This window comes from Arthrobacter sp. E70 (assembly GCF_058266945.1).
In genome coordinates this window covers 168,042-223,625 of record NZ_JBYQFR010000004.1, presented here as the reverse complement: position 1 = coordinate 223,625, position 55,584 = coordinate 168,042, and the positions used below count along the sequence as shown (strand labels likewise).

Below are 55,584 nucleotides of genomic sequence, written 5' to 3'. Positions count from 1 at the left end.
TTACCCCACGGAGCTGCGCGGCACCGGGTTCGGCTGGGCCTCCACGTTCTCGCGGCTGGGGGCCGGGTTCGGTCCGCTCATCTTCGCGAACTACTTCTGGCCCGAACTGGGTCTGGCCACATCCTTTGCGCTGGCAGGGGCGCTGGTGCTGGCCGCCGTCCTGTGGATGGCGTTCTTCTCCCCCGAAACCCGGCAGCGCCGCCTCGAGTAGGACGTTCGGTGACTAGTTGGACGGGGAGAACGAGGGGTCGGCGGCGAGGGCGGCCAGGGTGGACACCAGGAGCCTGCGTTCGACGACCTTGATGCGCTCGTGCAGCGTCTCCTCGGTGTCCGAATCCTCGATCGCCACGGCCTCCTGGGCGATGATGGGTCCGGTGTCCACCCCGGCGTCGGCCCAGTGCACAGTGCACCCGGTCACCTTCACGCCGTAGGCCATGGCGTCCCGCACGCCGTGGGCTCCGGGGAACGCCGGAAGCAATGCGGGGTGGGTGTTGAGGTACCGGCCGTTGAACGCGTCGATGAAATCCGGGCTGACGATCCGCATGAAGCCGGAGGAGACCACCACGTCAGGCTTGTATGCGGCCACGGCTTCGGTCAGTGCGGCGTTCCAGCCGGCCCGGTCCGGATAGGCCTTGAAGTCCACCACGAACGTGGGGATGCCCGCCGCGGCGGAGCGCTCGACGCCGAATGTGCCTTCGCGGTCTGCCCCCACCGCCGCGATCTCGACGTCGAGCTGGCCTGACCTGACGGCGTCGATGACGGCCTGGAGGTTGGACCCGGTCCCGGAAACAAGCACGACGATACGCATTGGTCCAGCTTAGGTGCACGCTCGCGTACGCTGGAAAACATGAACAGCACACAGGGCCGGGGCGGGAAGCAGCAGGCCAGGCCCGCGCTCAGCGAGGCGGCCAAGGCCTCCCTCGCCAAGACCCACACCCTGTTCCGGATGTTCGTTGTCTCCGTGCTCGGCGCGTTCTTCGTCTACCAGCTTGACGTCAACTACCTGTGGCTGACGACGGTCCTCACCGCTGCCGGGATTGTCCTCGGCGTGGTCCTGCTGGTCAGGGCGGTCCGGCTGCGGGAATCCAGGCTGGTGCTGTTCGGCACCATTTCCGGCCTGGTGGTCGCCGCTGTCATGGTGCTGCTGATCGTCAGCACCATGGTCTTCTTTGACCAGGTGCGCGAGTACCAGGCCTGCGTGGCCCGCGCCCTGACCGACCGCGCCACCCATGCCTGCATGGTGCAGTTCCAGGACGTGCTGCCCACCAGGGTGCGGTAGCCCCCGGCCGTTGGTCCTAGCGGACCAGTTCCACATCCGGTTCCGCGGCCACGATTTTCTCGCGTTCGAGCCAAGGTCCCGCAGCGTAGCCAATCACGACGCCGACCCCCACCTCCGAGGCCACCCACAGCGCCGTCCAGAGCGGATCAGGCCCAATATCGGTCAGGCGGCCAATGCCGGCGGATCCCCTGGCCACCCAGGCCAGGCAGACCGTCAACAGCCCTGCTGCCACACCCACCAGAACGCCGAGCACCAGGGTGGACACCGTCGCCGTGAACCAGCGCGCCCGGACCTTGATGGCGAGCCATTCGTCGAAGTGGTTTTCGCCCTCCCTGAGGAACCACCAGCCGGCAACGGCTCCAGCCAGCACGGGGACGATCAGTGCCACGAAGGCGTAATCCAGGGGCCCCGAGGGAATGGCTGCCAGCACGGGGACCGAAGGCAGGGGCCCCACAGCCGTGCCCAGGGGGCCTGCGTGGGAACCGGCCCCCATCGCGAATCCCGCGCCCGAGGTCCACGCCAGGGCAAACACGGCCAGGTTGGGCAGGAACCCAAGCTGCGCGACGGTCAAGGCGGCACCGCCTACCGGGCCGGGGTCGAGCGCTTCATAGACTGCCACCACCAGGTTCCAGTGGATGAACAGGTCGACGGCCAACAGCACGGCGGCCAGGGTGAGCGCGGCGGCCACCGCCACGAAACCGGCCTTCGCGGCCGAGGCGAAATACGATCCGGCCCAGCGTGAGTGTTGGCTGGTGCGGGAGATCCAGTCCACCGCGTCCACGCCGATCAGCCGGCTCCAGGAGCCCGCTTCCCTCCGGGCTCCAACCACCATGCCCAACCCGTACGGGACCAGCGGAACCAGCAGGGCGAACCAGAGGTTGATGACGACGTCGGGCGTGCGGCACACAAAGCCGGTGGCGGCGCCGAACGCGGCGTAGACCGCCCACGAGCCCAGCAGCGCCTGCCAGAGCTGGTCCGTGTAGGAGGCACGCGCCAGCCGGCGGCCGGCACGCCATGCCAGGAGGAAGGGGATCAGGGTCAGGCCGAGGGGTATGAGGCTCAGGAGGTCGGAATCGCCATGGGAAGCGGACGCGGGTCCGGCTCCGCCAAGTTCGAGCGGAACGCCGTGGACCAGGAGCCAGGACTGCCCGGCCAAACGGGCGAGGACCTCGAACTGGCCGTTCTGGAACCCGGCAGTAGCCCAGACGGCCACGATCGGCGCCACCACCACCAGCGCAGAAATGATGGCAGCCTGCGCCGTCTCAAGGGCTCCCTGCAGCCACAAGGGCATGGGAAGGCCACGGTCTCCGGTCTGATCAGCACGCAGTTTCATCGTGTTCCATGGTGTCACGGGGCGTACGCCCCGCCTGCGAACGACAGGCGCCCGGTGAAGACGGAAGCATAATCAGTGCCCAGCGGCCCGGCGCTTTTTCCCGGGGCGGGCCGTAAAATTGATATCTGATACCACCACCGCCCCCGCCGAGGGTGTACTGCGATTTTCGCTGGCTTCCGGTTTCGACAGAAGCCAGCATCGGGCCCGGAATCCGTAAACCGGGAAAACAGGAGCCGCGAATGAGAGATGAACCGTAAGTTCTGAAGATATTCGTCCTACTGGCTGGTGCAGTCGCCGTTCGTGCGGCTGCACCAGCATTTTTGTGCCGGCCGGGTCAGGCCCCTCGTGGCACACAGCGGCGCCGGGAGTCCTGGTGGGACTCCCGGCGCCGCTTCGCGTTGTGAAGGTGCCGCTCTGAAGGTGCGCCTTCAGGCGCGCTCACCAGCCCGCGGTGACGGATCAGCGGCGGGTGTCGCCGTCCGTTTCGATGTTCTCCTTGCGGACCTCTTCGTTCACCGTGACGTCGTCGCGGACCACGTCCTTGTCCAGCCGGACGCGCTCCACCGGAACAGCTTCCTTCTCGACGACGGGGCGCTCCTCGTGGAGGACAACTTCGTGTTCCTCTTCGCTGATGGCCGGCCCGTCGAGGGCGGCACCACGGTTGGCGTCGGTGATGGGCTCGCGCTCAATGCGGACTTCCTCACGCTCCACGGGAATCGTCTTGGTGACGTTCTCGGTGGTGACGTACTTCCGCAGCCGTGCGCGGCCGGTGGTTTCCCGTTCCTTGCCGACGTGCAGCCGTTCCTCCGAACGCGTCATGGCGTCATCGGTGGTGGGGCCTGACGTGTCGTGGCCAACGGTCCCGCGCGCGGTCTCGTCGCGGTCGTAGGTGTCCCGGCCGGCGGCGAGTCCGGTGGTGGGGGTGCCGGCGTTCAGGTCGGCGTCGCCCTGCAGGTCGACGTCCCTCTCAGTGCCGGTACGCGCTTCGGTGTAGGTCCGGGCGCCGCGGTCGTAGTAGGTGTACAGGCGGTCCTCTTCCTCGGGGGTGAGGTGACCGTCAACGTCAACGCGGGGCGCATCCTTGACGTGCTCCTTGGTGTACGGAACCACGAGGTCGTCGCCCTGGTGGTGTGCACCCTCAACGGGCACGAAAGACTCGGAGGTGCCGAAGAGGCCGGTCTTGACGGTGACCCACGTGGGCTCGCCCGTGTCGTCGTCGGCGTACAGCTGTCCGATCGAGCCGATCTTCGCGCCGTCGGATCCAACAACGTGGCCGCCGCGGTTGAGCAGGTCTTCAAGATTGTTCCTGTTGAGCATGACTCTCCTTGGATCTGTCTTTGCACTGGGTCTGCCAGCGATGGACGTACCGGACCGGGGGGTTTCCCAACTGTCCGGCTTCCGCCCCGGCTGCTTGAGGCTCTGCGCTGACTGCACCTCTACCGTAAGCATGCTTAGCATCAGATGCCAAGCCTACTTAGTAATTTTTTTAAACCCGGTGATCTGTTGTTCACCCGGCCTTCTCCTCCGGGTAACGCTTTCTCCCCCGCCATTTCAAGGACGGCGCCCACGGTTGAAGGGTGAGGATCGCAATTGTTGCTGAATCATTTTTGCCGCTGATGAATGGAGTCACGCACTCCATCCTGAGGGTGCTGGACCACCTCCAGGACCGGGGCGACGACGTCCTGGTCATCGCCCCGTCCGCCCACGATGGTGAAGCACCGGCCTACGTCAACGGCGCGGAGATCCACAGGCTTCCCGCCGTTCCGCTGGCGGGATACACGAATGTCCGGGTGGCGATGGGCGGTGTGTACCGGGTCAAGCGAATCCTTGCCGAGTACGCACCTGATGTTGTCCATCTCGCCTCCCCGTTCGTGCTGGGCTGGCGGGCCGCGCAGGCCGCCCACCAGCTGGGCATCCCCGCCGTTGCCATCTACCAGACCGAGGTCCCCAGCTATGCCGCCAGGTATGGCGTGCCCTTCCTCGAGAACTGGGCCTGGAGCCGCGTGGAGAACATCCACCTGCTGGCCACCCGCACCCTGGCCCCCTCCACGTTCGCGCTGAACCAGTTGCGCGGCCGGGGCATCCCGCGGGTCCGGATGTGGCGCCGCGGCGTGGACACCGTGCGGTTTTCGCCGGACAAGCGCGACGACGGCTGGCGGGCTTCAATGGCCCCCGGCGGAGAGCGGATCATCGGGTACGTCGGCAGGCTTGCGGTGGAGAAGCAGGTGGAAGACCTCGCTGCCCTGGCCGGCGTCCCGGGCACCAGGCTGGTGGTGGTGGGCGACGGGCCCCAGCGGGCGGTGCTGGAAGAGGCCCTGCCGGACGCGGTCTTCACCGGGTTCCTTGGCGGGGAGGACCTGGCCCGCGCCGTGGCATCCTTCGATCTCTTCGTCCATCCGGGCGAGTTCGAAACCTTCTGCCAGACCATCCAGGAAGCCATGGCATCGGGCGTACCCGTGGTGGCCACCGGCCGCGGCGGCCCGCTGGACCTGGTGGAAAATTCCCGGACCGGATGGCTCTACGAGCCCGGTGACCTGGCCGGCATGCGCGCCCGCGTCCAGGACCTGATGGGCGACGACGCCAAGCGCCGGGCGTTCGCGGCCGCGGCCCACGCCTCGGTCCAGGACCGGACCTGGCCCGCGCTCTGCCGGGAACTGGTCCGCCACTACGCGGACGCCATCGCCAGCGGCCCTGTCCGCACAGGCACAACCAACATCAAGGGAGCAAAGCTGTGAAGGTTTCTGTCATCGGTTGCGGCTACCTGGGCGCGGTCCACGCAGCCACGCTGGCGTCCATGGGGCACACGGTGGTGGGCATCGACGTCGACCATCACAAAGTGGCTCAGCTCGCCGCCGGAACGGCACCGTTCCACGAACCCGGACTGGATGAACTCCTGCAGCACGGCCGGGCCACCGGAAGGCTCCGGTTCTCCACGGAGGCCGCTGAGGCCGCGGACGCCCAGGTGCACTTCCTCTGCGTGGGGACGCCGCAGGACAAGACGTCGGACTCCGCCGACCTCACCTTCCTTGTCTCCGCAGCCGAGGCCCTGCTGCCGCACCTGGCCGCGGGCGCCGTCGTCGTCGGCAAATCCACGGTGCCCGTTGGCACCGTGGAACTGCTCCGCCGCCTGATGTCCGAGCGGCCGGACGTGCTGGTCGGATGGAACCCCGAGTTCCTCCGGCAGGGCACTGCGGTGAAGGACTCGCTGGTCCCGGACCGGCTGGTGTACGGCGTCGACGGCGGCCGCGCGGCCGCCTTCAATCAAGCCACTGGGGCGCCGCTGGGCGTAACGGCCGTGCTGGATGCCGTCTACGAACCACTCCTGGCGGCAGGGATACCGCGGATGGTTTGCAACTTCGCCACGGCCGAACTGATCAAGTCGGCGGCCAACGCGTACCTGGCCACCAAGGTCAGCTTCATCAATGCCGTCGCTGAACTGTGCGACGCCTCGGGCGCGGACGTGACGGAGCTCAGTGCGGCGATGGGCCTGGACCCCAGGATCGGCAGCCGTTATCTGCATGCCGGCCTGGGCTTTGGCGGCGGCTGCCTGCCCAAGGACATCCGCAGCTTCCGCACCCAGGCCGCGGCGCTCGGAATCCCCGCCCTCCGGGACTGGATGGGCCTGGTGGACTCGGTGAACATGGGCCAGCGCGAGCGCACGGTCCGCCTGGCGCGCGAACTGTGCGGCGGAACCCTGGTCGGGCGCGCCATCACTGTCCTGGGCGCCTCCTTTAAGCCCCACACCGACGACATCCGCGACTCCCCCGCCCTGGATGTCGCCGACCGGCTCGCTGCCGCTGGTGCGCACGTCACCGTGACCGACCCCAAGGCAGTGAACCAGGCATGGCGGCGCTACCCCCGCCTCCGCTTCGAAGCGTCAACGCCGCGCGCGCTTGAGGGCGCCGAACTGGTCCTGCTCCTGACCGAGTGGGACGAGTACCGCCGGCTGTGCCCGGCCGTGGCAGGTTCGCTGGTCCGACGCCGGGTGGTGCTGGACGCCCGCAACGCACTGGATGCGCCGGCATGGCAGGAGGAGGGCTGGGTGGTGCGCGGCCTGGGAACCTCCGCGGGCACGTTGGCCGCTTCGGCCCCTGTGGGCTGAAGCCTGGCCGGGTACGCCTAGCCCAGGAGCCCCAGTTCGGCGAACGCCAGTGCAACGCCATTGCCGGCCGGTCCTGCGGTGACCTTGTCGGCGACGGCGAGGACGTCGGGGTGGCCGCCTTCCACTGCGATGCCAATGCCGGCGTATTCGAGCATCTCGATGTCATTGGCGCTGTCGCCGATGGCCACGATGTCCGCACGGTCCAGTCCCAGGCGGGCAGCCACGACCGCGATGCCCACTGCTTTGTGCGTGCCCGCCATGAAGATCTCGCCGGCACCGTCGCCGAGCGCCGAGAGCGAACTCGGGATGAGCCCGACCTCCGGCCCCAATGCGCCGATCATCGTTGGCAGCGGCACCGGGGAGTCAAAGCAGGAAATCTTGGCGAAGGACATTCCACGCACGTCATCGCTGTACTGCACCGGGCCCAGGATGTCCTCCACCGGATCGACGTCGGTCACGAGGACGCCGTCGTGGCGGGCCCGCCCGGCGAAGACGGGGGCAAGCACCTGGCGCAGGCGCCGGTCCATCCCGGCACGGGCGTGCAGGGCCTCAGGCGCCTCGAGGATGTAGGCGGCGTCGTGGGCGTCCAGCGTGTCCACGATGAGCCGGGCCAGACCAGGCTCGAAGCGCGTGTCCTTGAGGACCTCCCCGGCCAGCTCCACCCGGGCACCGGCGCCGGTGATCGTGCCGTCAAAGCCTGCTTCGAGTATGTGGTCCGGGACCATGGAAAGCGGCCGGCCCGTGCACACGAAGACACGGTGCCCCAACCGGCGGGCGGTGCGCACGGCGTCCACGTGGGCCCGCGGAGCAAGTCCGTGGTCTGCGTAGGTGCCGTCGACGTCCAGGAAAATGGCCCGCGGCCGGTGGGAATGGCTGGACATGCCGGGGCTCCTTGGTCTTCGTTCGCGAATACCCAATACTAGCGAGCCTGTTCGAGCCGCTTAAAGGCAGCCTGAAATTCCCCAAAAATGACAGTCATCCTGTGATATTCAAACCCTTGCAGGTAAGTAAGCATGCTGATTGAATGAGGGAACCGGAGTTGGGGGACCCGGCACAACTTACTGACAAGGAGTGACAACATGGGCATTCTCGGATTTCTCATTTTGGGCCTGATAGCCGGCGCTATCGCGAAGGCGATCCTGCCGGGCCGCCAGGGCGGCGGCTGGGTGATAACCATGGTCCTCGGCGTTGTAGGGGCCATTCTTGGCGGCTGGATCGGATCGCTGATCTTTGGCGGCGGCCTGGCCGAATTCTTCGATCTCAGGACCTGGTTGCTGGCCATCCTCGGCTCGATCGTCGTGCTGCTCATCTACGGGGCAGTTACCAACCGCAGCGGACGCCGGGTGTAGCAGCACCCCTGATTCATTAGCGAAAGGCGCCGGACTCCCTTGGAGGACGGCGCTTTTCCATGTCGGCGTCATCATGCCGCACAAGTCAATAAACGGATTTGGCGCTACTCCTCCAATTTGCGCAGATGCCATTTATGATGGCGAAGGGGTGGTGCAATGACCGGTTTTCGCGGCCGTAGCGACAATGTGGCATTACAAAGGTTCGGCACAATTCTGGACGTGGCACCGGATGCCCTTCTCGCCCTCGACCAGAACGGGACGGTCCTGGCAGCGAACGCCGCAGCTGCAACGCTGTTCGGGTTCAGCCAGGAAGCACTCACCGGGATGGACCAGCGGTCCCTGCTCGCGGCAGGATCACGCCACGAAGTGGAGCAGATGTTCCGGCTGCTGCTGCGGCAACCGCAGGAGCAGCATCCGCCCCGGGAGATGAGCTGGCTGCACCGGGATGGGACAGAGTTCTCCGCAGAGGTGGCCGCTGCCTTGTTCCCCCAGCCGGCGCCAGGCGGCGCGCCAACGGATACCGATGCCGGTCCGCGCCTCTTGCTCTCGGTGCGCGGCATGGCGCACCGCAAAACCGAGGACACCAACCTCCGGCAGGCCATGTCCCTGCTCACCGCCACCCTGGAATCCACGGCGGACGGCATCCTGGTGATCAGCAACGACGGACGGGTGGCCGGATTCAACGACCAGTTCCTGACCATGTGGGGCATTCCGGCCGAACTCATGGACGGGGACAGCGACGAACCTGTCATCCGCCTCATTGTGGAGCAGGTGGCGGACCAGTCTGCGTTCATGGCCCGGCTCGGTGAACTCCAGGACAACCCGGCCGCTGAAAGCCACGATGTGGTGGACTTCAAGGATGGCCGTACCTTCGAACGCTATTCCCGGCCGCAGCGGGTGGGCGAGAACATTGTGGGCAGGGTGTGGAGCTTCCGCGATGTGACGCCCCGCCGGAAAGCGCAGGAGCAGGCGCACCAGGCCATGCTGGACCTCGCCGCGCAGGCCGAAAAGCTGCGGACCATGGCGTTCCAGGACCCGCTGACGGGGCTGGCGAACAGGGCGGTGTTCAATGATGTCCTGGCGGAGTCCCTGCAGGAGCCGCGGTTGAAGACGGTGGACGTGCTGCTGCTGGACCTGGACGATTTCAAGGAAGTCAACGACATCCTGGGGCACCAGGCGGGCGACGACATGCTCATCGAAGTGGCCCGGAGGCTTCGCGGCTGCGTTCCGACAGCTGACGTGGTGGCGCGGTTGGGCGGCGACGAGTTCGTGGTGCTGCTGACTGCATGCCCCGACGCTGACGCCATCGCTGCCTGCATCGTGCGCTGCCTGCACGTCCCGGTGACCATCAGCGGGACCGTGCTCCGTCCAAGCCTGAGCCTTGGCCTGGCGTCCCTGGGCCAGGACAGCGTGGGTCCGTCCGAGCTCCTCCGCCAGGCGGATATCGCCATGTACGCTGCGAAGGCCGCGGGGAAGAACCGGTTCCTCCGCTTCCACCCGGACATGATGCAAGCCCTGGTGCAGCGCACGAATATGGAGAGCGGCCTGCAGTTGGCCGTCCCGCGCGGCGAAATCACCGTGGATTTCCAGCCCATCGTCTCCCACCGGAGGGGCCAGGTGGTCCAGCTGGAGGCCCTGGCACGGTGGGACCGCGGCGGCGAGCGCGTGCCGCCGTCGGTCTTTATTCCGCTTGCAGAGCGCACCGGACTGATCACCGAGATCGGCGCGGAGGTGATGGCATCGGGCATGGTGCAGCTGGCGGACTGGCTGAGCGAGGACCCGTCGCGCTCCCTGGCTGTCAATGTCTCCGGTGTCCAGCTGCAGGAGCCGGATTTTGCCGAGACCGTCCTTCGCCTGGCGGAAGCGAGCGGGGTCGCCCCGTACCAGCTGGTCCTCGAGGTGACGGAGAGCGTCTTCTTCGACCCCGACTGCAGCCTGATCAAACAGCTCAGCACACTGCGGGACGCGGGCGCCCGCGTGGCCCTGGACGATTTTGGCACCGGCTATTCCTCGCTCGGCCGGCTGCAGGACCTGCCGGTGGACACCGTCAAGATCGACAAGACCTTTGTGTCCATGGTGCGCACCGGCAACGAGCGGCTGCCCATCCTCAGCTCCATGATCAACATGGCGCACAGCCTGGGGCTGACCGTCACGGCAGAAGGGATCGAGACCGCGGCGCAGGCGGACTACCTCGCGGCACTGGAGTGCGACTCGCTGCAGGGATTCCTGTTCTCGCTGCCGGAGCCCGGTGAACGGCTTGCCCACGCCTTGGAGCACGCGGAAGAGGCGCTTAACGCGCTGAAGGGACGCTAGCTGCGGTCAGGCTGCTTCATTGTGCCCGGGACGCGGCTTGGGCGCGGGCTGGGATGCCCGGGGGGCCTTGGCGTTGGGCTGCGGGGCAGCCGACGTGGTCTTTGGGGCAGCTTCCGCCCGCGCGGGGTGCGGCACTGGAGCAGGGTCCGACGCCGACACTGCGGCAGCGTCAGCATCAGCCACGGGCGCAGATGCCGCGGCCCGGTTGCTGCGCCACCGGCGGAGCAGGTCAAGGGCCGCCAGGAGGCCGGCCAGCGGGGTGAGCACCGCGGCCGAGTAGACGAACAGCATCCAGGTGAGGGTGGTCAGCGGCGGCTGGCAGTTGTTCAGGAGCGACAGGCCACCCAGCATGCCCACCACCCAGAACAGGAGCACCGCGGTGAGGACGGCGCCGGCGGGAAAGTACTGGTTGGTCACGATCTTTTTCAGGGTTTCCATGCACTTCCTCCTGCCTGGCCGGGGGACGGCAACAGCCGCTCAAAGACAAGTATGAAGCCCGGCCGCGGCGAAACCGTGCAAGACGCAACGGCGAGTGATGAACATAACGTGTGCCCCCGCCGTCGTACGAAAATCCGCCGGTGCGGCCGGATCGCACAGACGTGAATTGCGGCGCCCGAAGCCTTCCCCGAGGGGCATCCGGCGCATAGCGTAAAGCCTGTCCGCTCAACTCTTGGAGGCTCCCATGCGCAAGGTGACCGCCGGCTTGTTCCACTCCGTGGACGGCGTGGTGTCCGATCCCTTTAAGTTCCAGTTCGACAGCTTCGACGAGGAGCTCGGCCAGGGACTGGCCACCATGATCAACACGGTGGACACCGTGGTGCTGGGCCGCGTCAGCTACCAGGAGTGGGCAGGCTACTGGCCCACCGCCTCCACGGACGAGGACTTCGCCAACTTCATCAATCCCGTGGAGAAGTTCGTGGCGTCACGCACGCTGGCCGCACCGCTGGAATGGCAGAACTCGCACCTGATGGATGCACCGCTTGAGGAGTTCGTGTCGCGGCTGAAGGAACGCGATGGCGGTGAGATCGCGGTGTGCGGCAGCATCTCCGTGGTGCGGCAGCTCCTGTTCGCCGGACTGCTGGATTCGCTGACGCTGATGACCCATCCCGTGATCGCCGGCAGCGGCCGCCACCTGTTCGAGGAGGGCGACCCGCTGACCCGCCTGGTCCTGCAGGACCAGTCACGGACCAGCAAAGGCAACGTGCTGACCACCTATGGGCTGCGCGGTGAGTAGCGGCCGCCACAGCGCCGCATCCGGAGAGGGAGGAGGGGCAAATTAAGGACCGCTTAAGCGCGGAACGCGATTCTTGGTGAACCAACCGCACCATGCGAAAGGAAATCCAATGAAGACAAACAGCGTTACGCGTGGACTGGCCGCGACAGGCCTTGCCGTGGGCGCCCTGGCGGCTTTGACGCCGGCGGCCTCTGCGGCCAGCGCCGTCCCCGAGCCGATCGATGTCTCCTTCACGGCCGCCTGCCCGGGCTTCAAAGCCGAGTTGCAGGCTTCCGGGAAACTCGGGGTCATCAACCTCCCCGGCGACCGTCAGTTCCTGACCGCCCCCGATCTGGAAATTACCGTTACGGGGCCGGGGGATTCGCTCAGCTACGTCGTTACAGGCGTGGTCATGGTCCAGAACCTGTCCGACGGCGGCCAGTCTGTGACAGCGACTGGACCGAACCTGATCACGGTTCCCAAGGCCAACGGCCACCCGGCCGGTCTCTACTACACGACCGGGACGGTGAGCTGGACGCTGGATAAGAAGGGGCGCGAAGTCGGTGGCATGTTCACTGGTTCGGGCACTGTGACGGATGTCTGCGCGGCCATCAGCTGACATCCGCCTCCGGGCGCCGCTGTCCGCATTGCCTTCATGCGGCCAGCGGCGCCCCGAACAGCTCCTCCGCCAACCGGGCCAGGTGCTCCGGGAGGTCCGCTTCGGCCCCGTGGTCGCCGCGGCCGAGGAACACCGCGGTGCCCCGGATCCCGTCAAGGTCCAGGCCGCATTCGTGCAGCAGCTGCCCGGCCCGGAAATTCACCGGCAGCAGCGTGGTTACGCTTTCGGCGTTCAGGTACACATGCCAGTCGCCCCGGATAACCGATTCCAGCGGACCGCCCACCAGGGCCTCGAGGGCCCCGCGGCTGGTTTCCACCTGCTCGATGCGGATCGCTTCGGCATTGCTTGCCGGTACTACAAGTGCCAGGTAAGTTCTGTTGTCCATCGTTCGTCACTCCACACGGTTTAACAGTTGGAGTGCCGGCGGTGTTCCCGAATAATGCCAAACGTGCGGCGGCACCTGGCCGGGCGCCGTCGCACGCACCTTCGCGCCGTGGCCGGGAAGGCGACCGGGTAAACTTGTCCGGTCATGCACTGTTCCTACTTCGATGCCGGCCGTTGCCGCTCCTGCACCCACATGGGCAGGCCCTACGAGGAGCAGCTGGCCGGCAAGCAGCTGCACTGCCAGACCCTCCTCGCCGGGCACACCGCCCTGGAGTGGCTGCCGCCGGTTGCCAGCCAGGAGTCCGGCTTCCGCAACAAGGCCAAGATGGTGATCGGAGGAACAGCCCAGAACCCCACCGTCGGCATCCTGGACGCCGACGGCCACGGCGTGGACCTGCGCAAGTGCGGCGTCTGCTCCCCGGGCCTGCGCGCCGTCTTCCCCGTGCTGGCCGGCTTCATCCGCAAGAACCGCCTCACCCCCTACGACGTGCCCAAGCGCAGCGGCGAACTCAAGCACGTCATCGTCACCGAGTCGCCCGACGGCAGCATCATGCTCCGGCTGGTCCTGCGCTCGGAACAGCTGCTGCCGCGCATCCGCAGGAACCTCCCGGACCTGCTGGCCGCCCTGCCGCAGGTGAAGGTGGCTTCGGTCAACCTGCTCCCGGAACACAAGGCGGTCCTGGAAGGTGACCGGGAAATCCTGCTGACGGAGCAGTCCACGCTGGAGATGCACGTCAACGACGTCAACCTGCACCTGCGGCCGCAAAGCTTCTTCCAGACCAATACGGAGATGGCCGCCGCCCTGTACCGGCAGGGGCGCGAGTGGGTCAACGGGCTGGCTCCGGCCTCCGTCTGGGACCTGTACTGCGGCGTGGGCGGGTTCGCCCTGCACTGCGCAGCGCCGGACCGGATGGTCACCGGCATCGAGTTCAGCAGCGAGGCCATCGTCTCGGCCCGGCTCAGCAGCCACGAAGCCGGGCTGCAGGGGTTGCAGTTCGAGGCGGGGGACGCCACCGCGTTTGCGCTCGCCGCGGAGGATTCCCCGGACCTGGTGATCGTCAACCCGCCACGGCGTGGGATCGGCAAGGAACTGTGCGCCTGGCTGGAGTCCTCTGATGTGCAGCACGTGGTCTACTCCAGCTGCAACGCCCAGTCCCTGGCCCGTGACCTTGCAGCGCTCCCCTCCTTCACCGCGCGGCGGGCCCGGGTCCTGGACATGTTCCCGCAGACCACGCACTACGAGGTGATGGTCCTGCTGGAGCGGGCGGCCTAACCCCCTCCGCGCCGGACGCGTTCGACGGCGGCCGCGCTGGCTTCCTGCCCGCCGGCCCGCAGTCCTGCAGCCACCCCCGCGGCATCGGCGGCGGAGCGGTTCTGGCTCAGCTTCTCCTTCGCCTCGATCCGCGTGACGACCAGTTCCACGCCCACGATGGCGCGCAGCTGGCCCGCGATGAATTTCTCCGGGGCGTCGTCCACTGACCACGGTTGCTCGCGGCCGCCCTCATGCAGGTCGCTCAGGCGCCGGACGTGCCGGCCCAGCCAGCCGGCGTCGTCATGGACCACCAGCTCGCCGTACACGTGGGCCGTGCTGTAGTTCCATGTGGGCACCACGCGGCCGTGCCCAGCCTTGGAGGCGTACCAGGACGGCGAAACGTAGTGGTCCGGGCCCTGGATGATGGCCAGCGCCTCGCCGGTGGGGGACGCGGACCACTGGGGGTTGTTGCGCGCCATATGGGCCTGCAGCGCCCCGCGCTCCCCCACGTCCGGCGCGAAGGCGAAGGGCAGGAGGGTTGCGAGCAGTCCCTGGTCCGTCACGGTGATGAGGTTGGCCGCGCCGGGGCTCGAAAGGAGGTTCTGGACGGCTTCGGAGCGGGCGGCGAAGTGGGCGGGAATGTACATGCTAAGTCCTTCCAGGAGGTCAGCGGGATGGTTTGAGCCGGACGCGGACGGCCGCCGCGGCGCAGAGGATGACGGCGAGGGCGCCGGTGAGGGTGGTCCAGGTGAGCGGCTCCCCCAGCAGGAGCGCCGCCCAGCCGATGCTGAGGACCGGCTGGACCAGCTGGATCTGGCTGACCTGGGCCATGGGACCGATGGCCAGCCCCCGGTACCAGGCGAAGAAACCCAGGAACATGCTCACTACGGCGAGGTAGGCGAAGGCGCCCCACTGGACGGGGGTGGCCGACGGCGGCTGGCCGGCCATGGCGAGCAGCATCAGGAGCAGCATGACCGGCGCGGCAAGGACCAGGGGCCAGGCGATGGTCTGCCAGGAACCGAGTTCACGGGCCAGCAGTCCCCCTTCGGCATATCCGGCTGCGGCGCACGCCACGGCCCCCAACAGCAGCAGGTCGGCCCAGTGCAGGTGGCCGATTCCGCCGGACTGGAGGACCGCGAACACGGTGGCGGCCAGAGAGCCAAGGACCGTCACGGCCCAGAAGGCGGCCGGCGGACGCTCGCCGGTGCGCAGGACGGCGGCAGTTGCCGTGGCCGCGGGCAGCAGTGCGATGACCACGGCGCCGTGCGCGGCAGGCACTGCGGTGAGGGCATAGGAGGTCAGTAGCGGGAAGCCGGCGACGACGCCACCGGCCACCAGTGCCAACCTGGCCCAGGTGCGGGGCCGGGGCAGCCTTTGCCGGGTGACGGCCAGGGCTGCGGCGGCCAGGACGGCGGCGACGACGGCGCGGCCGGCCCCGATGAACAGCGGGGACAAGCCTTGCACTGCAACCCGGGTGAAGGGGACCGTGAAGGAGAAGGCCGCCACGCCGAGGAGTCCCCACCAGATACCGGTCACCGGCCGGGACAGTACCACTGGGCGCGGAAGGACGGTAGCGCTACTATGTTCTTTCATGAATAACGATAGCAGTGCGCGGATCGTTCTGGCACTCAAGCAGTGGATTTCCAGTGCCGCACCCGGGGCGCGGCTGCCTTCCACCCGCTCCCTCGTGGCTGATTACCAGGCGAGTCCGGTGACAGTGCAGAAGGCCCTGCAGGCATTGACCACACAGGGGCTGATCGAGAGCCGGCCCGGCGTGGGCACCTTCGTCCGCGCCGTGCGGACCGCACGGCCTTCGGACTATGGCTGGCAGACCGCAGCCCTGCGCTCGCCGTCGTCCGCGCTGCCGCCGTCGTCAAGCACCATGCGCAATGTGCCCAGCGACTCCATCTGGTTCCATTCCGGCTACCCGGACCGGGAACTGCTGCCCGAGCGGCTGGTCCGCTCGGCGCTGGCCCGGGCAGCGCGGGGCGACGCCGCGCTTGCCCGGCCGCCCGCCGCCGGGATGCCGGAGCTGCAGCAGTGGTTTGCCCAGGAGGTGGGGCAGGCGACTCCGGTAGGCGTCACTCCACCAACGCCGAATGATGTGATTGTGCTGCCCGGCAGCCAAAGCGGGCTCAGCTCCATCTTCCGGGCCCTGGTGGGCACCGGGCAGCCGCTGCTGATGGAGTCACCTTCATACTGGGGCGCGATTCTCGCCGCCACCCAGACGGGGATGCGGATCGTGCCGATACCCAGCGGACCGGAGGGTCCGGATCCGGCCGACGTGGACCGGGCTTTCGCGGAATCCGGAGCCCGCGCGTTCTATGCGCAGCCGAACTACGCGAACCCCACCGGCGCGCAGTGGTCCCGCGGCCGCGGCGGGGAGATCCTGGAGGTCGTGCGGCAGCACGGCGCGTTCCTGGTGGAGGACGACTGGGCCCACGACTTCGGCATCACCTCTGAACCGGTCCCGCTGGCCACCCAGGACGATGCCGGCCACGTGGTCTACATCCGGTCGCTGACCAAGAGCGTTTCCACGGCCATCCGGATCGCGGCGGTCATCGCGCGCGGACCGGCCCGGGAACGCATCCTGGCCCACCGCGCGGCGGAGTCGATGTACGTCAGCGGCCTGCTGCAGGCGGCTGCCGTGGACGTGGTCACCCAGCCGGGATGGCAGACGCACCTGCGCAGCCTCCGCCACCAGCTCCAGTCCCGCCGCGACCTGCTGGCCACGAGCGTCCGCGAGCATATCCCGCAGGCGCACATCGATGCCCTTCCCAGGGGCGGGCTGAATCTGTGGCTGCGCCTTCCCGACGCGACGGACCTGCCCCGGCTGGTGCGCGACTGCGAGGACGCCGGCGTGATCATCGCAGCCGGGACGGAGTGGTTTCCGGCCGAGCCTGCCGGGGCCTTCATCCGGCTCAACTATTCCGGCCCGAACCCGGCCGCCTACCCGGAAGGGACCCGGATCATCGGTGAGGCCCTGGCGCGGCAGGGCTGAAGACGGACCTGGCCCTTGGCGGCCGGGCAGAAATGCGTCACTTTTAGGCAGTTGCGGTACCCGCAGCGCCCTGGTCGCTCTTCTCCCACAGGCCACGCGCCAGCTCGGCATCGTAGGCCTGCGGGTTGGCCTTGGCCAGGGCGCGCTTGGCGTAGTAGGCGCCGGAGATCCAGTCGGTGCCGGCGGTGCCGTTGATAAGCCAAAGCAAGGTGTCGGCACCCTGGTCCGGGCTGAGCATGAAGCGGTTCAGCAGCGTTTTGTAGGCATGCCGGAAGGGGCTGGTGGAGTCCGCCGCGAAGTTGGTGCGGACCACTCCCGGGTGGAAGGCCGCCGTCGTGATTCCCTGGTCGTGGAACCGGCGGTGCAGCTCCGAGGTGAACAGGATGTTGGCGAGCTTGCCGGTGCCGTAGGCACGGTAGGTCCTGTAGCCGTGATCGGCGTTGAGGTCGGAGAGGTCCAGCTTGCCGTGAAAGTTGGCGTGGCTGGCGGTGTTGATGATCTTCGCCTGGCTCGCCGTCAGCGTGTCCATGAGGAGGCTGGTGAGCAGGAAGGGCGCCAGGTGGTTGACCTGGAACGTCAGCTCATTGCCATCTACGGTGAGCGTCCGCTTGCCCATCATGCCGCCGGCGTTGTTGGCGAGCACGTCGATGCGCGGGTAATTGGATTTCAGCTTCTCCGCAAGATCGCGGACCTGTGCAAGTTCGGCGAAGTCTGCCACGTGGTGGTCAACGCCGAGCTCCGAGGCCAAGGCCCGGGTCTTCTCCGCGGACCGGCCGACGACGACCACCTGCTCCCCTGCCTTCGCGAGCGTCCGGGCGGCTGCCGCTCCGATGCCGTCGCTGGCGCCGGTGATCACAATGGTGCGAGGAGTCAAGGGGTGTCCTTTGGTCGGTTCGTTCCGGTGGCGGTGACTTTGGGGATAACGACGGCGGGGCGGCCGGTGTTCCCGCTGCAAAAATAGGTAGGCCAGCACATACGTTAGGTAGGGCAACCGCCGCATGGCAGCAGTAGTGTTTTGACCAGGCAGCCGCCTTGTATGGGCTAGGGAGATGCCCTGGCTGCCTTTTGTGGAAGGTGCGGGCACTACCGCACCGGGTTCGGGCCGATCCGTTTGGGGCAACCGAATGGCCCAGACTCAGCCGGGTTGCGGCGATGGCCCCATCCGGCGACGCACACAGTTGGGGTACCGCTGGGACCGGCACAGGTCTCGTAACTGCAGTCCAGCGAACCCGTCCCAGTCGTGCCGGGCCCTGCAAAGAAAGCACCCGGCCGTCAAAAAATGAGGAACACGACAATGCGCAAGACACTGCTGACCCTCGCCCTCACGGGCTTCCTGATGGGCGGATCGATGATGTCCGCCGTGGCGGCACCTTTGGCCGACAACTGTACGAAGGACAAGGGCACCGTCACGTGCACCACCACCACAAGCCCCGGCAAGAACCAGGGTGGAGTCGGCTCCACCTCGACCACAGAGACCCAGGGCAACACCACCAATACGAGCCCTGAGCCCCAGGACCTGCAGAGCGGCTGCACACAAAGCCCGTCCAAGAGCCAGGGATCATTCTCCTGCCCATAACAGCTGTTGACTGACTCTTAGCACAGGAAGACACCAGGCAGCCCCGCCACCTCAGGTGACGGGGCTGCCTGCTGAGTGGTTGGGGCGCGTCAGCCTGCCAGGCCGGCCACCAGGAAGATGATTCCGGCGATGGCGAAGCCCATCACGCCGATGAGCGTCTCCATGACGGTCCACGTCTTCAGGGTGGTCTTGACGTCCATCCCGAAGAAGCGGCCCACGAGCCAGAAACCGGAGTCGTTGACGTGGGAGACCACCACGGAGCCGGCGGCCACGGCGATGACCATGGCGGCGATCTGCATGCCATTCATCCCGCCCGCGGCAACGGCGGGAGCGATGAGGCCAGCGGTGGTGGTCAGGGCCACGGTGGCGGAGCCCTGGGCGATGCGCAGGATGGCGGAGATCAGGAACCCTGCCAGGATCAGCGGGATGCCCACGTTGCCCAGCACGTCAGCCAGCGCCTTGCCGATGCCGGAGGTGCGCAGCACACCGCCGAACATGCCGCCGGCACCGGTGATGAGGATGACGGAGCAGACCGGTCCCAGCGAGGATTCAAGCAGCTTCTCCATGGCGGTGGCGTCCCGGCCGCGGCGGGTACCCAGGACGAACAGGGCCGCGAGGACGGCGATCAGCAGCGCCACCGGGGTTTCGCCGATGGTGCGGAGGACCTGGAACCACTGCTCCTTCTTGACGGATTCGTCCAGCGCCCCGGACGAGGCGAGGGTGTTCAGGCCCGTGTTGAGGAAGATGAGGACGAGGGGCAGGAGCAGCAGCCCGATGATGGTGCGGAACCTCGGCGGGTGGGCCTCGGCCTCGGCACTGGCATGGCCCAGGATTTCGGGCACGGGCAGGACGAGCTTCCGGCCGGTGTACAGGCCGTAGAGGTAGGCGGTGACGTACCAGGTGGGGATGGCAGTGATCAGGCCGGCGATCAGGACGAGTCCGACGTTCGCGTCAAAGAAGGCGGCGGCGGAGACCGGACCGGGGTGCGGCGGCAGGAAGATGTGCATCACGGAGAAGGCGCCGGCGGCGGGCAGCCCGTACCGCAGCACTCCCCCGCCCAGGCGGTGGGCGACGGCAAAGACCACGGGCAGCATGACCACCAGGCCGGCGTCGAAGAAGATGGGGAAGCCGAAGATCAGCGAGGCAAGGCCCAGCGCGAAGGGGGCGCGCTTTTCACCGAACACGCCGATGAGGTAGTCCGCGAGGACCTTGGCGCCGCCGCTGGTTTCCACGATGCGGCCGAGCATCGCGCCCAGGCCTACCAGGAGCGCAACGGTGCCCAGGGTGGTGCCGAAACCGTCCACCAGGACCGGCACCACCTTGTTGGCGGGGATGCCCGTGGCGAAGGCGGTGGCGAGGCTGACGAGGATCAGCGCAACCAGGGCATGCATTCGCAGCCGGATGATGAGGAACAGCAGCACAAGAATCGCTGCCGCGGCGATGAGCAGCAGCGGTCCTGCGCCCAGCGTCTGGGTCCATCCTTCGATGGTCATGGTTCTCCTTTGAAACAGGGTTGGGGATTAAGGGGGTCAGCAGGCGCGGGGCGCCCGGCCGGTGGGGAGGTTGAGGGCGTTCACGACGGCGGCAACCAGCTCGCCGGGTGAGCGCGAGATGTCGAGGCGGAGGCTGCCGGCGTCGAGCTCCTGCGCGGTGAGCGGCTCCAGGGTGGCCAGCTGGCTCGGCAGCAGGGTGGGCGGCATGAAGTGGCCTTCCCGGCCCTGCATGCGCCGGCTGATCAGGTCAGCCCCGCCGTCGAGGTGGAGGAAGACCACCCGCCCTTCGGCACCGGAAAGCAGTTCCCGGTAGCTCTGCTTGAGTGCGGAGCAGGTCAGCACGGTGCTCTGGCCATCGACCGCGCGGGCTGTCATCCAATCACGGATCTCCTGCAGCCACGGCCAGCGGTCTTCGTCCTGGAGGGGAACGCCCCGGGACATCTTGGCGATGTTGGTGGCTGGGTGGAATTCGTCCGCCTCCGCGCAGGCCCAGCCCAGCTGTTCGGAAAGGGCCGCTGCCAGGGTGGATTTGCCGGAACCGGCAACGCCCATGACCACAAGATGCGTGGCTGGATACTGCATGTCATACCTCCGGAGAAGACGTCTTTGGCTTTCGAAGAAGCTCGCTGCGGCCCGGTCTTGACGGAGCCAAGCGATAAGGTATCACCTTTTTGGGCTATAGATACTATCTTTGCGTGTCACAAGTCATACCTTTACTGCTCCAGGGGGTATTCTGGGGAGGCGCAGCGGCGCGTAACGGAACGGGGAGAAAATGTCGACGGCGACAGTCCAGGACGGCGATGAAGCGCAGGACGGCGGGTTGTCGCCTGCGATGCAGGGCCGGGTTGTTGATGCGCTGGGGATAGCCATCGCAGCCGGCAGCCTTGCCCCGGGCAGCCGGCTCACGCTGGAAGGGCTGCAACAGGAGTATGGAGTTTCCCGCACGGTGGCCCGGGACACCATGAAGGTCCTGGAGTCGATGAACCTGGTCTATTCGCGGCGGCGGGTTGGCATCGTGGTGCAGGAGCCTGCGCTGTGGAACGTTTTTGACCCGAAGCTGGTGCGGTGGCGGCTGGCCTCGGACCGGAGGGAGCTGCAGTACAGCAGCCTCACGGAGCTGCGCATCGCCGTCGAGCCCATTGCCGCTGCAGGCGCGGCCCGCCGGGCCAGCGCTGCGGAACGTGCGCAGCTCGTCTCGCTCGCCGCGGACCTGAGACGCCTGGGCGAGGCCGGCGACCTCCAGGCTTTCCTGGCAGCGGACATTGCCTTCCACCAACTGCTGCTCCGGAGCTGCGGCAACGAGATGTTCCGCGCCCTCGAAGGCATGGTGGCGGAGGTCCTGACCAGCCGGACGCAGCAGGGGCTCATGCCGTTCAAGCCGCGCAAGGAGGCGCTTCAGGCGCACGAGGATGTTGCCGCCGCCGTGTCCCGTGGCGATACCGCGGTGGCGGAGCGGGCCATGCACCACATCCTCGACGAGGTGCGCGAGGCGATGGGGCTGCACTGACCCCCTGCACTGGTCCGGCGAAACGCAAACGGTCCGGCCGGGGCAACCCCAACCGGACCGTCTCTGAAAATGGCGTCAGTCGACGACTTTAACCTTGCCCAGCATGCCCATGTAGTCATGCAGTGCGCAGATGTACTCAAACGTTCCCTTTGCCTGGAACGTCACTGCAAACTCATCGCCGGGCCACATGATTCCGGAGTTGAGGTCTCCCCCGGTGAAGTGGGACCGGTCGCCGGACGGGGCGAAGATGTTGGCCGGTTCGGTGCCAAACGTGACAGTGTGGGGAGCGCCCATGCCGGTATTGGCAAAGACGACGGTCTCGCCCACGTGCACCGTGACGGTGGACCGGACGAAGCGCATGACCATCGCCACGCCGTCGTCACCGCCCGCGATGACCCGATGGTTGCTGGCCTGCTGCGCCAGGGCGGCATCAAGCTGGTGCCCGTCCCGGAGGATGGACCGCTCCTGCGCCCTCGCCGACTTGTCGTAGTCAGCCTGGCTGTACGGGTATTTCGTGCCCTGCTCCCGGACATGCACTGTGCCCTTCATCATCATGCCGTGGACCAGGCAGTAGTAAGTGAAATCGCCTTCCCGCGGGAACGCCAGGGTGTAGCTCCTCGCGTCAGGGAAGCCAGGGACGTCCACATTGGCCAGGAGGCCGGAGTTGTAGTACGAATGCCCGTCGTAACTGCTCCCTCCGCGCTTCAGTAACTCATCGGGATTGAACGGATTGAATGGTTGCAGTGACTGCCCTGAAGCCAGGAATGTCACGGTATGGATTTCTGCGGAGTTCGCCTCCCACCTGATGCTGTCCCTCTCATTGATGTAGATCTCCGAGGGGAGGAAAGCCATGCCCTGGATCTCCTGGTCGCGGGACTCGGATCCCACCAGCACCGTCCAGGTCCGGTGGCCACCCCCGTCCGCCGAGGCGGGGACCGCTGCGGCTACTGAAGCCAGCAGCGCAACTGCGACTGAAACAATAAACGCCAGCATTCTGAATCTGGGATTGATTCCCCACATGTGCTTCATAGCAATGCTTTCTCGGATGCGCCCGGCCGCGGTGGCCGGTGCACACGGCTTTGGCCGTTCAGCACATTGCGTGATGGGCCGAGACGGCCACAGTTTTTTCGGTAAAGATACCGGCCGCCCGTGCTGTTTGCCGCAGGGGCGCCGGAACCGGCACTCTCATGCCGGACCTGCACCACCCCAACTGGTGCGCGCAGGGCTGGATTTTATTCCACACGCCGTCGCTACGCGGGGTATCAGGACGCGTAAAGGCGGACGCACCTTTAGCTTGCTCCTTCAACTGAATTTTGTCGAGACAAGGCATCCCCGTTTCACGGACTACCGGCCCCGGCCTGAGGGCGCCCCCGGACCGCAGAACCGGCCCATGACCGCATAACCGCTGCTGCCCGGGGCCGCTTATGCGGTCACAAGCCGGTTATGGCTGGGACGGGTTAACAAAAGCAGGGCCTGCCGATGAACGGCAAGCCCTGCTTGGAAACCTAACGGTCCCGGAACTCTAAGGAATTAGAGAGCCTGGATGTTGGTGGCCTGGGGACCCTTGGGGCCCTGCTCGGTGTCGAAGGAAACCTTCTGGTTCTCTTCGAGGGAGCGGAAGCCGGAGGAGTTGATCGCGGAGTAGTGCGCGAAGACATCCTGCGAGGAGTCGTCCGGGGAGATGAAGCCGAAGCCCTTTTCAGCGTTAAACCATTTGACGGTACCAGTAGCCATTATTTTGTCCTTCGTGAAGGTGGAGGGAGTCTCCCGACTTTCGGGCCCTCCGGCGTGGGGTGTTCAAAAACCGCTACTTCAGAAGAACACGGACTTTCGACCGCGCGTACTGCCTGAACTACCAACTGCATAAACACAACAACAGTCTCCACACTACAGGAGATTGCTGCCGCGCAATACCACGCCCCACAGCCCGGCTACTCCTGCCCCTGGTCGTCCAGCGCCGGGTTATACCGGGTGAATCCTGGCCGGAGGCGGACTGAACCGGCGCCAATCATGGCGATGTCCTCCCACATCACCAGGAACGAACCGCGGTGCCGCCAGCGCAGCAGTGCCGCCAGCGGCCAGGGCTGGGTCAGGCCGGTGCGCTCATAGCCCAGGAACGAGGCAACGCTGTGCGGGCTGACCACCAGCCCCAGCAGCCGCGGCTCCGCCAGCAGCTGGCGCGGAGTGCCGTCCAGGACGAACCGGGCGTCGGCCACGCGGCCCAGCCGCCCGCCGTCGGCATCCTGAACGGCGGTACCCAGCAGATCACCGAGGATCACGGCGGCCTCCCGGGATGTGGGCGATGATCTTGTCGCGGATCCAGCGTTCCACCCAGCCGGCGTCCAGGTGCTCGCCGCTGACCCCCAGCTTCAGGACCACGTCCACCTCGGCCACGTCCTCCCACGGGATGCGGATCAGCCGGGCCGACGGCGGCCTGCCGCCGAAGATGCGTGTCCCCAGGACGGGGCCGGTCAGCAGTGCCGTGAGGACCGGGGCCGGGGTGCCGGGCGGAATCTCCTCGTCCAGAGCAGGCCCGCTCAACTCGAGGTCGTCCACGGTGGTGACCGGGACGCCGTCGTGATCCAGGACCTGCCGGTCCATCAGGTGCAGCTGCGCGTCCAGGGTTCGCCCGGACGGGTGCGGTGCGGGAACCAGTGGGGCACTGGAGGAAGTCATGAGCCTGCTCCTGTCACGATCATGAGGGGTACCGCCGCCAAGGACGCCGCCAGGATGACCACCAGGTACACCATCCCCAGCACGTTCACCGCCCGGCCGTTGACGTGCTTGCCCATGTACTGCGGATCGTTGGCCACGATGAGGATCGGCAGGTAGGTCAGGGGCAGCGCAATCGCGGAGAAAACCACGGAGTATTCGGTCACCAGCACAGGGTCTACGCCGGTGGCAAGGACCGCGATGCCCACGAACAGGCAGACGATCATGGCCACGTGGAAGCGCGCCGCCTGGGCGGGGCGGCGGAATTTACCCCAGGACCAGCCGAAGTACTGGGCCAGGGTGTAGCCGCTGGAGAGCGTGGTTTCCAGGGCGGCACCGAAGGTTGCGGCCACCACTCCCACGAGGACGAACGCAAGGCCGAGCTTTCCGGCGCCTTCGGCCACGGGAAGGATCACTTGGGACAGCGAGGTCACGGCGATACCCGCGGGCAGGAGCACGACGGCGGCGCAGCCGGCGATGGCGACGGACAGGAGGCCGCCGAGCGGGAAGCCGACCAGCACATTGATCCGGGACTGGACCAGGTCCTTGATGCTCCACCCTTCCTCCACGGCGCCGGAGGAGAAGAAGAACACCTCGTACGGCGTCATGGCAGCACCGAACAGTGCGATGGCGTAGTAGCTGTAGGTCCAGACCGTCTCCTGCTCCGGAACACCGGGGGCCAGCTGTCCCGCAAGGGACCCCCAGTCCGGTTTGAGCATGAACAGCGCCACGGCGAACACAATCAGCGTCAGTCCCAGCAGGCCGGTGACGTTCTCCATGATGGAGAACTTGACCCTCCAGATCACCAGCCACACGGCCACGGCCGCCACCGGGATCCAGAGCAGGTAATTCACGCTGCTGGCCAGCTGGAGGGCCAAGGCAACGCCGCCGATTTCCGCAGTGACGGTCATGAGGTTGATCAGGAACGACGCCGAAAGATTCGCCAGCCCGGCCCGCGCGCCCAGCCGTTCCCGGATCACCTCGAACGTGGCCCTGCCGGAAGCGGCGGCCACCCGGCCGGACATGTTGGCAAACAGGCAGATCCCCACTACCCCAACACCCACCACCCACACCAGGGACAGGCCAAAGCGTGAGCCGACGACGGCGTTGGTCACCAGGTCGCCGATGTCCACGAACCCGCCGATGGCGGTGAGGATTCCCAGTGCGACGCCCAGGAGCCGCTTCACTGCTCAGCCTTCATGTGGATCCCACCTTCCTGGCCAGCTGGTCCAGGGCGTCCTGGGCCGCTGCGAGCGCCGTGTCACCGTCGGCCAGGGAGGGGGTGCCGCCGTCGGACGTTGACAGTGCGGCGCGGGCCGTGGCGAAACCTGCTGCGCACTGGTCCAGCACGTCAAGGGCCTGTTTCTGGGTCTCGCGGTCCCCCTGGGTGGCGGGCGAGAGCTTCAGGACGGTGCCGCGGCTGGTCTGGACTTCCTTGAGCCCGTCGTCGAGGGTGGTGGAGGTTGCGGCCCGGGTCAGCTTTCCGTCCATGTCCTGCCGCAGGGCGAGGCGCGCGGTGGCGACCGCGGAGGAGCTGTCCTTTGCCGCCGTCGCCACCGCTTCGCTGGTGCCGCCGGTGCACGCGGTGAGGAAGGCGAGCGCGGCAAGTGCCAGGGCGGCCAGGAGCTTCCTGCTGGCAGCGGAGGCCGGGCCCGGCATGTTCAGCACCTTTGCCTCCAGCCTCCGGGCGGCACCCGGATCAATAACCTGTGGCAGGGCAGCCCAAAAAATAGTTGCCTTGAGCTATATATAGCACTCCTTCTGAATGTTTGACCTGTTCAGGCACGACTTTCTTCCGGTCCCGCAGTGGCGCCCGCTTCCTCGACCACAAGCGGGAATAGGCATATCCTGCATCCAGATCTGCGGACGCAACCCTTTTTGGTGGGAGATGAAGCGATGGACATGCCCAAGGCAACCGAGGAAGAGAAGGAGCGCTTCCGTCGGGTGGTCCCGGATCACCCCGGCGTGGTGGTGAAACCGATGTTCGGCAACCTGGGGGCCTTCGTCAACGGCAACATGTTCGCCGGGCTCTTCGGGTCGACGATCGGCGTGAAGCTGTCCGCCGAGGACAAGGAACTGCTGGAGTCCTCGGAGCGGACCGTGCCGTTCGGGCCGGCCGAGCGTCCCATGGGCGGGTACACGGGGCTGCCGGAAGTGTGGAATGAAGAAGGCGACGGCGACGACGCCCGCGCCAGGGCATGGGCCGAGAAGGCGCTGGGGTACGTCGCCACACTTCCGGCGAAGGAGCCGAAGGCCCGCTCCGCCAAAGCGGGCAGGCCCGGTACCGGAAACCGCCCGGCGGCGGAGTAACCAGAATCCACCTTCTGCATTCCCCCTTTTCAGATAAGGGGGCTTGGCGGGACCTTTTCCCCTGTTTCCGAACCTCCTTTGGGACTGCACTGGAACGGCAGGAGCAGACGCCGGAACTCCTGCCCGAAAGGAGATGGAAGATATGACCAGGAGCGTTACAGAAAGCACCACCGTCAACGCCCCCGTGGACAAGGTGTTCTCCTTCCTGAGCGACCCGACGAACTGGATGAAGGCCTTTCCCGGGGAGAGCGAGGTCACCCAGCTGGACATCAGGCCGGAGGGCGTGGGCACGTCTGCCCGGTGGTCCGCGAAGGCGTGGGGCATTCCGACGCATATCACCCACGAGTACCAGGAGGTGGTGCCCAACAAGCGCATCGTTTCCAGGTCGTTCGGAACCGTCATTACCTTCACCCTGGAGCCGGCGGGCAGCAGCACCGCGTTGACGGTCGAGTCAGCATTGGATATCCAGGCCCCGCTGGTCCGGGTCCCGGCGCAGGCGCTCTTTGTCCGCATCAGCCAAGACGACATCAAGGGCATGGTGGCCAACGTCAAAAGCCTCATCGAGACCGGAAAGAAGGCCGTCCCCGAGGCCGCAGAAGCCGTGTCCGGCCAGACGTTGACGTGGTCTGGCGGCATCACCATCGCCGCGCCGGTGGAACAGGTGTTCGACCTCGTGAAGGATCCCCGCGTCTGGCTGGGACCGGACGTCCACATCTCCGATCTCATGACCACCCCTGGGGGCGTCGGCACCACTTTCCAGGCGGCCTGGAAGGTCCTGGGTATCCCCCTCAAGACGACGCACGAGTACACCGAGTTCGTTCCCAATAAGTACTTCACGTCAAAGGCTGCCCTGGGTCCCGTCTTCAGGGTGGAGGTGGCGCCCGTTGACGGCGGCACCCGCCTCGACATGAGGTCGGACGTGGTGCCCCGGAATATGGCGGAGGCCGCCGTGGATGCCCTGGTCATCAAGATGTCCGAACACAGCCAGGCGGAACAACTGGCCGGCATCAAAGCCAAGGCGGAGGCCGCCGCCGGCACTGCCTGAGAAGCCCCGAGAGATGGCATTTACCGGCCATGTTCCTGCCGCCGGCGACGGCGGTGAAGTGCCAACTCGCGGACGGGCGGCAGCCCTAAGCTTGGTGGCATGAACACCGCCGACGCTGTCCGGATCTCCCTGCGCTCCCGGGCCAGCGAGGCGGTGCAAACGCTGACCCCGGGATACTTCGCCCTCACCATGGCCAGCGGCATCATCTCGGTGGGCCTTGAACTCGAAGGTTTCCATGTCCTTTCCGTAGGGCTGCTGGCAGTCTGCGCGGTCTCCTACGCCGTGATCCTCGCGCTCAGCCTGTTCCGCCTCGCCCGGTTCCCGGCCGACATGCGCCGCGACTTCCTGGATCCCGGGCGGGCATTCGGCTTCTTCACCTTCATTGCCGGCACCAACGTGCTCGGCGTGCGGCTTGGGATGGCGGGGTGGCCGGGCGCGACGGCGGTACTCCTGGCCGTCGCGGCGCTCGCCTGGGTGGTGCTTGGCTACGTCATCCCGTGGACGGCCGTGCTGGGCCGCGCGGAACGGCCCGTTGTCAAGGATGCCAACGGCACCTGGTTCATCTGGTGTGTGGCCAGCCAGTCGGTGGCGGTGGCGGCGGCTTCCATCGAACCGCTCGCGGGACCTGACTGGCGCGCACCCCTGGCGCTCGCCGCCGTCGTGGCCTGGTCGGTGGGCCTCATCCTCTACGCCGCAGTGGGCATCTTCGTTTCGCTGCGGCTGATGACCTACCCGATCCGCCCCGAGGATCTGCGCCCGCAGTACTTCGTGGCCATGGGCGCCATGGCCATCAGTGTCTTGGCCGGAGCACGGATCGTGGAGATGGCGGGCGCGCCCATGGTGGACGCAACCCGAGGACTGGTGGCCGGCGCCTCTGTGGTGTTCTGGGCCTTCGCCTCGTGGCTGTTTCCGGTGCTGCTCGCGGCCGGGTGGTGGCGGCATGTGCTCCACCGCGTTCCCTTGTCCTACGAGCCCGGTCTATGGAGCGTCATCTTCCCCCTCGGGATGTACGCCGTGGCCGGAATCTACCTGGGCCGGGCGGACCAGTTGCCCCTGGTGGCAGCGATCGGCCGGGCCGAGCTCTGGCTCGCGCTGGCAGCGTTCCTCGCCACCTTGGCCGGGATGCTCTGGCACCTGTGGGCCACGCTGCTGCGGCCCGCGAGGGAGGCCCGTTAACCGCCCGGAGCCGTCAGCCTTCCCGGGCCGTCAGCCTTCCCGAGGGCCGCCCGCCTGCACCGTTCCATCAACCCTGCACCGGTCTATCAGCCTGCCCGGGGGCCGGGGCCGTGTGGCATCTGCTGCCCGTCGCGGTGGGCGAGGTAGGCGTATATCAGCAGGGCGACTCCCGCCAGGACCATGACGGCGGGCACGGCGAAGTCCATGGGGATGAGCAGCGCCGTGGCCTGCAGGACAAAGATCAGGCCCATCACCGCCAGGATGCCGGCAGGTATTAATGGCCACTTCATCCGGTCCGGGTGCTCGGCTGCCTCATCGACGCGGACCGGGACCAGGGACAGCACGCCGAACGTGGCCGCCAGGCCCAGGAAAAGGACGGCGGCGGTCGGCGTGCCCTGCAGTTCCTGCGGGAGGGCAACGATAACCGCCAGCGTGAACATGACGCCTGACGGGATCAGGGCCCACCAGTTGCCGGGTTCCCGCAGGAACACAGCGGCGAAACCCGCACCCATGAAGAGGAACAGGAAGGCTGCTCCCCAGGCGCCCCCGGTGAGCTGTGTGGCCGTGATGACCGCCGCCAGGCCCAGGAACACGGAGCCGGGGATGGCGGCCCACCAGTTCTCCCTGCGCCTGACGAACAGGGACAGGAACAGGACCCCTACGGCTGCGAAGACCACCGGCGCCATAAAGGCTGCGCTGTCCATGATGCCGAGCCGGTCCAGCAACAGCAGCACACCCAGCGCCATGAGGACGATGCCCGCGATGATGCTTGCGTTTGCCGATTTCACCGTGTGCCTCCCGGTTTTCCGGCAGGCGGCCGTGCGCCGCACTGCTTCACTCAGGCTATGACCGGCCCCGAACCGGAAACAGGGCACAAAGCCCCCGCCTTCCACCCGGGGTTGCGGACAAGGCCAGGCACGTGGATACGGGACCTTTAGCCCTATGGAGGGGTTCGACGTGCTTGGCATCCTAGTAAAGGCGCCGTCCGGGTCCTCAGGTTTCGAGGCCGGAGCGGCTTTCCATTTAAGCCCCCAATGACATGTGGCCGTGAAGGCTGCCACACGCGAAGGCATCGAAAGGAGCGCCGCGTGCCCGCTGACATCCTCACCCTTCATTCCGCTCCGCCGTCACAGGCCCAGCCATCGCCGGCGCCAACGGCACAGGCAGAAGAGCTCGTTTGGTTGGAGCGCCTCCACCATGAACTGCTGCGCCAGGGTGTGCCGGACAACGAAGCTCGGACGGAAGTGGCGCGGGTCGCGGCTCGAAAAATATGGGATGGGTTCGCTGCCCAGTTGCGCCGCCACCGGGCCGCAGGCCGCCAGATGGACGCCACTGTGCTCGCGGTGGCCCTGGCGTCGATGCAGGGCATGACCTTCCCGCTGCTCCGCCACCGGGGTGACATCAGCTTTGCCAGCCGCGCCATAGGCACTGCCCGCCGCCGGCTCCGGCACAACGGCGGGCTCCTGCACCGTCTGCATCCGCACCGCAACCCGGCGTTCGAGGACGCAGATGCCACGTTCCACGCACTGGAGGTCTTCCTCGCCGATCCCCGGGCGAGGGCGGCATAGACCGCATTGGGAAGCACCGTTTTGAATAACACAGCACCACAGGCTCCGCCCGCAGCACCCCTGCCAACGTTCCGCCTATTCCCGATCCAGGAATGGGTATCCGACGGCGGCGATGTGCGGGATGATGGACTGAAGTTCCTTTCAAAGGGGCGGCTGCACGGGGAAGGTGGCCGGGGAGGGCACCGAGCCGACGAGAGCATCTCCATGGATACACCAGCAGCACCCTCCGACAAGATCCGCGCCCCTGGCCTGCCCGTCCGGGTCTTCATCCTCAACGACCACAAACTGGTCCGGCAGGGGCTCAGGGACCTCCTCGAACACGACGGCTTCGTGATCGCCGGTGAAAGCGGATCAGCCGCCGAAGCCACGAGGCTGATCCCGGTCCTGAACCCGGACCTGGCGGTATTGGACGACCGGCTCCCTGACGGCACGGGCATCGAGGTCTGCCGTGATCTCCGCTCCACCGCGCCACACGTTAAATGCCTGATCCTCACCGGCTGGGATGAACAACATGCAGCGCGGGCAATGGTCCTGGCGGGCGCATCCGGCTACGTGCTCAAGCAGGTTGGGGCCAACAACGAACTGGTCAACCGTATCCGCACTGCAGCCGCAGGAGCTCCCCTTCCCCGGCCGGGACTTCGGGCATGGGCTGCAGAAGGCCTTCACGCAACCGCCACCGCCGCGTGGCCTGAGTCCATGACCCAGCGGGAACGGAACGTGCTGGCGCTCATGGCGCAGGGCCTCAGCAACCCCCAGATCGGTCAGGAACTGACGCTCGCAGACGACACCGTGGCTGCCTGCGTTTCCGCCGTACTGCAGAAGCTGGGTTTCCGCCGTCGGAGCCAGCTGGCCCCGGCCGGCATTCCCGTCAACTAGCCCCGGAACCCGCCCCATCAGGCAGTGAGCACCGTCCACGTCACACTCGTGCCGCTGCCCGGCTGGCTCTCGATGACACAGGTACCGCCGAGGCGGGCAGCCCGGCTCTTCATGTTGTCCAGGCCGCTGACCCGTTCGGGGTCGGCAAAGCCGCAGCCGTTGTCCCGGACCGTGAGCACCACTTCGCCGTCCTGCGCTGCCAGGTGGATGTAGATGTCCTCCGACCCTGAGTGCCTGACGGCGTTGCTGACGCTTTCGTACAGCACCGGCAGCAGCTGGTCGGCCACCTCGTCGCCCACGCCATCATCGACCGGGCCCGAGAGCTGGATCCGCGGGAGGAAACCGCCGGCGTTCGCGGCCTCCTGGACAGCGCGCAGGACGCGGCCACTCAGCAGCTCCTGGTCAGGCTGCCTGGCGTGGAGGGAGTAGATGGTGTCGCGGAGCTGGTGGATGCAGTCGTCCAGCTCCGTGGTGACACCGGCAATGCGGCGCTCAAGCGCGGCGGGATCCGACATGTACCGCCGCAGGCCCTGGAGGTTGAGTCCGGCCGCGAACAGCCGTTGGATGACCAGGTCGTGCAGGTCCCGTGCGATCCGTTCCCGGTCGATGAACAGCGCGTGCTCTTCCCGGAGCTGGTTGGCCTTCAGCAAGTCCAGCGTCAGCCCGATCCTGGACGCGAACAAAGCGCTCTGTTCGACGTCCACCTCGGTGTAGCGCGACCCGCCGGCAGGCCTGGCCAGGATCAGGACGCTGTCGCGGTGGCCGTCACTGTTGCTGCCCAGGGCTGCCACCAGGACCGGCCCGAGCTTTTCGGCCGATGCAGGGTCGAACACCTGGCGTGGGTCCTTCAAGGTTTTCGATTCCCCGGTTTCAAGCACCTGGGCCAGGACAGCGGCGGCGGGCAGTTCCTGCCCTCCGGGCATGGCCTGGACCCCCACGGATGTCCGGCATCGTATGCTGCCGTCCCCGTTGGCGGACGCCACCAGCGACAATGCGGAGCCGGACGCGTGCAGGGCCTGCTCCGCGATCATGTCCAGGTTTTCGGTATCGGACCGCGGCTGGGCCTTCAGCCTGTCACTGACCACCATTCCGGCTTCCAGCCACCGTTGCCGGCGGTTGGTGTCGTCAAACAACCGCGCGTTCTGGATTGCCACGCCGGCGGCACTGGCGAGGGCGACCGCGAGGTCTTCGTCCTCGGCCGTGAAGTCAGGACCGTCGATTTTTTCGGTCAGGTACAGGTTCCCGAAAACTTCGTTCCGGACCCGGACAGGTACGCCCAGGAAGGTCCGCATCGGCGGGTGGTTGGGCGGGAACCCCACCGCGATGGGATGTTCGCCCAGGTCGTGGAGCCGCAGCGGCTGGGGTTCGCGGATGAGCTGCCCCAGCACTCCGTGGCCCGTGGGAAGGTCACCGATGAGGTGGGCACCTTCATCATCGATGCCGACAGTGATGAAGTGGCTGAGCTGCTGGTCGTCGCCGATGACGCCCAGTGCCCCGTACCGCGCCCCGACAAGCTCGCACGCCGACTGCACCACCCGGTCCAGGACCGCTTCAAGGCTCAGGTCCTCCGCCATGGAAACCACCGCGCCGAGCAGTCCTTCCACGTGTTCCTGTGCACGGACAAGGTCATCTGCCCGGTCTACGAACTCCCGCAGGAGTTCCCGGGTCCGCCGCCTGATGGGTTCACGCCACATTGAGAAAACACCTCAGTATTGGCCGGCGTCACTGAGGGCAGGCTGCTTCACCCTGGTCCGGCATATAAGTGCAGCCCCCCGCCGCCTCTTTCGACCATGCTAGCAACAAGCGTCACTGCGTGGCTTGATGATGACGGCGCCGCCGGATCCTGACGCGGTGCGCACCCGACCTCGGCATTCGGACCGGACTGCTGAAACGGAACGCGCGGCGGGAGATGTGGTGGGTGGCGTGCCGCCGCTGGACAGGCGGCGGTACCACGGGCACCTGCTGTGCGCTGCGGGCAAAGAACCACTGCTTGGCCAGCTCCACCAGGACCAGGTACACCACCACCATGCCCAGCAGTGCCAGGAAGAACGGCACCGGCAGCGGGTCGAAGCCCAGCACGCCGGCCAGCGGCGAGAGTGGCAGGAATACCCCCAGCGCCACCACTGCCAGTGACGCGGCGAGCAGGCCTGCGGAGGGCCGGCTGCGCAGGAAGGGGACGCGCCGGGTGCGGATGGCAAAGATGATCAGCGTCTGCGTGGCGATTGATTCGATGAACCAGCCCGCCCTGAACTCCCCCGGCGCGGCGGTGAACACGAACAGCATCAAGGCGAACGTGGCGAAGTCGAACAACGAACTGATGGGCCCGAAAAGCAGCATGAACCGGCGGATGAATGCGATGTTCCAGTGCGAGGGCGCCCGCAGCTGTTCCTTGTCCACGCGGTCACCCGGGATGGCCAGCTGCCCGGAGTCGTACAGCAGGTTGTTCAGCAGGATCTGGCCGGGCAGCATGGGCAGGAAACTCAGCACCACGGATGCAACAGCGGCGCTGAACATGTTGCCGAAGTTGCTGGACGTGCCCATCAGCACGTACTTGATGGTGTTGGCGAAAATCCGCCGCCCCTCCATCACGCCGTCCGCCAGGACGCCGAGGTCCTTGTCGAGGAGGACGACGTCGGCCGCGTCCTTGGCCACGTCCGTTGCGGTGTCCACGGAGATGCCGATGTCCGCCTTGTGCAGTGCCAGGGCGTCGTTGACGCCGTCACCCATGAAGCCCACTGCGCCACCGCTCTCCCGCAGGAGGGTGATGATGCGGGCCTTTTGTTCCGGGGAGACGCGGGCGAAGATGGTGGCCGTGCGCGCGGCGGCGGCCAGGTCGGCGTCGGACATTCCCTCCACCTCGGCGCCGGTGAGGGTACCGCCAGAGACCACGTCCAGGTCGGCGCAGACCCTTTCGGCCACCTTGGCGTTGTCCCCGGTGGCCAGCTTCACCGAAATGCCGAGCGCCTCCAGCCGGTCCAGTGACTGCCGGGCGTTGGCCTTGGGCCGGTCCAGGAACACGAGGAAGCCTGCCAGGGTGAGGCCCCGCTCGTCCGCGGGCGCCAGCTGCCTCAGCCCGGCGGCAGGCCGGGTTGCCACGGCAACCACCCGGGAGCCGGCGTCGAACTGTTCGTCCAGCAGTGCCTGCGCGGCAGGCGGTGTAGGCCCGCACAGGGCCAGCACGTCCTCGGGTGCTCCCTTGGTGACAAGCAGCGCGGGGCCGGCCGCCTCCCGGACCAGCACGGTGGTCCGCCGCCGCTGGTGGTCGAAGCCGACCAGGTCCAGCCGCTCAAAGCGCGCCGGCTCGAAAGCGGCCGCGCCCGGGCTGTCCCACAGCGCTGCGTCCAGCGGGTTCTGCCCGGCGGCGGAGACCCTGGCGCCGGTGTAGTCCGCCTCGGTGGCCAGCAGGCCAAGGGTGAGCAGGCCGTCGTCGGAGACGTCCCCTGTGGCCGGCAGGGCGCCGGTGTAGCTGATCTTTCCTTCGGTGAGCGTGCCGGTCTTGTCCGTGACCAGGATGTCCATGTCCCCCAGGTCCTCGATGCACACCAGCCGCTTCACCAGGACCTTGCGCCTGGCGAGCTGGCGGGTGCCGGTGGCCAGGCTGGTGCTGACGACCGCGGGAAGCAGTTGCGGGGTGATGCCCACCGCGATGGCCAGGGAGAAGAGGAGCGATTCCAGGAGGGGGCGTTGCAGCAGCACGTTGGCGATGAAGATCAGCGAGGTGAGAACGATGGCGACCTGCAGCAGCAGGAAGGAAAAACGCTTCAGCCCCAGCTGGAACTCGGTCTGCGGCTGCCGTTCGCCCAGGCCCAGCGCGATCCGGCCGAACTCCGCGCGGCCGCCGGTGGCCACCACCACGCCGCTGCAGCTGCCGGACTGGATCACTGTGCCCATGAAGGCGCAGGAGGCGAGGTCGGCCAGGGCCGCGCCCGCGGGCACGGGGGCAGGGTCCTTGGCGGCGGGCTGGGATTCGCCGGTGAGGATGCTTTCGTCGCAGAGGAGGTCGTTGGTGGTGAGGAGGCGGAGGTCCGCGGGGATGATGGCGCCCAGGGAGAGATGGACGACGTCGCCCGGCACCAGTGCGGTGACGTCCACTTCGCGGGTGGTTCCGCCGCGCTGGACGGCGGCGCGGTGGGTGACGCGGGAGTGCAGGGCTTCGGAGGCGAGCTCCGCCCGGTATTCGTTGGCGAAGCCGAGGCCCACGCTGACCAGCAGGATCACGCCAATGACGATCGAGTTGGTGGCGTCTCCCAGGAACAGGGACAGGGAAGCGGTGGCAATCAGGAGGATCAGGATAGGGCTGGCGAACTGGCGCCCGAGCACCGCCCAGGCGTTGGCCCGGTGGGTGCGGACGGCATTGGGTCCCAACTGCGCCAGTCGGGCTGCAGCTTCGTCTTCGGACAGGCCTGGGGGTCCGGAACCCAGCCGCTCCAGCGCCTGCTCGGCTGTCAGGGCGGCAGCATCGGTGATCGGCAGTTGGAGGGCGGCCTGTTCCCGGACGTTCAGGTCTGTCACGCCGGATCCGTCCGGCCTCGCGGGACCGGTCCCGGGCTCGTGGCCGTGCCCAGGATGTGCGCCAGCGGAGGATTCAGGCGCCCCATGGCAAAGTTGAAGCGGTCGTTCTCCTCGACGGTGAAACCTGCTGCCGTGATGGCACCGAGGGTGTCGCGGTTGAGGTGGCAGCCGCCCATGAACCGCCCCCACGCGGGAGTCAGCAGGTCCTCGGCCCTGGCCAGGACAGGGCGGTTGGAGCGGACGTGTTCGTAGTAGGCAAGGGTCCCGCCGGGCTTGAGGACACGGCGGATCTCGGCAAGCGCTTCTGCCTGGTCCTTGACGCTGCACAGGACGAGGCTTGCCACCACGGCATCGGCGCTGCCGGTTTCTGCAGGAATATGCTCTGCGGCGGCATCAACCACTGTGACAGGGACACTCGCGCTGGCGGCGTTCTCCTGGGCCACACCCCGAAGGTAGTCGTCAGGCTCCAGCGCCAGCACGTGCGTGACGGCGGGCGGGTAGAACGGGAAGGAGGAGCCGGTGCCTGCGCCGATTTCGATGACTGACCCGTGCAGGCCGGCCACCATGCGGCTGCGGTGCTCAGCGGCCCCGCGGCGGTCCAGCGTGCCAACCGCGCGGGCAAAGGCGCGGGCGAACAGGGGGTGCTGGAGCCGGTCCATCCGTGGCTGCCCGGCTACCCTGGGAAGCCGAAGCAGGGGTGGATGTCCTCGACGCCGGGACGCTGCACTTCAGCACACGCTGATTCCACCTGTTGCAGGATCGCACCCGCATCGGTGCCGGAGGACGCAAGGGTGTTGACCATGACGGCCACGTGTGCGGCGGCACCCATCCGGGTGATGCCGTCGGTGGTGCTGACGGTGCCCTGGCCCGGGTAGTCGTGCTGGACTTCGGAGGTTTCGTGGAAGAGCGGGCCGGTGCCGGTCCAGGTAGCGGCGAGGCTGATGGTGACCGGGTTTCCGTCCCTGTCGGTGCCGGGCAGGTCGGTGGTGACGGACGCCGTGGTCAGCCGTGGGTCAGCCACCAGTGGTTCAAAGTTGCGGCCATCGGCCTCGAACAGGACCGTGCCACCTCCTGCTGCCGCTGCTGCATCGCCGGATGGATGCGCGCAGATGTCGGTGACGCGCAGGAACACGGCGGTGAGCCCCTCTTTGTTCACCGGCCCGGGCTGCCCTGCGTACATGGCCACGCTGGAGGAGACATAGATTTCGGTCTTCCGGCAGCCCTCGGTGTTGACCACCCCGGCGGAGCCGCGCGTGGACACGATGGTGTGGAAAACGTCGGGAGCGGCTCCGGCCGGGACCGCCGGCACAATGAGTGCCGCGGCGGTGCACAGGCCAACAAGCAAGCGGTTCATGGCGACTCCTCAGTCCTGAATCCGATTATTCTCCTGGGCTGGCCGGAACGGACGGGGCTTTGGGCCTGTATCGGTAACCTCCTACTTGAGGCTGAGCACCTCGTCAATGGGGCGGTTGTTGACGAACACCTGGGCGCTCGTTGCACCGGAGGCGGCCATGGCGGTGTACTCGAGCTGGGCCTTCGCGCGCGGGACGTCACACACGCCGCCCAGCATGAACTGGCCGGAGAGCCAGATGGTGATGGTGCTGCCGTTCAACTCGCCGCCGAGGTAGGTGAGGCTGGACTGGTACAGGACGTTGATGAGACCGGACAGGCCCACGTCGCGGCTCTTGTTGGCGAGCAGGGCGTTGATGCTCGGGCCCACCTGGTCCGTATACGTGACCGGCGCCGTGGTGGTGGCCACGAGGCTGTCGCCGCAGCCGATCCGGGGCCCGGAAACGCCGTTGTCGTCCACGGCCACGTAGTAGACGGTCAGCGGACCGGTCTGTTCAGGAAGGCCGGTGGGCTCCTGGGTTGGCGGTGGGGTGGCGGGGGCGGACGACGGCGGCACGGCAGCTGTGGTGGTGGGCGCGGCGGAGGTGTTGGGCGGCGAAGTCGGGGTGGCCGTGGTGGTGCTGCCCGCCGTCGTACTGGGGCTAACCGTGGAGGGGCTGGCGCTGCTGGCCGTCGGACTGGGGGCCGCCGAACTGGTAGTGGGGCCCGGCGCCGGCGGGCCGAAGCAGCCCGTGAGCACGATCAGGCTGCTGAGCCCGAGAACAGTGAATGCCGAGAACCTGGGCCTGGCCATGATGCCCCCTTGGATGTGGGCCCGCGGCTGCGGACCCACATCCAAGCTACGCCCGGGGGTTACTCCAGAACAGGGACTAAAGTCCGAGCTCTTCCCCTACGGATGCACCAGCACCTTCACCGCGGTGTCCTTGTGGTTGATGAGGGTGTCGAAGCCCTGCTCCACCAGGTCCTCCAGTGCGATCCGGCCGGTGATGAACGGCTTGAGGTCCACCTTGCCCTCCTGCACCATCCTGATCACGGCGGGGTGGTCGCGGACATAGGCGATGGTGCCGCGCAGGTCGATCTCCTTGAGCACGATCTTCTGCATGTCCACTGTGGCCGGTGCACCCCAGATGGACACGTTGACCACCACCGCCCCGGGCCGGACGGCGTCGAGCATGGTGTCCAGGACAGCGTTCACGCCCGCGCACTCGAAGGCGACATCCGCCCCAGTGCCGCCGGTAAGCTCCCGCACCCGGGCGGGGACGTCCTCCTTGCCGGGATCCAGCACGTGGTCCGCCACGCCGCTGGAGGTGGCCTTCTCCTTGCGGGCCTGGGTGAGCTCGCTGATGATCGTGGTCACGCCCATGCCCTTGAGGACGGCCGCGGTGAGCAGTCCGATCGGCCCGGACCCGCCCACCAGGGCAACGTCGCCTGCCTTGACGCCGCTTCGTGCGACGGCGTGGTGGGCCACGGACAGCGGCTCGATCAAGGCGGCCTCATCCAGCGGGATGTCCCCGATGGGGTGCACCCACCGCCGGTCCACCACGATCTTCTCGCTCAGCCCTCCCCCGCCGCCGGACAGCCCGATGAAGCCCATCTGCCGGCACAGGTGGTAGCTGCCCGCCTGGCACATGTCGCAGTCGCCGTCCACGAAGTAGGGTTCGACGACGACGTTGTCACCCACTGCCAGCCCCTCCACGCCTTCGCCGACTTCGGACACGGTCCCGGAGAATTCGTGCCCCAGGGTCACCGGGGATTCCTCGTGGGACAGCGGGTGCGGGTGCCCCGGTGCCGGACAGAAGATGGGCCCTTCCAGGTACTCGTGCAGGTCGGTCCCGCAGATGCCGCACCAGGCGACGTCGATCTTCACCGCCCCGGCCCGGAGTTCCGGCTCGGGGATGTCCTCGATCCGGATGTCCTTGCGGGCGTGGAAGCGTGCTGCCTTCATGATGGTCCTCCTCGGACAGGTTCAGCGGGTGTGGTGGCTGGGCTGCAGCTCGTAGACCGGGGTGTCGAGTCCTTCCATCCGGGCCTTGAGCTGCAGCGCCAGGTAGGCGGAGTAGTGCCGGCTCTGGTGCAGGTTCCCGCCATGGATCCAGAGGTTGGGCACATTCGTGGGCTTCCACATATTGCGCAGCTCCCCCTCCCATGGACCAGGGTCTTTTGGCGTGTCTGAGCCGTAGCCCCAGCACTTCCCCACGCGGTCCGCGATTTCGGGAGAGACCAGGTCCGCCAGCCATCCGTTCATCGAGCCGTACCCGGTGGCATAGACGATCAGATCCGCCTCCAGCTCGGTGCCGTCGTCCATGACCACGGCGTTGCCCGTGATCTTGGCGACCTGTCCGGACTTCAGCTTCACCCGGCCGTCGATGATCAGCTGGGAGGCGCCTACGTCGATGTAATAGCCGGAGCCGCGCCGCAGGTACTTCACGAACAGACCGGAACCGTCCACACCGAAGTCCAGGTCGAACCCGGCGGCCTCCAGCTGCGAGTAGAAGTCTGCGTCCCGCTTGGCCATCTCCTGGTACACCGGCACCTGCGCCTCGGGCAGGATGCGCATGGGCAGCGAGGCGAACAGCAGGTCCGCCTTTTCCGTGGTCACCCCTGCCGCCAGCGCCCGCTCCGAGTACAGATCCCCCAGCGCCAGGTCCATCAGGGACTCGCTGCGGGCGATGTGGGTGGAGGACCGCTGGATCATGGTGACATCGGCGCCGTGCTCCCACAGGTCCGCGCAGATATCGTGGGCCGAGTTGTTGGAGCCGATCACCACGGCCTTCTTCCCGGTCCAGTCACCGCCGCCCGGGTGCTGGGAGGAGTGGCGCTGCTCGCCCAGGAAGGTTTCCGCGCCGTCGAATGTGGGAATATTCGGGTAGCCGGAGACGCCGAGGGCGAAGATGAGCTGCTTGGGCCGGAGCGTCACCGGTTCGCCGTTGCGAAGGACGCTGACCTCCCATTCCTGCGTGCCGGCGTCGTACGCTGCCTTGACGCACTCGGTGCCGGACCAGTAGTTCAGCTCCATGATGCGGGTGTAGTGCTCCAGCCAGTCGCCGATCTTGTCCTTTGCGGCGAAGACCGGCCAGTCGTCCGGGAACTTCAGGTAGGGCAGGTGGTCGTACCAGACGGGGTCGTGCAGGTGCAGGGACTTGTAGCGGTTGCGCCAGGAGTCACCCGGGTTCTGGTTCTTTTCGACAATGATGGTGGGCACGCCCAGCCGCTTCAGCCGCGCGGCCAGTCCGATCCCGCCCTGCCCGCCGCCGATGATCACGCAGTACGGCTGTTCCTCGTAGCCGAGCCGGGCTTCCTGCGCTTCCTTCACCTCCTTCCAGGACCGCCGGCCGCGGACGATCTCGTGGGCCACGCCCTGCTCGCGCCGCGGGCCCTTCTTTTCCTCGAAGCCCTTCAGTTCCTGCATGGTGGTGAGCAGCGTCCAGCATTTGCCGTTCCGGAGCCGGAGGTGGCCGTAGCCGCGGGCGGTGCCGGTCTCGAACGTGATCCACGCTTCCGTGTTCTCCGCGTCCCCGGTGGCGTACTCCGCCAGCGCCCAGTTGGCCGGCTGCACGCGGTCCAGCGTTGCCTCGAGCATGCGCCGGATGTCCGCCTTGCCTTCGAGCGTCTTGAGGTTCCAGGTGAACGCCACGAAGTCCCGCCAGTAGCTCTCGTCCTCGAAAAGCTCCAGGGCTGCGTCCACGTCGCGCCGCTTCAGCGCGTCATCCAGCCCGGCAAGCCAGGCCTGCGCGGCGGCGGTGGGTGTTTGGGTCATCTCCACTCCTTTGTGCTGTTCCTGTGGCTCCGCCTGCCCTGCGATATGCTGGGGCCGGCGTGAGCTGCATCACTAGTGGAACCCGGCGGGGGTAACAACGGCGTTACACGTATCGGCAAGGGAGCCAGCTGCGAGGAGGGGATGAGTGGACTACGGCCTGAGGTTCTCGGACCCGGCAACGTATGCGCAGACGCTGCGGCGCGCACACGAACTGGTCATCTCCGGCGTCCCGCGGCCCGAGATTCCCACGCCACTGGTGGAGTCGTGGCGGCGGTCCATGGCCCTGGGCATCAGCCCGGACCAGCACAGCCCGCGCCATTTGCATGAGGTGGCCGAGGTGCTGGAGCTGCGGCAGGAGCACCGGCTGCAGCAGGTGATGCCCGCGCTGCACGACCTTTTGGCCGATGATTCCCGGACCGGCCGCCACCTCCTGGTGCTCACCGACGCCAGCGGCGAAATCCTCTGGCGAGTGGGCAGCCCCGCCGTCCTCCGCCGGGCCGACCACCTGGAATTCCTGGAAGGCGCCGACTGGTCCGAGGCCGGAATCGGCACCAACGCCATCAGCGAGGCCCTGGTCACCGGCGGCCCCGTGCAGCTGTTTTCCGCCGAACACCTGGTCCGCACGCACCACGATTGGGCCTGCACGGCGGCGCCCATCACGGACCCGGCCACGGGACGGGTGCTGGGGGTCCTGGACGTCTCCGGCCCGCTGGACACCCTGAGCGCAGACACTTTGCGGATGGTGCGGTGCGCCGTGCGGGTGGCCGAGGCTTTGCTGGGAACGTCCGACGCCGGTACCTCCTTGGGAGCTTCGTCTTCCGTTCGTGCGTCCCGGCAGCCCGGGCTTCCGCCTGCCCGGCCGGCTGCCGCCGTCGAGTTCCTGGAACTGCTCGGCGAGAAGCCGGCGGCGGTGTTCGCCGACGGCAGCCACACTCCCCTGACGCTGCGGCGGGCGGAGATCCTGGCGCTGCTGGACTCGCGGTCGCAAGGCTGGTCAGCGGAGGAACTGGCCTACGAACTGCACGGCGACGCGGGAACGCCGCAGGCCATCCGGACCGAGATGTTCCGGGTGCGCTCGATGCTGGGCGGTGCCGTGGAGTCGAACCCCTACCGGCTGGCTCCCGGGCTGGCTGCACGCTCGGATGCAGGGCAGGTGCTGCGGCTGGTGCGCGAGGGCCGCGTTGCCGAAGCGCTGGAGGCCTACCGCGCTCCCCTGCTCAGCCGGTCTGGAACCCTTGCGGTCCAGCTGCTCCGGGACCAGCTGGACATCGCGGTTGGGTCTGCGGTGCGGGCCAGCGGGAAGGCCGGACTGCTCGCGCGCTGGCTGTCCACGGACATGGGGGCGGGGGATCCGCTTGCCGTCGAGGCGCTGGGCCGGCTGGTGGGCCGCAACGATCCGCGCTACCTGGCGTTCCGGGCTGCCTGCACAGTCGGTTGACCCGCCACGGTGGTTGACCTACGCGCCCGGCCACAGGCGCGAAGCGTGTCGACAAGCCTTGTCACACCGTTAACCAGTCATTCACATCCTCCTCAAAACCTGTACAACGCCTGAAAATACGTTGGGAGCCATGGACAACATCTCCCGCAGAACCCTTATCTCCGCCGGCATCGGGGCCGGCCTGGTCGCCGCACTGCCGAGTGCCGCCGTCGCCGTTTCCACCGCGGACGACGCCGGCCTCCGTGCCGATCCCTTCATGCTCGGCATTGCGTCCGGTGAGCCGTGGCCGGACGGCTTCGTCCTCTGGACCCGCCTGGCGCTCAACCCCGTGGCGGAGGACGGCCTCGGCGGAATGCCGTCGCGGCCGGTGGCCGTGCAGTGGGAGGTGGCCGAGGACCAGGGCATGCGCAACGTGGTGGCCCGCGGTGTGGAGCAGGCCCGTCCCGAGTCCGCACACTCGGTGCACGTGGAGCTGCACGGGCTGAAGGCGGGCCGCGAATACTTCTACCGGTTCCGCGCCGGCAAGCACCTCAGCGCCGTGGGCCGGACCCTCACCAGCCCGGCACTGCACGAGACCCCCGCCGCCCTGGCCATGGCGTTCGCCAGCTGCGCCCAGTACGAGCACGGCTACTTCACGGCCTACCGGCGCCTGGCCGAGGACCACCCGGACCTGGTGCTGCACTTGGGCGACTACCTGTACGAATACAAGAAGGGCAGCTACGTGATCGGCGGCGGGAACCCCCGCGACCACGAGGGCCCGGAGACCGTTGCGCTGGAAACCTACCGGCAGCGGCACGCCCAGTACAAGGCCGACGCCGACCTGCAGGCTGCGCACGCGGCTGCACCCTGGGCAGTGGTCTGGGATGACCACGAGGTAGACAACAATTGGGCGGACGACGTCCCGGAGAACCAGGATCCCGCCCAGCTCAACGACAGCGTGGAGCACTTCCGCCAGCGCCGCGCTGCCGCATTCCAGGCATACTACGAAAACATGCCGCTTCGCCCGTCGTCCCTGCCGGCCGGCCCGTACATGAAGATCTACCGGAAGATCCAGTGGGGCCAGCTGGCCAACTTCCACATGATGGACACCCGCCAGTACCGGGACGACCAGCTCGCAGGTGACGGCTGGAAGAAGAACGTGGCCGAGCGGCTGGCCGAGGACCGCACCATCACCGGCGCCGAGCAGGAAAAGTGGCTGCTGGATGGCTTCAGGAACTCCACCCAGCGGTGGGACATCCTCGGCCAGCAGGTCTTCTTCGCCGAGCGCGACCGTGCCCAGGCCCTGGACGTCGACGACGTCTCCATGGACGGCTGGGACGGCTACGCGGCCTCCCGCCGCCGCATCACCCAGGGCTGGGTGGACGCAAACGTTCGCAACGCCGTCGTGCTCACCGGCGACGTCCACCGGAACTGGGCCAACGACCTGAAGGTGGACTACAAGGACCCCGCTTCCCCCGTGGTGGGTTCGGAGCTCGTGTGCACGTCCATCACCTCCACGGGCAACGGCACCGGCTCCACCACGGACCCCACCATGGCCTGGAACCCGCACCTGAAGTTCTTCAACGACAACCGCGGCTACGTGAACACCCGCATCACCAAGGACGCGATGACCGCCGACTTCCGGGTCGTGGACCACGTGACGACGCCGGGCGCTCCAGTATCCACGAAGGCCTCCTTCGAGATCCGCGACGGCGTCCCGGGACTGCAGGCGCGCGCCTGACCTTCGCGGGAGACACGGGACCTTCGGCACTTCTGGTGCCGGAGGTCCCGTGCCACAGTCGCGGCTATGGCGGGACGGCGACCTTCGCGGCGCGCGGGCAACGGAACGGCAGCCCGCACAAAGTACCTTGCCTTGGCGGCTTCACTGACCCTGCAGGTGGCCGCGTACCTGTTGTGGCGGCCGGCCATGCTGCGCTGGGGAACCGAGGGCAGGGAAGCCGAGGAGCCGCTGCCGGGCGATGATCTGGTTCCCCGGCCCGCATTCCAAAGCACCCGGGCCATCACCATTGACGCGCCGCCGGAGCAGGTGTGGCCGTGGATCGTGCAGATGGGAATCTACCGTGCCGGGTTCTACACCCACGACAGGGTGGAGCGTGCCATGTTCCGAGCCCGGTACGTAGAGGGGAAACACTCAGCCACCAGGATCCATCCCGAGCTCCAAGACCTCAAGGTCGGTGACAAGGTGCCCTATGGCGGCGGTGTTTACGCCACTGTCTCGCAGCTTGAGCCCAATAAGCACCTGGTAGCCGGGGAACAGTTTGTCCTGCGGGCCCTCCCGGGGAACCGCACCCGTCTCCTCGTCCGTTACCGTGGGATGGGGTATCTCAGCGCAGCTGCCGCGGGCGCCGGTGCGGATGCCCCGGCGCCGACCCGGGCCCTGGCATTCACCCTCCAAAACGTGCCCGGCGCGTTGCTGCTGGCCCGCGCCGTCGACCTCTTCATAGGCGACCCGCTGCACCACTACATGGAGGTCGGCGTGCTGCGCGGCGTCAAGCAACGCGCGGAGGCGGCCCGCGGCAGCGATTACTTGACTGCGTTGTATGCGTTCACCCGGCCGTGGGCCCAGTAGGTCTCGGTGCCCGTCTTGATCTCACCGGAGGACTCGACGTTGGCACGCACTGACTTGTTCGTTGCAGTGGAGTGCGCCTTCCAGGCAAGGGCCGCCACGCCGGCGACGATGGCCGAGGACATCGAGCTTCCGTTCCCCACGTCGTACCCCAGGGCGCGGTGGTTCTGCGAGGCCAGGACGAACGGATGGTTCGGGAACGTGGAGAAGACGTTCACGCCGGGGGCCGCGATGTCCACCCAGCTGGAGCCGTAGGTGGAGAACGACGCCTTCGCATCGTTGTTGTCGGTGGCGCCGACGGCGATGACGTTCGTGTAGGCGCCCGGGTAGATCTTGGTCTGGTTTCCACCGTTGCCGGCGGCGGCCACCAGCACCACGCCCTTGTTCCACGCGTTGTTGACGGCGGTTTCCAGAGTCCGGGATGCCCGCACGCCGAGGCTCATGTTGATCACCTTCGCACCGTTGCTGACGGCCCAGTCGATGCCGCTGGCAAGGCCGGAGCTGGAGCCCACACCGCTGTCGTTCAGGACTTTGCCGGCCAGGATGCTGCAGTCCGGGCAGACACCGGCCACTCCGATGCCGTTGTTCATGCTGGCGGCAACGCTGCCGGCCACGTGCGTGCCGTGGCCGTAGTTGTCCTCATTGGTTGATGCGCTGCTGAAGTTGGCCCGGGCCACGACCTTGGGGTTGATGTCGGGGTTGTCGGTGGCGACGCCGGAGTCCAGCACTGCCACTTTGATGCCGCTGCCGGTGGTGACGTTCCAGGCCTCGACGGCGTCCACGTCCGCGTCCTTGGTGCCCCCGGCCACGGTGATCGGGTAGTCGGGGTTGTTGTTGGTGAACGACTGGCCGTCGTTCTGCAGGGCGTACTGCCGGGGAAAGAACTGGTCGGTGCTGGCAGCACCAACGGCTTCGTCCGGTTCCGCGTACTCGACCGCCGGGTTCCGCGTCAGGGCCTCGATGAGCTGGAGTTCCCTTCCGGCGGGCACGGAGACCACATGGGCGCCGGTGCTCCCGATCCCGGGACCTTGGCTAAGTCCATTCCGGCTCAGCACACCGGGTGCCGCACCGTCGTCGCGGAACTTCACGATGATCTGCCCGGGGACCGGGGAAGCATCCGGCGCGGCGGTGCCCGGGGTTGCGAAGGTGACGGCTCCAAAGCCCATGACTGCTGCCGTGAGACTGGCGGTGAAGAGTCTTCTCATGGAGGTAATCTTTGCGTCCACCCGCGTCGGCTGGATAGGGGGAAAAGCCCCTGGTGTTGGTGCCGTGCGCACCCGGCGCACGTGCCGCCGTCGTACTCCTGCCTGCCCATTGTGCGCCCTGGTGCCCAGGACTACGATGCTCGCGGGGAGAGGGCCTGGTTTCGCGAGACTGTAAGGGGCCCAACCATGACCGCCGACTTCTTCACCATGCAGCCCGGCGAGACCGCGGCGCCATTGCCGCCGGGCCCCGTCCTGTGTACCGGGACGGCGGCCATGAGGCGGATCCACCGCTTCTTCCTGTGGGCCTACGGCGAGGCACCCGGCCTGGTCCGCTCCGTGCGGGCGGGCGACACGGAACGGGCCGCGTATGTGGGGGAAGTGCTGGGGAACTTCGACAAGGTGCTCCACATCCACCACGAGGGCGAGGACCTGCTTATGTACCCGCAGCTGAAGGAACGGGCGCCGGCCTGTGCGCTGCACGTGGGGCTGATGCTCGAGCAGCACCGGCAGGTGACGCAGCGGCTGGACGCCATCGGGCCGGTGCGCCTGCGCTGGATAGGCACGGCGGACGAGGACACGGCGGCGGAGTTGGCCGCGCTCTACGAGGACCTGTCGGCGATCCTCAACGTGCACCTGCGCCGCGAGGTCACCGAGGTGATGCCCGCCGTGGACCGGGTGCTGACGGAGAAGGAAGCCGCCGCAGTGGGTCAACACGGGGTCAAGCAGTTCGACAAGAAGTTCATGGTCAGCTACCTCGGCATGGTGCTGGCCACCAATCCCCCGGCAGACCGGGCGGAACTGTTCAAGGAGATCCCGCCACCCGTCCGGCTTGCCTACCGCCTGGTGGGACGGCGCCTGTACCGGAAGCAGTATTCGACGCTCTTCCCGGGACGGCCGGTGCCCGAGACGCTGTAGCTAGCCGGCCGCACGTGTGCCCGAGTCCGTGCTCGTTCCCGACGTCGGCACGAAGTTCCAGTCGAAGGAACCGTCGGCGTGCAGCGTCAGCCGCAGGAACCCGTGGGTATCGCTGAAACGCTTTTCGATGTACGGCGGGTTGCTGGTGAACGGCCGCAGCCCGATGCCTCCGGTGGAAACCTGGAACGCCGTCATCCCGTCGCCGACGCACTGGTCCGCGTTGTTCACCGGGCATGACCGTTCGTAGTTGTGCTGCGATCCGGAGAGGGTCAGGCGGACCCGGTGCTTCCACATCACGTCGATCCACGGCTTGTGTTCCTTGGCGCGCCCGTGGGCCTCCGTGTCCGAGGTGAAGTATGGCTCGTGGTAGACGACGGCCAGGTGCTTGCCTTCCGCCTGCGCGGCGGTGAGGTCCTTGTCCAGCCACCCCGCCAGGGCCCAGGCCTCGCCGGGGTCATACGTCCAGTAGGCGGACGAGAGGAACACGAAATGCCATGTCCCGAAATCCTTTGAGTACGGCTGGCCGTTGCCAATGAACCCCCGCTGCTGGTTGATTGCGGCCTTGTCCGGGGCTCCGGGGCACTGGCCGTTCATGAAGTCGTCCAGGTCTTCGTTGCGGCCCGGTTTCCAGTCGTGGTTGGGGCTGGACACCCAGTACAGCCTGCTCTTCGTGCCGCCCCACAGCTTCGTCCAGTACTTCACGTAGTCGGCGCAGCGCGGTTCGGTGTACTGGAAGTCCCCAAGCCCCAGGAACGCGTCGATTTCGTTGTTTTGCACGAGCTGGGAGATGGCGGCAGCATTGCGGCCGGAGGGGCTGTCCCCGCGGGAGGTCCTGACGCCGTTCATGTCACCCACTGCGGCGATCCGGACATCACCCTTTTGGTTGGCGGCGGGGGGATCCTGGGCACTGCAGCCTGCAAGGGAAGCGGCCAGGAGAATCGCTGCCGTGGCGGCCATACCCCGGACGAGGCCGGGACGAGGGAGTGCTGACCGCATCCGGATTCCCCCTTTCGAGAAGCCGGACGGGAGCCGGCCTGCGGATGACGCGACGCTCCCCAGCCCTTTGATAGTCGTAAGGCCCGGGCGGGGTGTCAAGGGCGGGGCCTTGTGGAGGGCCGTTAACTCCCCATTGTGCGCAGCCGGCACGGGCGTATGGTTTCTTGCATGGAACCGATTCGGGCCCTCCTGCTGCCTGGTTCAGTAGTCCCCGCGGCGATTGCCTACGGGCCCCTGATTGAGGCGCTCGGCCCCGACATGCACGCCGTGGCCAAGGAACTGGAACTGTACAAGGGCGATGAACCGCCCGCGGGCTGGAGCCTGGACACAGAGGTGGACGGCGCCCTGCGCGAAGCGGATGCGCTGGGCTGGCAGACGTTCCACCTCCTGGGCTATTCCGGCGGAGGCGCGGCGGCGCTGGCGTTCACCGCCAAACACCCGGACCGGCTGCAGAGCCTGGCCCTGGTGGAGCCGGCCTGGGCCGGGCGCTGGGACTGGAGCCCCGCCTACGCGGAACACTGGAGGAAGTACGGGGAGCTGGACGGTCTGCCTCCTGAGCAGTTCATGTCCGCCTTCATGAGGCTGCAGGTGAGGTCCGACGTCGTCCTTCCGCCCCAGCCTGACGGTCCCCCGCCGCCGTGGATGGCCAAGCGGCCCGCCGGAATCAGGGCCTTCATGCAGACCTTCAATACCTACGACCTGGACAGGTCGCGGCTGGCCGCTTTCAGCAGGCCGGTGTTCTTTGCCCTTGGCGGGCTGAGCCATCCGGACGATTTCGGCGAGGTTGCAGCACGGCTGGCCCGGGTCTTCTTTCCCGACTTCCATCTGGAGGTCTTCCCCGGGCGGCACCACTTCGACCCACCACACCGGGCAGAGCCGAAGCGGCTGGCGGAGGCGCTCCGCAGGCACTGGGCAGCGGCGGAGGGACGGCCGGAGGGGCGCCACGTGCCACTGGAGTCCGGCACTCACTAACGCCCGCTGACCTCCCACCGGCGACCGGCCTGCCCGGGTGCGGGCCGCCGTCGTACACCCCGAATTACCTCCATTAACACGGTGCCAAGCGCCCAAGTCGTCGACCGTATAACAGTTCGACTACAATCTATGGATGCCCTTTTCCAAAAACCTTCGCATCGCCATGCCCTGGACGCCATGTTGCTAGGGCGACGAACATTCCTGGAGTGGATCGGGGCGGCGGCCGTCACCGCCGGCATCCCCAGCATGATTGCCCGGGGCCCGGATCCCTCGCCGGCGCCCGGCGCGGCCCCTGTTGCTGCCCCCGCGTCCTTCGCGGCGGACCCGAACGCGCGGTATGTGAGCAGCATCGGGAACGACGCCAACCCGGGCACCAAGGCGGCACCCTGGCAGTCGCTGGCACGAGTCCGGGCGGCACTCGACGCCGGTGAAGTGGGGCGCGGAAATACGGTCCTGCTGCGCCGCGGCGACGTCTTTCCGGGCGCGCTGCAGATTCCGGCGGTGAAGGGCACTTCGGGAGTGTTTACCCTCGGCGCCTACGGCACGGGCGAACTGCCGCAGATCAACGGCTACAAGATGAGCAACGATGCGTGGGCACTGCACAGCCCCGGCGTCTGGAAGCTCAACCTGAGGCCCGGGTCCGGGCAGTTCAGCGGCAACACCGCCGGAACCTCCACCAACGTAGGATTCCTGAAGGCCGGCGGCACCATCCACGGCTGGAAGCGGTGGAGCCTGGCCGAACTGGCGCAGGACTGGGACTTCTACAGCGATGACACCTTCGTATACGTGAAGCTGGGCACCTCGCCGGGGGCCGGCGTCGGGATTGCGGTCAAGCAGCAGGGACTCCGGCCTTCCTCCAACACCGCCGTTTCGGACCTGCACATCCTGGGCCACGGCGGCCACGGCGTCGGCATCTACGGCACCCGGAACGCGGAGGTCACCGGCTGCCTGATCGAGGAGATCGGCGGATCCCAGCTGACCAAGACCACCCGGTACGGGAACGGCGTTGAGATCTGGATCGGCTGCGCGAACGTGCTGGTCCAGGGCAACACCATCCGGCAGACCTATGACACCGGCACCACCATGCAGGGCAACACCGAAGGGTCCAACGTGGCCTGGACCGACTGCCGTTTCATAGGCAACACCATCGAGAACTGCAACCAAACCCTTGAAGTGTGGTCCCGCGGAACTCCGGGAGCCGGCACGGGACACATCCGGTGCGCCTTCACGGATAACGACTGCCGCGACGCCGGCATTTCGTGGGCGGCAGACATCCGGCCGGACCAGGCAGGCATGGGCACGCACTTGCTGACCTACGACATTCAGCTGCCCTGCGACATCGAGATCGCCCGGAACCAGTTCATCGGTGCCAAGGACAACTTCATGCGGTCCAGTGGCGACCGGCAGATCCCGGCAGGCATCAAGACCCACAGCAACACCATCGAGCTGGCCAGTGGTCAAAAGATCGCCTACCAGAACCCCGAAACCATCGAGCAACTCGATGCCTGGCGGGCGCGTACGGGCGCTGAACAGGGGTAAGCCGCAGTTCAGTTCTTGGGCTGCCCGCCGCCTAGCGCGGCGTTCTCCCCCGCCTTCGAGAAGGTGAAGATGCCATAGCGCATCGCACCGGTGCGGTAAGCCAGGATGAGGCGGGGAATGCCCAGGAAGGCGTTGCGATTGCGTGCGCCGAGGGCGAGGCGGCGGGTCTCGCGATCAGCGAGCAGGGCCTTGATGAGCCGGACGGCGCAGATTGGCCAGGTGCGGGCGACGCGACGGCTGACATCCTCATACCCGGTGACAGCAAAGCCCGCGGCCAGCGCCATCGCTTCATACTCCTCGCGCGTGCCCATCGAGGGCAGGCGCGCTTCTCGGCAGATCGGCTCGAGCAGGTGGCGGACTTTCCAATCCCTGGCACCGGTCTCGGCGAGCCAGGCACAGACGACCAAGCGGCCGCCCGGCGACAGCACCCGCTGCGCCTCGGCAAAGAACGCGGGCTTATCGACCATATGTTCGCTCGACTCAATCGCCCACGCAGCATCGACCGAGGCCTCCGGCAGCCCGTTGGCAAGCCAGTCACGGACCTGTATGTCCACCCCCGGTGCGTGATGCGCGGCCGCGTAGCGGGCCTGCTCGGTGGAAAGCGTAAATCCGATGACGCTGACGCCGCGTGTCAACGCGAGCCGCCTTGCAGTGGAGCCGTAGCCGCAGCCGATGTCCACGCACGCCTGGCCGGGCATCAGGTGCAAGCGGTCGCCCACCTCGTCGACCAGCGCTTCGACAGCCTCGCTGGGTGTCTCGCGCCCCGAGGCCCATAGCCCGTGATGGACGTGGTCTCCCCATACCCGCCGATAGATGGTGTCGAGCTCGTCGTAGTGGTCCGCGACCGCCGCGGCGTTCTGGGAGTTATCGGGGACGATCACGCGATGACACTACAACGGCGCGCCCTGGCGTCGATAGGGTCAGGCGGCGAAAGCCCGGCGTGAAGGCAGGGTCTGCCTTGCACCGCCCCTTTTCCAATTTTGTCCGTATCTCGAACAGTTGTCCGTTTGATGAACTTCGCGCTAGCCTAGGTGCCTGAGAGCGTGCCGCGCGTCACTTGTCCCAGTGATGGAGCTCGCAGCCCGGCAGCTTCTCCTTCCTTCCCTGATCGATGAGGATTACATGACAACTTCTCCCTCCACCCGCGCGTCCCGCTGGCCGGTCTGGCTTTGCTGGCTGGCCATGGTCCTGGACGGTTTCGACCTGGTGGTGCTCGGCACCGTTATTCCCACGCTCATCAAGACCGGCGAACTGGGCTTCGACGCGGTCGGCGCCACGCTGGCGGCAACCATATCGCTCGTCGGCGTAGGCCTGGGCGCGCTCTTCATCGCTCCGCTGTCGGACCGCTTCGGGCACCGCAAGCTGCTGGTCGCCTGCGTGCTCTGGTTCTCCATCTTCACCATCGCGGTGGTGTGGGCCCCCAACGTTGCGGTGTTCAGTGCGTTCCGGCTGCTCGCCGGCCTCGGCCTGGGTGCGTGCCTCCCGGTAGCCCTTGCCTACATGAACGACTACGCCCCGGCCGGATCCGCTGGCAAGTCCACCACCCGGACCATGACGGGCTACCACGCCGGTGCAGTCGCCACCGCCTTCCTGGCGCTGATGATCATTCCCAACTGGCGGACGATGTTCGTGGTCGGCGGACTTGCGGGCCTGGCCCTCGTCCCCTTCCTGTGGTTCAAGCTGCCGGAAACCGTGTCCACGGCGCGGGCCGCCAAGAAGGAGGAGCAGACCGGGTTCCGCGACCTGGCGAAGAAGCCATATCCCCTGGTGGCTGCGGCGATCGCTGCCGCCTCCTTCATGGGGCTCCTGCTGGTCTACGGCCTGAACACCTGGCTGCCGCAGCTCATGGCGTCGGCCGGATATCCCGTCAGCGCAGGCTTGTCCCTGCTCCTGGTACTGAACCTCGGCGCCGTGGCAGGCCTGATCATCGCGGGCATCCTGGCCGACCGGCATGGAACGAAGCGCATCGTACTGCTGTGGTTCGGCCTCTCCGCTGTTTGCCTGGCCCTCCTCAGCATCAAGGTCGAGAGTGAGATCCTGCTCAATGCCCTGGTCTTCGTCACGGGTGTGTTCGTCTTCAGCTCCCAGGTGCTCGTCTATGCCTGGGTCAGCCAGCTGTTCCCGGCCCACCTGCGGGCCACCGCGCTCGGATTCGCGGCCGGCGTGGGCCGCGTGGGCGCGATCGCCGGACCAGCCGTGACCGGCGGACTGGTGGCAGCAGGCATCGCGTACCCCTGGGGCTTCTACGTCTTTGCGGCAGCCGGCGCCCTGGCAGTGGTGGCGCTAGTCGCAGTCCCGCATGCCATTGCCGCCCGGCGGACGGTTGAGGAGCAGGCCAGCTGAACCTCACCGCTGCCCGGGATGCTGAAGCGGAGCGGTGCCGGAAGGCCGCTACGCTTTAGCATCCCGGCCCTGCTAGTCCTCTTCCAACTCTCCCCGGACAAGGCGTCGCGTGACGTCGGTGAGGAGCTCGACGCCCCGCAGCGCGTCGTCGTCGTGCGTGTACTCAGCCTCGTTGTGCGAGATGCCTTCCACGCTGGGGACGAAGAGCATCACGGTGGGAACCACGTCTTTCATGTTGGTCGAATCGTGCCCGGCCACGGTCATGACGTCCGCGTGGGTATAGCCAAGGCTCTCCGCGCTGGCCCTGCCCAAGGCCGCTCCCTGGGGCTGGTAGGACACCACCCCCCAGTTGTGCGTCAGGTCCAGGCGGATGTGCGTGCGGGAGTCCGTCTCGGCGTCGATGATCTTCTTGCCCAGCCGCTCCATCGCGAGGCCCAGCACGGACTCGTCCGGGGAGCGCAGGTCCAGGTTCATCAGCACCTGCCGGGCGATGGTGACCGGTGAGTTCGGCAGGACGTACAGCTCGGAGACCGACGTGTGCAGCAGCCCCGGCTCGAATTCCGCCGCCAGTTCACGCGCGGCGGCGATCACCAGCGCCGCCCCGAAGAGGGCGTCACGGCGGTCCTCCATGCGCGTTGCGCCCGTGTGCGACTGTGCTCCGTCCACCGTCACCCGGTACTTGCTGGCAGCCCAGGTGCTGCCCACGATCCCCACCTGGGTTCCGCTTTCCTCCAGGTTCCTGCCCTGCTCAATGTGGATTTCGGCGTAGCGGGCAACCTGGGCGAGGACGGGCGCGTTCCCGTCCGGTGCAACGTGTCCCGCAGCAAGGGCCTGGGCCACGGTTGTCCCCGCGGGATCGGCGGTGGCGAGGGCGTCCTTAAGCTGCAGCTTCCCGGTGAAGACGCCGCTTCCCATCATGCTGGGCGCGAAGCGGCTGCCCTCCTCGTTGAACCAGTTCACCACGGCCAGGTTGTAGGTGGGCTGCAGCGTTCCGGCCCGGGCCTCCGCTGCAACGCGGGCTCCGGCGTGGGCCGCGGCGAGCACCCCGTAGGCGCCGTCGTACCGGCCGGCCAGCGGCTGGGAGTCCAGGTGCGAGCCGACCAGCACGTAAGGGGCTCCGGGGACCAGTTCCACCATGCCGAATTGGTTGCCTGCCTCGTCCACGCTTTCGGTGTAGCCGTGCTGGGCCAGCCATTGGCTGAACCAGGCCCTGGTGGCATGGTCTTCCGGCGTGCCGGCCTGCCGGTCCACGCCTCCGCCGGAGGTGGCGCCGAAGCCCGACATCGTTGCGAAATCGGCGAGGAACTGCTCGTTCGTGGTGCTCATGGGGTTTCCTTCCCTGTCAGTGCTGCCTCAAGGTCTGCCACGCGGGCCGGCGCTGGCAGGTTCTCGGCGCCGAAACGGATGTGCCCGCCCACCATGGTGGCCAGCACGCGGGTGGCGGAGATGTTTGAAGGATCGACGGCGGTAGGGTCCTGATCGAGGAACACCAGGTCCGCCAGGTACCCCGGAGCCAGGCGCCCCTTGATGTGTGCGGTTCCCGTCGCGGCGGCAGACCCTGTGGTGTACGCGGCCAGCGCCTCGACGGCGGTAATCCTTTCGTCCGGCCCGTAGACCTCGCCCGAGGGCGTCAGCCGCTCCACGAAGGACTGCATGACATCCAGTGGCCTGCCGTTGGAGACCGGACGGTCCGAGCTTCCCGGCAGCGTGACGCCGCGGTCCAGCAGGCTCTTGCCGGGATAGGACCAGGCAGTGCGCTTCGGGCCCAGCAGGCGGGCCATGCCGTCCCCGAACTCCGTGATGAAGTGCGGCTGCGGGACCAGGACGATGTCGGCATTAGCGATCCGGTCCAGCTGGTCGGGCCTGACCACCCCGCCGTGCTCGATCCGGTTGGGCTGCGCATTGAGCCCGTAGTTTTCCTGCGCCTCGGTGATGATGTCGATGGCATGGTCAACGGCGTGGTCGCCGATCGCGTGCATCGCGATCGCCCAGCCTGCGCGGTACGCGTCCAGGGCTGATTCACGCAGCTGGTCCGGGTCCATTTGCAGGTAGCCGTGGTTGTGGGTGCAGCCGACGTATTCTTCGGTCATGTAGGCCGTGCTGCCCAGGAGCGAGCCGTCACTGAAGATCTTCACCGGGCCCAGGCGCAGCCAGTCGTCCCCCAGTCCGGTGCGGATTCCGGCGTCCAGGCTCCTGGACGCCGGGTCGTCGGCATGTCCGGGCACATCGTGGAGTGCATCCATGACCAGCATCGGCTGCATCCTGACGCTGAGCAGCCCCTTGTCGCGGGCGTTCAGGTAGGCCGCGAACTCGCGGGGCGAATAGCCAATCCAGCCGCCGGCGATGCCCGCATCCGTGACGCTGGTGATCCCTTCGGAGAGGTAGTGCGACGTCGCGAGGTCCAGCGCGCGCTCAATGGTCTCCAGCGGATACGGCAGCAGGAGGTCCTGCACCAGCCGCATGGCATTTTCCTCGAGCAGCCCTGTTGGACGGTCATCCTCGTCCACCACTACGGCGCCGCCGTCGATTGGGGCCGTGAGGTCCGCGTGGGCCGCGACGAGGTCCAGCGCCACGCCGTTGAGCGTGCAGGCATGGCCCGATGAATGCTTGATCCACACCGGGCGTCCCCCGGCCGCCGCATCCAGCCGGTCACGGTCGGGCTGCTGGCCGCCGAGCAGCAGCGGACTGTAACCGGACGCGATGACCCATTCATCGGGGGCCTTCCCCGCTGCGGCCTCGGCGATGATCCGGTACACATCGTCCAGGCTTGCCGCTGCCCCCGCGTTGGCCTCCATGAGCCCGAGGCCGAACCACACGCTGTGCGCGTGGACGTCGTTGAACCCGGGGACAATCGTGGTCCCGGCGGCGTCGATGGTCAGGGCG

Annotated in this window: 54 protein-coding genes (2 of these 54 running past the window's edge); 24 read left to right on the top strand and 30 right to left on the bottom strand. The window is 67.3% G+C overall.

The annotated features are described in order from the left end of the window. Positions 1–211 carry the final stretch of an MFS transporter gene (locus AC3IMC_RS06680; protein ID WP_490917614.1) on the top strand. Its footprint begins 1,142 nt before the window's first position, so 211 of the gene's 1,353 nt are visible here — the last part of the coding sequence; the start codon falls outside the window, past its left edge; its stop codon occupies positions 209–211. A gap of 12 nt (positions 212–223) precedes the next feature. Here the strand turns inward: AC3IMC_RS06680 and purN are convergent, their stop codons facing one another. Next, a complete protein-coding gene (purN, locus tag AC3IMC_RS06675; RefSeq protein WP_490917613.1) occupies positions 224–808 on the bottom strand; it encodes a phosphoribosylglycinamide formyltransferase in 585 nt (194 codons plus the stop codon). Between the two features lie 39 nt (positions 809–847). Between purN and AC3IMC_RS06670 the strand changes: the two genes are divergently transcribed. Next, positions 848–1,279 (top strand): hypothetical protein, encoded by a 432-nt coding sequence (locus tag AC3IMC_RS06670; RefSeq protein WP_490917612.1) that lies wholly within the window; start codon positions 848–850, stop codon positions 1,277–1,279. 16 nt (positions 1,280–1,295) lie between these two features. On the opposite strand, the gene AC3IMC_RS06665 is transcribed toward AC3IMC_RS06670, so the two are convergent. Then, positions 1,296–2,612 carry a cell division protein PerM gene (locus AC3IMC_RS06665; RefSeq protein WP_490917611.1) on the bottom strand — a complete coding sequence of 439 codons (1,317 nt, stop codon included), beginning with the start codon at positions 2,610–2,612 and terminating at the stop codon, positions 1,296–1,298. A gap of 459 nt (positions 2,613–3,071) precedes the next feature. Continuing rightward, positions 3,072–3,929, bottom strand: coding sequence for a DUF2382 domain-containing protein (locus AC3IMC_RS06660; protein ID WP_490917610.1), 858 nt, complete (start codon positions 3,927–3,929; stop codon positions 3,072–3,074). Positions 3,930–4,189: 260 nt separating this feature from the next. Here AC3IMC_RS06660 and AC3IMC_RS06655 point away from each other — a divergent pair, with 260 nt between their 5' ends. After that, positions 4,190–5,347, top strand: a complete 1,158-nt coding sequence (locus tag AC3IMC_RS06655) for a glycosyltransferase family 4 protein (protein ID WP_490917609.1) — start codon at positions 4,190–4,192, stop codon at positions 5,345–5,347. After that, positions 5,344–6,714: a UDP-glucose dehydrogenase family protein gene (locus AC3IMC_RS06650; protein ID WP_490917608.1), complete on the top strand. Its 1,371-nt coding sequence runs from the start codon at positions 5,344–5,346 to the stop codon at positions 6,712–6,714. The genes AC3IMC_RS06655 and AC3IMC_RS06650 overlap by 4 nt, the downstream gene beginning before the upstream one ends. 17 nt (positions 6,715–6,731) lie before the next feature. Here the strand turns inward: AC3IMC_RS06650 and AC3IMC_RS06645 are convergent, their stop codons facing one another. After that, positions 6,732–7,595: an HAD hydrolase family protein gene (locus tag AC3IMC_RS06645; protein WP_490917607.1), complete on the bottom strand. Its 864-nt coding sequence runs from the start codon at positions 7,593–7,595 to the stop codon at positions 6,732–6,734. Between the two features lie 198 nt (positions 7,596–7,793). Here AC3IMC_RS06645 and AC3IMC_RS06640 point away from each other — a divergent pair, with 198 nt between their 5' ends. Further along, a complete protein-coding gene (locus tag AC3IMC_RS06640) occupies positions 7,794–8,063 on the top strand; it encodes a GlsB/YeaQ/YmgE family stress response membrane protein (RefSeq protein ID WP_454484233.1) in 270 nt (89 codons plus the stop codon). A gap of 156 nt (positions 8,064–8,219) precedes the next feature. Further along, entirely contained in the window at positions 8,220–10,376 is a 2,157-nt protein-coding gene (locus tag AC3IMC_RS06635; protein ID WP_490917606.1) for a putative bifunctional diguanylate cyclase/phosphodiesterase, read from the top strand. A 6-nt stretch (positions 10,377–10,382) separates the two neighbouring features. Here the strand turns inward: AC3IMC_RS06635 and AC3IMC_RS06630 are convergent, their stop codons facing one another. After that, entirely contained in the window at positions 10,383–10,814 is a 432-nt protein-coding gene (locus tag AC3IMC_RS06630) for a hypothetical protein (RefSeq protein ID WP_490917605.1), read from the bottom strand. 244 nt (positions 10,815–11,058) lie between these two features. Here AC3IMC_RS06630 and AC3IMC_RS06625 point away from each other — a divergent pair, with 244 nt between their 5' ends. Together AC3IMC_RS06625 and AC3IMC_RS06620 are read left to right on the top strand one after the other, a co-directional pair. Further along, positions 11,059–11,610, top strand: a complete 552-nt coding sequence (locus AC3IMC_RS06625; RefSeq protein WP_490917604.1) for a dihydrofolate reductase family protein — start codon at positions 11,059–11,061, stop codon at positions 11,608–11,610. A 109-nt stretch (positions 11,611–11,719) separates the two neighbouring features. Beyond that, complete coding sequence (locus AC3IMC_RS06620) at positions 11,720–12,208, top strand: hypothetical protein (RefSeq protein WP_490917603.1); 489 nt, start codon at positions 11,720–11,722, stop codon at positions 12,206–12,208. A 34-nt stretch (positions 12,209–12,242) separates the two neighbouring features. Here the strand turns inward: AC3IMC_RS06620 and AC3IMC_RS06615 are convergent, their stop codons facing one another. Continuing rightward, complete coding sequence (locus AC3IMC_RS06615) at positions 12,243–12,593, bottom strand: DUF3846 domain-containing protein (protein ID WP_490917602.1); 351 nt, start codon at positions 12,591–12,593, stop codon at positions 12,243–12,245. 144 nt (positions 12,594–12,737) lie between these two features. Between AC3IMC_RS06615 and rlmC the strand changes: the two genes are divergently transcribed. Further along, a complete protein-coding gene (gene rlmC / locus AC3IMC_RS06610) occupies positions 12,738–13,865 on the top strand; it encodes a 23S rRNA (uracil(747)-C(5))-methyltransferase RlmC (protein WP_490917601.1) in 1,128 nt (375 codons plus the stop codon). Here rlmC and AC3IMC_RS06605 read toward each other — a convergent pair. Both AC3IMC_RS06605 and AC3IMC_RS06600 read right to left on the bottom strand, forming a co-directional pair. Next, on the bottom strand, positions 13,862–14,491 hold the full coding sequence (locus tag AC3IMC_RS06605; RefSeq protein WP_490917600.1) for an FMN-binding negative transcriptional regulator: 630 nt from the start codon (positions 14,489–14,491) through the stop codon (positions 13,862–13,864). The genes rlmC and AC3IMC_RS06605 overlap by 4 nt on opposite strands. A 19-nt stretch (positions 14,492–14,510) precedes the next feature. Then, the gene (locus AC3IMC_RS06600; protein ID WP_490917599.1) at positions 14,511–15,437 is read right to left on the bottom strand and encodes a DMT family transporter; all 927 of its coding nucleotides are present in this window, start codon (positions 15,435–15,437) and stop codon (positions 14,511–14,513) included. Here AC3IMC_RS06600 and AC3IMC_RS06595 point away from each other — a divergent pair. Continuing rightward, complete coding sequence (locus AC3IMC_RS06595) at positions 15,436–16,845, top strand: aminotransferase-like domain-containing protein (protein ID WP_490917598.1); 1,410 nt, start codon at positions 15,436–15,438, stop codon at positions 16,843–16,845. The two genes, AC3IMC_RS06600 and AC3IMC_RS06595, sit on opposite strands and share 2 nt — an antisense overlap. Positions 16,846–16,888: 43 nt before the next feature. On the opposite strand, the gene AC3IMC_RS06590 is transcribed toward AC3IMC_RS06595, so the two are convergent. After that, entirely contained in the window at positions 16,889–17,719 is an 831-nt protein-coding gene (locus AC3IMC_RS06590) for an SDR family NAD(P)-dependent oxidoreductase (RefSeq protein WP_490917597.1), read from the bottom strand. Between the two features lie 420 nt (positions 17,720–18,139). On the opposite strand from AC3IMC_RS06590, the gene AC3IMC_RS06585 reads away from it, so the two are divergent. Next, positions 18,140–18,421: a hypothetical protein gene (locus tag AC3IMC_RS06585; RefSeq protein ID WP_490917596.1), complete on the top strand. Its 282-nt coding sequence runs from the start codon at positions 18,140–18,142 to the stop codon at positions 18,419–18,421. Positions 18,422–18,510: 89 nt separating this feature from the next. On the opposite strand, the gene AC3IMC_RS06580 is transcribed toward AC3IMC_RS06585, so the two are convergent. Together AC3IMC_RS06580 and AC3IMC_RS06575 are read right to left on the bottom strand one after the other, a co-directional pair. Beyond that, a complete protein-coding gene (locus AC3IMC_RS06580; protein WP_490917595.1) occupies positions 18,511–19,914 on the bottom strand; it encodes a GntP family permease in 1,404 nt (467 codons plus the stop codon). Between the two features lie 36 nt (positions 19,915–19,950). Further along, on the bottom strand, positions 19,951–20,496 hold the full coding sequence (locus AC3IMC_RS06575) for a gluconokinase (RefSeq protein ID WP_490917594.1): 546 nt from the start codon (positions 20,494–20,496) through the stop codon (positions 19,951–19,953). A 190-nt stretch (positions 20,497–20,686) separates the two neighbouring features. Here AC3IMC_RS06575 and AC3IMC_RS06570 point away from each other — a divergent pair, with 190 nt between their 5' ends. After that, positions 20,687–21,421 carry a FadR/GntR family transcriptional regulator gene (locus AC3IMC_RS06570; RefSeq protein ID WP_490917593.1) on the top strand — a complete coding sequence of 245 codons (735 nt, stop codon included), beginning with the start codon at positions 20,687–20,689 and terminating at the stop codon, positions 21,419–21,421. 75 nt (positions 21,422–21,496) lie between these two features. Here the strand turns inward: AC3IMC_RS06570 and AC3IMC_RS06565 are convergent, their stop codons facing one another. From AC3IMC_RS06565 to AC3IMC_RS06540, 6 genes are all read right to left on the bottom strand, one after another. Next, positions 21,497–22,414: a plastocyanin/azurin family copper-binding protein gene (locus AC3IMC_RS06565; protein WP_490917592.1), complete on the bottom strand. Its 918-nt coding sequence runs from the start codon at positions 22,412–22,414 to the stop codon at positions 21,497–21,499. Between the two features lie 537 nt (positions 22,415–22,951). Then, the gene (locus AC3IMC_RS06560; protein ID WP_015936345.1) at positions 22,952–23,155 is read right to left on the bottom strand and encodes a cold-shock protein; all 204 of its coding nucleotides are present in this window, start codon (positions 23,153–23,155) and stop codon (positions 22,952–22,954) included. A 197-nt stretch (positions 23,156–23,352) separates the two neighbouring features. Then, the gene (locus tag AC3IMC_RS06555; protein ID WP_490917591.1) at positions 23,353–23,700 is read right to left on the bottom strand and encodes a PRC-barrel domain-containing protein; all 348 of its coding nucleotides are present in this window, start codon (positions 23,698–23,700) and stop codon (positions 23,353–23,355) included. Then, entirely contained in the window at positions 23,687–24,097 is a 411-nt protein-coding gene (locus tag AC3IMC_RS06550) for a hypothetical protein (protein WP_490917590.1), read from the bottom strand. The genes AC3IMC_RS06555 and AC3IMC_RS06550 overlap by 14 nt, the downstream gene beginning before the upstream one ends. After that, positions 24,094–25,320: an Nramp family divalent metal transporter gene (locus AC3IMC_RS06545; protein WP_490917589.1), complete on the bottom strand. Its 1,227-nt coding sequence runs from the start codon at positions 25,318–25,320 to the stop codon at positions 24,094–24,096. The genes AC3IMC_RS06550 and AC3IMC_RS06545 overlap by 4 nt, the downstream gene beginning before the upstream one ends. Before the next feature lie 10 nt (positions 25,321–25,330). Continuing rightward, positions 25,331–25,792 carry a hypothetical protein gene (locus tag AC3IMC_RS06540; protein WP_490917588.1) on the bottom strand — a complete coding sequence of 154 codons (462 nt, stop codon included), beginning with the start codon at positions 25,790–25,792 and terminating at the stop codon, positions 25,331–25,333. Between the two features lie 237 nt (positions 25,793–26,029). Here AC3IMC_RS06540 and AC3IMC_RS06535 point away from each other — a divergent pair, with 237 nt between their 5' ends. The 3 genes from AC3IMC_RS06535 (at position 26,030) to AC3IMC_RS06525 (ending at position 28,664) form a co-directional block, all read left to right on the top strand. After that, entirely contained in the window at positions 26,030–26,443 is a 414-nt protein-coding gene (locus tag AC3IMC_RS06535) for a TfoX/Sxy family protein (protein WP_490917713.1), read from the top strand. Between the two features lie 142 nt (positions 26,444–26,585). Continuing rightward, positions 26,586–27,488 (top strand): SRPBCC family protein, encoded by a 903-nt coding sequence (locus tag AC3IMC_RS06530; protein WP_490917587.1) that lies wholly within the window; start codon positions 26,586–26,588, stop codon positions 27,486–27,488. A gap of 99 nt (positions 27,489–27,587) precedes the next feature. Next, positions 27,588–28,664, top strand: coding sequence for a tellurite resistance/C4-dicarboxylate transporter family protein (locus AC3IMC_RS06525; RefSeq protein WP_490917586.1), 1,077 nt, complete (start codon positions 27,588–27,590; stop codon positions 28,662–28,664). A gap of 86 nt (positions 28,665–28,750) precedes the next feature. Here the strand turns inward: AC3IMC_RS06525 and AC3IMC_RS06520 are convergent, their stop codons facing one another. Then, the gene (locus tag AC3IMC_RS06520) at positions 28,751–29,452 is read right to left on the bottom strand and encodes a hypothetical protein (RefSeq protein WP_490917585.1); all 702 of its coding nucleotides are present in this window, start codon (positions 29,450–29,452) and stop codon (positions 28,751–28,753) included. Positions 29,453–29,752: 300 nt separating this feature from the next. Between AC3IMC_RS06520 and AC3IMC_RS06515 the strand changes: the two genes are divergently transcribed. Both AC3IMC_RS06515 and AC3IMC_RS06510 read left to right on the top strand, forming a co-directional pair. Further along, the gene (locus AC3IMC_RS06515; protein ID WP_490917584.1) at positions 29,753–30,232 is read left to right on the top strand and encodes a hypothetical protein; all 480 of its coding nucleotides are present in this window, start codon (positions 29,753–29,755) and stop codon (positions 30,230–30,232) included. A 204-nt stretch (positions 30,233–30,436) separates the two neighbouring features. Continuing rightward, positions 30,437–31,108, top strand: a complete 672-nt coding sequence (locus AC3IMC_RS06510) for a response regulator (RefSeq protein WP_490917583.1) — start codon at positions 30,437–30,439, stop codon at positions 31,106–31,108. Positions 31,109–31,125: 17 nt separating this feature from the next. On the opposite strand, the gene AC3IMC_RS06505 is transcribed toward AC3IMC_RS06510, so the two are convergent. From AC3IMC_RS06505 to AC3IMC_RS06475, 7 genes are all read right to left on the bottom strand, one after another. After that, positions 31,126–32,802, bottom strand: a complete 1,677-nt coding sequence (locus AC3IMC_RS06505) for a GAF domain-containing sensor histidine kinase (protein WP_490917582.1) — start codon at positions 32,800–32,802, stop codon at positions 31,126–31,128. Positions 32,803–32,914: 112 nt separating this feature from the next. Further along, the gene (gene mgtA, locus AC3IMC_RS06500) at positions 32,915–35,620 is read right to left on the bottom strand and encodes a magnesium-translocating P-type ATPase (protein WP_490917581.1); all 2,706 of its coding nucleotides are present in this window, start codon (positions 35,618–35,620) and stop codon (positions 32,915–32,917) included. Continuing rightward, the gene (locus AC3IMC_RS06495) at positions 35,617–36,279 is read right to left on the bottom strand and encodes a class I SAM-dependent methyltransferase (protein ID WP_490917580.1); all 663 of its coding nucleotides are present in this window, start codon (positions 36,277–36,279) and stop codon (positions 35,617–35,619) included. Before AC3IMC_RS06495 ends, mgtA begins: the two co-directional genes overlap by 4 nt. 14 nt (positions 36,280–36,293) lie before the next feature. After that, a complete protein-coding gene (locus AC3IMC_RS06490) occupies positions 36,294–36,974 on the bottom strand; it encodes a hypothetical protein (protein WP_490917579.1) in 681 nt (226 codons plus the stop codon). Positions 36,975–37,055: 81 nt separating this feature from the next. Further along, a complete protein-coding gene (locus AC3IMC_RS06485) occupies positions 37,056–37,763 on the bottom strand; it encodes a hypothetical protein (protein WP_490917578.1) in 708 nt (235 codons plus the stop codon). Between the two features lie 96 nt (positions 37,764–37,859). Then, positions 37,860–38,915, bottom strand: a complete 1,056-nt coding sequence (locus tag AC3IMC_RS06480; RefSeq protein ID WP_490917577.1) for a 2,3-butanediol dehydrogenase — start codon at positions 38,913–38,915, stop codon at positions 37,860–37,862. 21 nt (positions 38,916–38,936) lie between these two features. After that, positions 38,937–40,727, bottom strand: a complete 1,791-nt coding sequence (locus AC3IMC_RS06475; RefSeq protein WP_490917576.1) for an NAD(P)-binding domain-containing protein — start codon at positions 40,725–40,727, stop codon at positions 38,937–38,939. Between the two features lie 145 nt (positions 40,728–40,872). Between AC3IMC_RS06475 and AC3IMC_RS06470 the strand changes: the two genes are divergently transcribed. From AC3IMC_RS06470 to AC3IMC_RS06460, 3 genes are all read left to right on the top strand, one after another. Continuing rightward, a complete protein-coding gene (locus tag AC3IMC_RS06470; protein ID WP_490917575.1) occupies positions 40,873–42,165 on the top strand; it encodes a GAF domain-containing protein in 1,293 nt (430 codons plus the stop codon). A 130-nt stretch (positions 42,166–42,295) separates the two neighbouring features. Beyond that, the gene (locus AC3IMC_RS06465) at positions 42,296–43,885 is read left to right on the top strand and encodes an alkaline phosphatase D family protein (RefSeq protein ID WP_490917574.1); all 1,590 of its coding nucleotides are present in this window, start codon (positions 42,296–42,298) and stop codon (positions 43,883–43,885) included. A gap of 66 nt (positions 43,886–43,951) precedes the next feature. Next, positions 43,952–44,734, top strand: coding sequence for a hypothetical protein (locus tag AC3IMC_RS06460; RefSeq protein ID WP_490917573.1), 783 nt, complete (start codon positions 43,952–43,954; stop codon positions 44,732–44,734). On the opposite strand, the gene AC3IMC_RS06455 is transcribed toward AC3IMC_RS06460, so the two are convergent. Beyond that, positions 44,689–45,936, bottom strand: a complete 1,248-nt coding sequence (locus tag AC3IMC_RS06455; protein WP_490917572.1) for a S8 family peptidase — start codon at positions 45,934–45,936, stop codon at positions 44,689–44,691. The genes AC3IMC_RS06460 and AC3IMC_RS06455 overlap by 46 nt on opposite strands. Positions 45,937–46,122: 186 nt before the next feature. On the opposite strand from AC3IMC_RS06455, the gene AC3IMC_RS06450 reads away from it, so the two are divergent. Beyond that, positions 46,123–46,851: a hemerythrin domain-containing protein gene (locus AC3IMC_RS06450; protein WP_490917571.1), complete on the top strand. Its 729-nt coding sequence runs from the start codon at positions 46,123–46,125 to the stop codon at positions 46,849–46,851. Here AC3IMC_RS06450 and AC3IMC_RS06445 read toward each other — a convergent pair whose 3' ends face one another. Then, entirely contained in the window at positions 46,852–47,847 is a 996-nt protein-coding gene (locus AC3IMC_RS06445; RefSeq protein ID WP_490917570.1) for a metallophosphoesterase family protein, read from the bottom strand. A 168-nt stretch (positions 47,848–48,015) separates the two neighbouring features. Here AC3IMC_RS06445 and AC3IMC_RS06440 point away from each other — a divergent pair, with 168 nt between their 5' ends. Both AC3IMC_RS06440 and AC3IMC_RS06435 read left to right on the top strand, forming a co-directional pair. Next, entirely contained in the window at positions 48,016–48,819 is an 804-nt protein-coding gene (locus AC3IMC_RS06440) for an alpha/beta fold hydrolase (protein ID WP_490917569.1), read from the top strand. Between the two features lie 129 nt (positions 48,820–48,948). Then, positions 48,949–50,358 carry a hypothetical protein gene (locus AC3IMC_RS06435; protein WP_490917568.1) on the top strand — a complete coding sequence of 470 codons (1,410 nt, stop codon included), beginning with the start codon at positions 48,949–48,951 and terminating at the stop codon, positions 50,356–50,358. Positions 50,359–50,366: 8 nt separating this feature from the next. Here the strand turns inward: AC3IMC_RS06435 and AC3IMC_RS06430 are convergent, their stop codons facing one another. Then, complete coding sequence (locus AC3IMC_RS06430) at positions 50,367–51,239, bottom strand: class I SAM-dependent methyltransferase (RefSeq protein WP_490917567.1); 873 nt, start codon at positions 51,237–51,239, stop codon at positions 50,367–50,369. Between the two features lie 241 nt (positions 51,240–51,480). On the opposite strand from AC3IMC_RS06430, the gene AC3IMC_RS06425 reads away from it, so the two are divergent. Beyond that, complete coding sequence (locus AC3IMC_RS06425; RefSeq protein ID WP_490917566.1) at positions 51,481–52,701, top strand: MFS transporter; 1,221 nt, start codon at positions 51,481–51,483, stop codon at positions 52,699–52,701. A 72-nt stretch (positions 52,702–52,773) separates the two neighbouring features. On the opposite strand, the gene AC3IMC_RS06420 is transcribed toward AC3IMC_RS06425, so the two are convergent. Continuing rightward, positions 52,774–54,027: a M20 family metallo-hydrolase gene (locus tag AC3IMC_RS06420; protein WP_490917565.1), complete on the bottom strand. Its 1,254-nt coding sequence runs from the start codon at positions 54,025–54,027 to the stop codon at positions 52,774–52,776. After that, positions 54,024–55,584 carry the 3' portion of an amidohydrolase gene (locus tag AC3IMC_RS06415; RefSeq protein ID WP_490917564.1) on the bottom strand. It continues 134 nt past the right edge of the window, so 1,561 of the gene's 1,695 nt are visible here — the last part of the coding sequence; its start codon lies off the right edge, out of view; its stop codon occupies positions 54,024–54,026. Before AC3IMC_RS06415 ends, AC3IMC_RS06420 begins: the two co-directional genes overlap by 4 nt.

Bases quoted from the DNA above. Each gene is read 5' to 3' on its own strand.
- AC3IMC_RS06615 (WP_490917602.1), bottom strand. From the start codon at position 12,593: ATGGACAACAGAACTTACCTGGCACTTGTAGTACCGGCAAGCAATGCC.
- AC3IMC_RS06505 (WP_490917582.1), bottom strand. From the start codon at position 32,802: ATGTGGCGTGAACCCATCAGGCGGCGGACCCGGGAACTCCTGCGGGAG.
- AC3IMC_RS06435 (WP_490917568.1), top strand. From the start codon at position 48,949: ATGGATGCCCTTTTCCAAAAACCTTCGCATCGCCATGCCCTGGACGCC.
- AC3IMC_RS06560 (WP_015936345.1), bottom strand. From the start codon at position 23,155: ATGGCTACTGGTACCGTCAAATGGTTTAACGCTGAAAAGGGCTTCGGC.
- AC3IMC_RS06580 (WP_490917595.1), bottom strand. From the start codon at position 19,914: ATGACCATCGAAGGATGGACCCAGACGCTGGGCGCAGGACCGCTGCTG.
- AC3IMC_RS06495 (WP_490917580.1), bottom strand. From the start codon at position 36,279: ATGGACCGGCTCCAGCACCCCCTGTTCGCCCGCGCCTTTGCCCGCGCG.
- AC3IMC_RS06535 (WP_490917713.1), top strand. From the start codon at position 26,030: ATGGACATGCCCAAGGCAACCGAGGAAGAGAAGGAGCGCTTCCGTCGG.
- AC3IMC_RS06530 (WP_490917587.1), top strand. From the start codon at position 26,586: ATGACCAGGAGCGTTACAGAAAGCACCACCGTCAACGCCCCCGTGGAC.
- AC3IMC_RS06635 (WP_490917606.1), top strand. From the start codon at position 8,220: ATGACCGGTTTTCGCGGCCGTAGCGACAATGTGGCATTACAAAGGTTC.
- AC3IMC_RS06595 (WP_490917598.1), top strand. From the start codon at position 15,436: ATGAATAACGATAGCAGTGCGCGGATCGTTCTGGCACTCAAGCAGTGG.
- AC3IMC_RS06570 (WP_490917593.1), top strand. From the start codon at position 20,687: ATGTCGACGGCGACAGTCCAGGACGGCGATGAAGCGCAGGACGGCGGG.
- AC3IMC_RS06630 (WP_490917605.1), bottom strand. From the start codon at position 10,814: ATGGAAACCCTGAAAAAGATCGTGACCAACCAGTACTTTCCCGCCGGC.
- AC3IMC_RS06420 (WP_490917565.1), bottom strand. From the start codon at position 54,027: ATGAGCACCACGAACGAGCAGTTCCTCGCCGATTTCGCAACGATGTCG.
- AC3IMC_RS06510 (WP_490917583.1), top strand. From the start codon at position 30,437: ATGGATACACCAGCAGCACCCTCCGACAAGATCCGCGCCCCTGGCCTG.
- AC3IMC_RS06480 (WP_490917577.1), bottom strand. From the start codon at position 38,915: ATGAAGGCAGCACGCTTCCACGCCCGCAAGGACATCCGGATCGAGGAC.
- AC3IMC_RS06455 (WP_490917572.1), bottom strand. From the start codon at position 45,936: ATGAGAAGACTCTTCACCGCCAGTCTCACGGCAGCAGTCATGGGCTTT.
- AC3IMC_RS06625 (WP_490917604.1), top strand. From the start codon at position 11,059: ATGCGCAAGGTGACCGCCGGCTTGTTCCACTCCGTGGACGGCGTGGTG.
- AC3IMC_RS06665 (WP_490917611.1), bottom strand. From the start codon at position 2,612: ATGAAACTGCGTGCTGATCAGACCGGAGACCGTGGCCTTCCCATGCCC.
- rlmC (WP_490917601.1), top strand. From the start codon at position 12,738: ATGCACTGTTCCTACTTCGATGCCGGCCGTTGCCGCTCCTGCACCCAC.
- AC3IMC_RS06565 (WP_490917592.1), bottom strand. From the start codon at position 22,414: ATGCTGGCGTTTATTGTTTCAGTCGCAGTTGCGCTGCTGGCTTCAGTA.
- AC3IMC_RS06600 (WP_490917599.1), bottom strand. From the start codon at position 15,437: ATGAAAGAACATAGTAGCGCTACCGTCCTTCCGCGCCCAGTGGTACTG.
- AC3IMC_RS06485 (WP_490917578.1), bottom strand. From the start codon at position 37,763: ATGGCCAGGCCCAGGTTCTCGGCATTCACTGTTCTCGGGCTCAGCAGC.
- AC3IMC_RS06525 (WP_490917586.1), top strand. From the start codon at position 27,588: ATGAACACCGCCGACGCTGTCCGGATCTCCCTGCGCTCCCGGGCCAGC.
- AC3IMC_RS06475 (WP_490917576.1), bottom strand. From the start codon at position 40,727: ATGACCCAAACACCCACCGCCGCCGCGCAGGCCTGGCTTGCCGGGCTG.
- AC3IMC_RS06490 (WP_490917579.1), bottom strand. From the start codon at position 36,974: ATGAACCGCTTGCTTGTTGGCCTGTGCACCGCCGCGGCACTCATTGTG.
- AC3IMC_RS06450 (WP_490917571.1), top strand. From the start codon at position 46,123: ATGACCGCCGACTTCTTCACCATGCAGCCCGGCGAGACCGCGGCGCCA.
- AC3IMC_RS06425 (WP_490917566.1), top strand. From the start codon at position 51,481: ATGACAACTTCTCCCTCCACCCGCGCGTCCCGCTGGCCGGTCTGGCTT.
- AC3IMC_RS06585 (WP_490917596.1), top strand. From the start codon at position 18,140: ATGCGCAAGACACTGCTGACCCTCGCCCTCACGGGCTTCCTGATGGGC.
- AC3IMC_RS06660 (WP_490917610.1), bottom strand. From the start codon at position 3,929: ATGCTCAACAGGAACAATCTTGAAGACCTGCTCAACCGCGGCGGCCAC.
- AC3IMC_RS06465 (WP_490917574.1), top strand. From the start codon at position 42,296: ATGGACAACATCTCCCGCAGAACCCTTATCTCCGCCGGCATCGGGGCC.
- AC3IMC_RS06460 (WP_490917573.1), top strand. From the start codon at position 43,952: ATGGCGGGACGGCGACCTTCGCGGCGCGCGGGCAACGGAACGGCAGCC.
- AC3IMC_RS06440 (WP_490917569.1), top strand. From the start codon at position 48,016: ATGGAACCGATTCGGGCCCTCCTGCTGCCTGGTTCAGTAGTCCCCGCG.
- AC3IMC_RS06575 (WP_490917594.1), bottom strand. From the start codon at position 20,496: ATGCAGTATCCAGCCACGCATCTTGTGGTCATGGGCGTTGCCGGTTCC.
- purN (WP_490917613.1), bottom strand. From the start codon at position 808: ATGCGTATCGTCGTGCTTGTTTCCGGGACCGGGTCCAACCTCCAGGCC.
- AC3IMC_RS06620 (WP_490917603.1), top strand. From the start codon at position 11,720: ATGAAGACAAACAGCGTTACGCGTGGACTGGCCGCGACAGGCCTTGCC.
- AC3IMC_RS06540 (WP_490917588.1), bottom strand. From the start codon at position 25,792: ATGCCGGGCCCGGCCTCCGCTGCCAGCAGGAAGCTCCTGGCCGCCCTG.
- AC3IMC_RS06645 (WP_490917607.1), bottom strand. From the start codon at position 7,595: ATGTCCAGCCATTCCCACCGGCCGCGGGCCATTTTCCTGGACGTCGAC.
- AC3IMC_RS06445 (WP_490917570.1), bottom strand. From the start codon at position 47,847: ATGCGGTCAGCACTCCCTCGTCCCGGCCTCGTCCGGGGTATGGCCGCC.
- AC3IMC_RS06640 (WP_454484233.1), top strand. From the start codon at position 7,794: ATGGGCATTCTCGGATTTCTCATTTTGGGCCTGATAGCCGGCGCTATC.
- AC3IMC_RS06670 (WP_490917612.1), top strand. From the start codon at position 848: ATGAACAGCACACAGGGCCGGGGCGGGAAGCAGCAGGCCAGGCCCGCG.
- AC3IMC_RS06550 (WP_490917590.1), bottom strand. From the start codon at position 24,097: ATGACTTCCTCCAGTGCCCCACTGGTTCCCGCACCGCACCCGTCCGGG.
- AC3IMC_RS06605 (WP_490917600.1), bottom strand. From the start codon at position 14,491: ATGTACATTCCCGCCCACTTCGCCGCCCGCTCCGAAGCCGTCCAGAAC.